Below are 57671 nucleotides of genomic sequence, written 5' to 3' on the forward strand. Positions count from 1 at the left end.
GAGGTTAGGACCATGCAACACCAGTAGCCGAGCAATCATTTAATATCTAATTTAGAGAAATTGGGCGAACTTTACAGCCGAATGGCGAAGTTTGTCCAGTTTAATAAAAAATAAGAGAGGAAAATCGCTCAGTTAGGAGAAATATATTTTGTACGCAAAACAGCTTAAATGACCATTATAAATTATTAAATTGTTGACGGAACTCGGCCGCGCTACGGCGACCTAGCGCGGTATAGTGAATTTCTCCTGCTTTATTTAGGATAACGGTGAAGGGCAGTCCACCTTGGGTATTGCCGAAGCCACGCGCCAATTCGATACCGCCGAAACCGGCAATATATAATGGATAAGGCACTTTAACTTTTTGGGTAAATTGCTCGACATGACTGGCTGAATCGACAGCGACGCCGATAAACTGAATACCCGTGCGCGCATATTCATTATAAAGTGCTGACAGCGTTTCGATTTCTTTAAGGCAATGCGGGCACCAGGGCGCCCAAAAATGAATCACAAGCGGCTTGCCGCGGTACTGCGCCAGAGATTGTTGGTGGCTGATAGCGGCGGGCGCTGGTGCCGTAGAGCCGGGCAGTTGAGGCAGTTTAGTCTGCCACCAATTGGTTAACGCAGGCGGCGGTACACGATCGCGCGCGCTAGCGTAGAAGGGGACACTTGCCGTCACAGCGGCGGCCCATATAACCAAAAATATAAGAGATTTTCGTAACATTTAAATATGATACAGAAAATTTCGCCACATTGACCATGCGCGAGGGTTTTTGCGGTTCACGTACCTCAGGTACAATCCTAGGTTTTATCAGCCTTCTGCGGCTGGTCTGAGTTGCGCCCAATTCTGATTCTTTATGCATATTCACATTCTCGGCATTTGCGGCACCTTCATGGGAGGGCTTGCTGTGCTTGCGCGTCAAGCAGGCCATCGGGTGACGGGTTGCGATGCACATGTGTACCCACCGATGAGTACGCAGCTTGCAGCACAAGGCATTGAACTCATCGACGGTTATAGCGCTGACCAACTTGCATTAAATGCCGATCTTTATGTGGTCGGTAATGTCGTGACGCGCGGCAACCCACTCATGGAAGCGATTCTCGACCAAGGCTTGCCTTACACCTCGGGTCCGCAATGGCTTGGCGAATATGTGCTGTCTAATAAATGGGTCTTGGCAGTAGCCGGTACGCACGGCAAAACAACGACGGCGTCCATCCTTGCTTGGCTGCTCGAGGAGGCTGGACTGAATCCGGGCTTTTTAATCGGCGGCGTGCCATTAAATTTGAATATCTCAGCACGGCTGACGGCATCAAATTTTTTTGTGATTGAGGCAGATGAATATGATACGGCGTTTTTCGATAAGCGCTCTAAATTTATCCACTATCGTCCACGGACTGTCGTGCTCAATAATCTCGAATACGACCATGCAGACATCTTCCCCGATCTGGCTGCGATTGAAACGCAATTTCATCATTTAGTGCGTACGGTTCCGGCTGCCGGACGGATTATTGTGAATGGTCGCGATGAGGCGCTTGAGCGCGTGCTAACACGGGGTTGCTGGAGTGAGGTTGAACCTTTTGGCGTGGCAGACGGCTGGCAATCGCAGCCGATTGATGAGCGTCCAATTGATCAATCTTTTGCCGTTTGCTGGCAGGCACAACGAGTCGGCACCGTCAGTTGGCAGAGTTTGGGCGAACATAATCGGCTCAATGCGTTGGCGGCATTGGCCGCGGCGCGCCATGTTGGCGTAGCTCCGGCTGCCGGTGCTGAAGCGTTGGCGCGTTTTGCCGGGATTAAGCGCCGCATGGAAACATCCGGTTGTGTGGGGGGCATCACTGTCTATGATGATTTTGCTCATCATCCGAGCGCAATTAGCACTACCATTGCTGGCTTGCGCGCGCGTATCGGGGCCCAGGCGCGCATTCTGGCTGTGCTTGAGCCCCGCTCAAATACAATGAAATTGGGCGTGATGAAAGCTCTGTTGCCAGCGAGTCTGGCACAAGCTGATCTGATCTTCGCATATGGTGCGCCAGCGGGGCCTGACGCGCTCGGCTGGGATTTGGCTCAAACACTGGCGCCACTTGGTGAGCGCGCTTATGCTTTCAATCATCTTGAGGCGCTGGCGCACGCTGTCATCATGGCAGCGCGGCCAAGCGATCACATCGTGGTGATGAGCAATGGCAGCTTTGGCGGTATTCATACGAAACTGCTTGCAATGCTTTCTGCAAAAGAATGCACGGCAAGCGATTTTGATTTAGGGAAGGGTGTGTGAACGTTTTTTTTGAAGATTCCGGTAGTTTTAAGGCAGGAACTGTATTGTCGCGCCAAAATGAAACGTTGCAAGTTGAATTACTCGGCGGGCGGCGGATTAAGGTAAAAGGCAAAGATGTCCTGCTTGAGTTTTCGGCGCCGACGGCAGCAGAATTGATGCAGTCCGCTGAGACCTGCGCCCAGACCATCGAATTAGATTTTTTGTGGGAGTGCGCGGGTACCGATGAATTTAACTTTGCGGCGCTTGCTGAAGAATATTTTGGGATGCAGGCCACCTCAGTTGAGCGAGCAGCGCTTGCACTCCGCTTACATAGCGCGCCGGTCTATTTTCGTCGTAAAGGGCGCGGGCAATATCAGCGCGCACCGGAAGAGCAGCTCAAAGCCGCATTGGCCGCTCTTGAGCGGCGTAGTCAACAAGCGGCATTGCAGGCCACTTATGAAGCTGAATTAACCGCGCATCGGTTGCCGGCGGCTTTTGAGGGTAAAGTGCTGACGCTATTAACTAAGCCTGACAAAAATTCAATCGAACACAAAGCGTTAGAGGCAGCAGCCAGCGCTTGCGGTACTTCAGTCGCGCAATTAATCCTTGATTGTGGCGCCATTCCTTCTGCGCGTGCATTGCATGAAAGTCGCTTTTTGGCTGAATATTTTCCGCATGGCATCGGCTTTGGGCCAGCCGCTGCATATTCTGAGCAGCCGGCCGAGAGTATGCTCGCCGAGCGACCTGCCACTGAAATCCAAGCCTTTTCGATCGATGATCTCAGCACGACCGAAATCGATGACGCTTTCTCGGTCGAATGGCTAGCAAATGGCCGCTTGCGCATTGGCGTACATATTGCAGCGCCGGCTCTTGGCATAGCGCGGGACGACATCATCGACCTGCAGGCGCGCACGCGCCTATCGACAGTTTATGTTCCGGGCGACAAAATCACCATGCTGCCCGCCGCACTGGTCGATACTTTCACTTTAAAGGAAGGCGGGCTACGGCCTGTATTGTCGTTTTATACGATTATCGATAGCGCTACGCAAGATATTGTCGCGACTGAGACGCGCGTCGAGCGTGTCTTTATCGCGCACAATCTGCGCCATAATTTGCTTGAGGCGACAGTCACGGCAGAGGCCATTGCAGCGGGAGAGGGCGCTTACCCCTATAAAAAAGAGATCGCAGTACTTTGGCCATTCGCGCAAGCGCTCTACGAAAAACGGCAGCAAGCTCGCATCAATTATGGGCTTAAGCGTGAAACACCACGCCACGCAGATTTCAATTTTGCCATCGAAGGTGAATCTGTCTCAATCACCCCGCGCCGGCGTGGCTCCCCGCTTGATCTGATTGTTGCTGAGTTGGCGATTTTAGTGAACAGCAGTTGGGGCGCTTTGTTAGCTAAATACGGCGTGCCAGGTATTTACCGTGCGCAACGCGCCTTTGGTCTCAACCGCACGCGTATGCAAATTGGCCCTGCGCCGCACGAAGGGCTGGGGGTTGAGCAATATGCATGGAGCACCTCACCGTTGCGCCGCTATATCGATTTAGTGAACCAATGGCAGCTACTGGCATGTGTGCAACATGGTGTGGCGGCTAAATTGGTGGCGCCGTTTAAGCCGAAAGACGTAGACTTGTACGCGATTGTGCAAAATTTTGAAGATACTTATCAAGCCTATGCGGATCATCAGAACCGGATGGAACGCTTCTGGTGCTTGCGTTGGCTCAAGCAAGAAAAGCGTAAGCGTGTGCTGGCCTCTGTCATAAAAGGCGATTTGGTTAGGTTTGACGAAATCCCACTCTTGCTCCATGTGCCCGGCCTTGGCGTACATGCGCGCGATACCAAGCTTTGGCTCGATATTCTAGCGATAGACGAGCTCAATATTGAAGTTTCATGCCGTCTGTCGCAAGTACTGGAGGTAAGTGAGACACAGGAGAATCTCACTGGCGATGCAGCGGCTAGCTGCGCCTAGATATGCCAGCGCAGACGGTTGATCGCTATGCGGTGATGGGTAATCCGGTGCAACAGAGCCAATCGCCGTTCATTCATGCCCGTTTTGCAGCACAGACAAGACAAAAAATCTGCTATACACGTGTATTAGCGCCGCTTAATGGCTTCACCGAAACCGCGCAAGATTTTATAGCGCACGGCGGACGCGGCTTAAATATCACTGTGCCATTCAAGCTTGACGCATATGCGTTAGCCAATACGCTATCGCCACGCGCAGCGGCTGCGGGTGCGGTGAATACCTTAAGAGTCGATGCGGGCGGCCTCTATGGTGACAATACCGATGGCGTTGGTTTGGTGCGAGACATTGAATCTAACCTAGGACTGGCGCTGGCGGGCCGTCGTGTTTTGCTACTTGGCGCGGGAGGTGCTGCGCGCGGGGTCATATTGCCATTGCTGCAAGCCAAAATCGCTGAAATCACGATTGTTAACCGTACTGCTGAGCGTGCGGTTGAGCTTGCTGATCATTTTGCGCAAGCAGCAGCAGACGCCGGGTGTAGATTAATCGGCGGAGGGCAAGAAGCTGCTCAACACGTATTCGATGTTGTGATTAACGCTACTGCCAGCAGCCTTACGACTGAGCTTCCGGTATTCAATGAGTGCGTGCTCAGTCCAAACACGCTCGCCTACGACATGATGTATGGGCCGCAACCTACTGTTTTTATGAGCTATGCGCAGCGCTATGGTGCACGTATAGCAGATGGACTAGGTATGCTGGTTGAGCAAGCGGCTGAAGCGTTTTTTGTCTGGCGCAATATTCGCCCAAATAGTGCGCCAGTACTTGCTGAATTACGTGTACTGCTTGATCAAAAGCGCACAGATTAAATTCAATTTCTCCAGTTTGGCAAAGGCGTCTTTTGCGGCAGACTTGAAGCGATCTCGCGTTATAACTTTATCTTGCGAAAAAAAATAATTGAACTATATTAGATAAAGGTTGTTGCTCTATACCTATAAAAGAAAAATTCAGTATGCATGAGCGGTTAGCTGCTAAGGGATGGGGACTAGAGATTTTTTGATTTCCTATTGATGTTTGGGGGAGATACCGATGGATGCGGTGAAAAGGCTTTGCGTGCGATGAAAAAAGTAGTGGTTTTGGTAATTTCTTAAATTTATTTAATGTCTCCCGATTTTTAATTGGACTTCATGGTAAAAATAAATGAAATTATCGTGAAAATTAGATAATTATTTAATCCTTTAACTTTTTCTATCAATAGCAATGAAACGAATTCTTCTATCTATATTTATAATATTTTTTTCCTTTGTGGGTTGTGGCGGAAGTAGCCAGGATAATGATGATACGCATGGAAGGAAAAAAGAAATAGCAGAAATTACCGGTGATACAGATGAAGGTGAAATTAATAAGTTAGTTCTAAGATTTAGGAAAAATGCACCTCATGTGAGAAAAAGTTTAATGGGGCCTATAGGAAGTATAGCGGAGGAAGTTATACTGCTGTTCGCTCGACAATTTGAAATTATGCAAGAAATTTCAACTTCGGAAAATAGGCCATCACCTACAGAATTGAATAAGATGGATCAAGATATCGCTCAATTAATCGAGGAAGTAGATAAAGTAAGATCAGAAATTCAAGAAATTGATAAATATAATTCAGAAGCATTAGATAAATTAAATGGATTAATATATCTCGCACAAGAAAATCTGAAGGGACTTGATGAATTGTATCCTAATTTAAACCTATTGCGCGAACGGTTTAAAAATTCAGGGAGGGTAGCTTCTGTGTTTTGTGCTCCTGCAGCTTGAAGAAAATATAAATTTACACTCCATTTGTTTTTGTTTTTTAGAGATGCATTAAGAATTTACAGGGATAGAGTAAACCCTGATTTAAATCGTATTGAGTACGCAATTATTAATGAGAAAGCTGAGTTTTATGAGATTATTGAAAATTAATTGACGAATATTTTTTAAGAAATTTTATGAAAATAATATTCAGTCAATGGTACACAAAAAAATTAAAATATTTGTCTCTCTCTACTCAATATTAAAATTGTTTTCTAATCCAGGCTAGATTAATGGATTTGTGGAATTTTTCGATTAAATAATTAGATGTTATTTAATTGAGGTTGTCAAGTGCTGCAGATGTAGACTTGGATATAATAATGAAAATATTAGAGAGTGCGGAGCGGGGACCTGAAATCTTATATTTCTTTACGTATCATAAGGTAGTGGCAATGCTATTTGAATTGTACAAAGATTATAGGCTTAACTAGATGAGCAAGAAATAAATTGGCTATATCTTTGTCGAAAGAAAATTTTCATGGAAACATGTTGTCGATCTGATTTTTTATAAATAAAATTTTTTGAAAAACTCTTTTGACTAAAATGTAAAATATATATTCTATAAAGAAACTTGAAAGTAAAAATAATTAGACTATATTAACAACTATTGCTTTACTTATAAGCAAGTGATCATAGTCAATTGACGACTACTGATTGATAATTTTTACTGATTTTAAACCTAAGGAGATAGCGATGGGTGCGGTAGAAAGTGTTTTGCGTGAAGTAGAAAAAGTGACAGTGAGACCTTTAGGAGAGGTAGCACGTACCGTAGAGAGAGAAGCGATAAGGCCTTTAGGAGAAGCCGCGCGTGAAGTAGAAAGAGTGACAATAAGGCCTTTAGGGCAAGTTCTACGGGGTGCTGAAAAAACAGCGATAAGACCTGTAACAGACCTTGCAAAAGACAGTATATTGATGATAGGACGTGTTTTAGATTTAGTTAAGCCAGATGCAGATGTGCCGCCTAATATAGATATGCAAACTATGGAGGCAAATATAGAGGAGTTGGCAGAGAAAGAGAGGCCTCACTATGAGAAATTGCAAGGAGATATAAACGAAGAAATATCACGGACATCGCCAAGTGAGGCAGATACTTTAAATTTTTTGGGGGAAATATATGAGTCTAATTCCAAAACATGGAGTATGTTGGAGAAAAAAATGAACCGTGATGAGGCTATTATAAATAACGAAGCTTATACTCGTGAATATCATGATCGTCTTCTTGAAAAGAATAACTTGGAGAAGAAATTGGAGGAACAAAGTAGTCCTCAATAATAATTTTTTTAAGAGATTATATTTTATTTTTGCCAGTCCCAGCACCGCCTTTGCGGTGCTGGGAAGGTTAGAATTAATTTGATAAGAAATTACCTTCTAATCTATGATTAAGATGCGAGGAAATTACAAAAAATTAGAGTGAGATCGAAATAGAAACGGTGTGGTTACAAAAGTAAATTTTTCTAAATTATCTAGGAGATCATGATGAATGCTTTGCAAGGGGCATTATTTGAAGTTGCTCGAGCTACGGTAAGGTCTCTAAATGACATTACGTGTGAACTAGAGAAATCGTCAAAATATCTTTCATCAGGGAATATTACTGATGGGCAAAAGACATCAGTGGCACATTTAGAGAAAGCTGCATGTGATTTAAAAGTATCGCTAATGGAGCCTTTAGGTGGCTTTGCAAGTAAAACGATGTCGCTGATGGCGCGTTTAAGAAATTTAGTTGAGCGAGCCGAGGAAGAGATGAAACCCAGTAAAGATATGGGTGCTTTGCAAAGAATTTTAGATGAGATAGCGGCAGACACCATCCAATTGCAACGAGGAATAAATGGTGCAATATTAGCAACGTCGCCAACTGCAAGAGAGAGTTTAATGCTTTTAGCAGGGTTAGCTAAAGAAGCAGATAGAATACGAGATATGATAGAGTACATTCAGGATAATGTTGAAATTATTCAAGATAATGAATGGCTTATCGAAAAAAACAAAAACCTGGCCCAAGAAAATAATGAACTAAGAACAAAAATTTTGAATAAAGCGTGAAGTGTAATTGAATATTAGCTACGCACATGCAAAGGTTTTTTTCACCTCCCTTTTTGATGGGTCACATTAGTCAAGCTTTTCTGCATGCTTTGCTAAACGCAAGGAAACTACGGCCATGAACCCCATTCAGAATATATCGACCCAGCTCTCTCAGTCATCTTCCCGCACTGCTCGCGAGCAAACGTCGATCCCAGCCAACTCCAGCGCTAGCGAGCCTGCGCCTGAAAAAGACGCACTGCCGGCAAACATACCGCAGCCGGACTGCGCTAGCACTGCAAGTAACGCTTCTAAAAATCCCGATGGCCATCGCTCCGACGCGATTTTAAATGAAACCGTGCGCACTGTGCTCCAAGCCAGGCTGGGCCAGAACATTGTGCGCAGCCCACAGTCACAGAGCGGTCTAACTCTAAGGATGATTCTCAATGAAGTTACGGGGGGGATGCCATCCCAGCCCGCTAGCATCGTTAAAATTAATGGACAGCCGGCAACAATGTCCTGCGTCAATGAGAATGGCGTTTCCTATTGGGGTTACCATTTTCTGAATAGTCACCGCATCGTGTTAACAACGGGCTCACCTATTTGGGGGCAGAGCGGCGGTCTTGAAACACTGTGCGTGACCGAAGGGCAGATTACGATCCGCTATGGGGCGAAACTCGAGCCGTTTGAACAACTGGATTTAATTGCCTACAGCATCAAAATAGAGGGTGAAGTGCAGGCAAAGCGCATTCATTTGTTAAGCGGACCTAGCCGGGTTAATTATGCGGAGACGGACCGCTGGAAGAGTGTAGCTTGCCACCAACTGATAGATCAGGAGGACTTAGCTGATCAAGGCCGGCTGACCTTAACTCAGCAAGCCAAAGTGCGCGCTGAGCGGCAACTCTGGATTTCGAGTTCGGGCGGCTTAGTCAATGCTGGAGAAATTATATCGAATAACGATTTGGAGTTGAAAGCAACAGCCCTTGAGGGTCCTGGCATCATCAGTGCAACACGTGATCTTTCGGTATCACTAGAAAATGATTATACCCATACCGACCACAAGGCTTTGCAGGCAGGGCGTCACTTATCGTTTGAGACTAAGGGTAGATTAATTAACCAGAGCATTTTGCATAGTAGCGGAGAAATGCAAATTTTTGCGGCTGAAGTCGATAACCAGCCAGACGCCTCAATCGATAGTGCTAGCACAACTATTAAGGCTGACAGATGCAGAAACCAAGGGGTGATAAGTGGCGGGGCGGTAAGGGCTGAGGCGCAATTTTTGAATAATGAGAAAGGCAAACTTGAAGCCTCAAGCGAGACCGGGGAGCTTATCGTTAAGGCCGATGAAATTAAAAATAGCTCAGCGCAAATGATCAATCGTGGTCGCGGAAAAACACACATTTCGGCGGCTAGAAAAATCGAAAATATTCAATCAGGTGTTATTTTTGGCAGGGGCGAGACACAACTCACCGCTCAACATATTGTGAATAGCTCCGCCGACATTCAGGATGAGCTTTCTAGCGTAAGCAAGGTGGGCATAGGCAGCGTTGTTGCGAGTTCAGATCATCTAAAACTCAGTGCGCAAAAGCTAGAAAACCGACGTGGCACGATTTATCAAGGCGAGCTTACCGCGATACCGGTCGGTACGATGGCTGACAGAGGAAAGGTATGGGTAGACGAGGTTAGAAAGCGGCAAGTCACGCAAGCGGACGATCAGCTTGCTCTGCCATTCGATAAAGACTCGGCAGAACTCGAACTGCGCGTAGTCAATGAGTTAGATAATGACAGCGGGCATATCGTGCATGCTGGCGGAGGCGATACAAGGATTATTGCAGGCCAATTCAAAAATAACACGGTGCCTGATGAGCGAGTCGAGTCGCCAGGTTTAGTAATAGGTTACGGGAATGTCACAGTAAATGCACAAAGCATACTCAATGGCCAAGCTAGCCAAGTGCTAGCGGGTAAGAATCTCAATCTAAAGGCTGCCCCATCCTCCTCAGCAATGACTTCCGCCTCTTCGCAAAGAGCATTTAAGTTACCAAATGAAGGAGATGTACCAACCCTGGCTCAAGGCGATTGTGTTAATCAAGGAATAGTGGCAAGCGGAAAACAAATGTCGATTAGCTCTACCCATATTGACAACCAATCAGAGGCTTTGCTTACGGGGCCTCAGATGCTTCTCAAAGCGGAAGATACGTTGAGCAATAAGGGGCTGATCTATGGTGACACTGTTGCAGTGGGTGCTAAGAATTTAAGTAATTTTGAGACAAAATATACTGTCAATGGATATAAGCCAAGCGTCATTGCAGCGAATACACGCCTTGATATAGGTGCTAAATGGCTTGAAAACAAAGATCACAGTCTGCTATTCAGTGGTGGCAATATGACTATTGGCCAGCGGCTTGATGCGCAAAATAAAGCGCTTGGCAAAGCGCTGCGCACGATAAACTCATCAGCGACGATTGATGCGGTAGGTCAACTTTCGATTAATACCTCTCGGTTAATCAATAAAACGGCTTATTTCAAAACTCGAGAACGGGTAGTCGATAAACAATTCATTTTAGAAATGCAGCCCGAAGGGTCGAGCCAGCGCTACCGCCTTGACCAACTCGCATGGGATGCAAGCCGAGGAGGTCGTCAAGTTGTGAAAGACGGCAGTGCCGCTCCGTTTGCTGACTATACTGAATACGGCTACATGCGTATTGTAAAAGACACGGTCGTCGAAGAAAGCCAGCCTGCGACGATCCAGGCAGGCGGCGATATGAAATTGTCTGGCCGGGTTCTCAATGACAAAAGTAAGATGATCGCGGGCGGCAAAATCCTCCCGCTAGATACTAGTTTCGAGATGGAGGAAAATCGTGACGCGATCAACTTGACTACCCAAATAGATGTGGGGCTTTCCCGTTATACGCGCAGTGATTGGCGCGGTCATTTCGGAGGACGTGAGCGTACATATAGTGATTTTATCCACTATAGAACGCCTTCTGTTATACAGCAAAGCAAATTGGATCTCACCACTCAGGCAGAAGGTAGGCTGGTTCAGCACGAACAACCTGATCTATTGAGACTACACGCTCACGATACGAGCGGTACGGTTATGGCGCGCGACGCAAGCAACCAGAATAGCTTAATTGTCCCGCTGCTGCCTACAAGCGGTATGCATATTGTGCAGACTGCACCTGAGCATCCTTTTTTAGTCGATATCGATCCACGTTTTAATCATACTGACTGGTCTCTATCGAGTAATTACCTATTAAACCTGATTGGCGTTAACCCGAGAAGCGCGCCTAAACGTCTAGGGAGCGGTTTTTATGAGCAGCAACTCATACGTGACCAAAGCATCGCTTTGGCAGGTCAATATGCACTATCGTATCAAACGAATCAAAGGGCTGAATACCAAGCTTTAATGAGAGCGGGTGCAAAATATGCGCAGCAGGCTAACCTTCAGCTAGGCATGCCATTGAGCGCTGAGCAGCAAACGTCATTGTCACGGGATATTGTCTGGCTGGTGAATCAAACGATTAGGCTACCGAATGGCGGCGAGCAAACTGTATTGGCGCCGCAAGTGTATCTCTCTAGCGCACGCATCCACGTACCGCGGCTAGGGGGCTCTGGTATAGCCGCCAACGAGATTGATTTGACGAGCCGAGGCATGATTAAAAATGCTGGCACGATGATTAGTACCGGGAAAATCAATCTTAACGCGCACATTATTGATAACCGACGTGGCGCCATCGTCAGCTTAGATCATCTCTCTCTACAGGCTAGCGAAGACATCGACAGCCGTGCTGGCATATTGGCCGGCAAACAAATCACCCTAGCAGCCGAGCAGGATATCCATCTACAAAGCCAAACCCAGACGACCCACGCGCTGAGCGGTAGCTTGACAACGCTAGATGGCTTAAGCCGGATTCAAGCGGAGCAACTGGAGGTCCGTGCTAAGGCGGATCTTAACTTGGCGGCAACTCACATCGAGGTGAGTCAAGCAGCCACTTTAGAAGCGGGACATGACCTTACATTAGGCACAGTCGCTACCGTAGAGCAACAACAACTGACATGGGACGAGCAAAACTCGTTAAGCCAAAGCAGAAAAGCCGAAGTGGGTACGCTCATTCAAACGGGCGGATCCCTTGAACTTAAGGCAGGCCATGATATCAATGCAGTTGGCGCTTATGTTCATGCCGGGGCCGCGCTTTCTGTCAAAGCGGGCCGAGATATTAACCTGGAAGCCGCTTATGAAGAGTACACTTTTGCGGAATCTCGCTACCATGAATTTAATCATTTATTATCTTCTTCGAGCGAATTAAGCCAAACTCAGCAATATAAAAAACAAGTATTAAACAGTACTTTCTCGGGCGGTACCGTCAAGGTGGAGGCCGGGCATGACCTCAGTGCTACGGGTTCAAACATCGTCGGCATGCATGCTGTGGGTTTGTATGCTGACAATGACATCAAACTAAAAGCGGCCAAGCAGATTGAGCAAGCGAGCTATTACTCAGTTGAAGAACGCTCAGGGCTTTTAGACAACGGCAGCTTAGGGTACACCATTGGCGAGCGCAAGCAAAAGGAGGCACTCGAGAGTGAAAGCACACCCTATATCGGCACTATTATTGGCAGTGTGTCAGGTCAGATCGAGGCCATAGCAGGCCGCGAATATCAACAAAGCGGTAGTCAGTTGGTCGCGCCTGAGGGCAATATCCGGGCTAAAGCGCTCAAAGGCACAGTCGATGCAGTCTATGAACAAGGCCGGCGCTGGCAACAAAGCGAGTGGCATCAATCTGGCTTGACCGTCTCAGTCAGCGCACCAGTGATTGCTGCTGCGCAAACCGGCCAGCAAATGCTTCAAGCCAGCACGCAAGTGAGTGATCCGCGCATGCACGCTTTAGCCGCTGGCGCTGGCGCACTCGCGGCTAAAAACGCCTACGATGCGATTCAAGCTGATCCCAAAGCCGCCGGCGGCGTTACCGTCAGCGTGATGATGGGTGAAAGCCATCAAGAGTTTCAGCAAACGCAACGGAGCGCAACAGCGTTGGGCAGCACAATTACGGCGGGCGGCACAGTGCACTTGGAGATGGAAGGTTCAGGCGAAGCGTCAACCCTCAATATCATTGGTTCTCAAATTGAAGCCAAACAAGATGTCCAACTCAAAGTAGAAGGCCCCCTGAAAATTGAGGCAGCGCCGAACACCTTTATCCAGCACAGTGAGCAGCACAGCCAGAGCAGCGCGGCAGGGTTAGCGGCCACCCTCGGAACCCATAGCTCATTAGGTGCTGCCGTCGCAATCAGCAGCGGGCGCGGCCACGCAGATGGCGTTGAGGTCAGTCATACGCCAGCTCAGATCAAAGCTGGCCGCAAGCTGATGTTAAACGCACAAAGTAATGTCCACTTAAAAGGCGCACAACTCTCTGGCCAGCAAGTCCAAGCCAGAATCGAGGGCGACCTTGAAATTGAAAGCGTGCAGAATGCGAGTGCCTATAACAGCCGCTATCAAAGTATCAGCGGCAGTGCTACAGCCGGTCCTGCATCTGCCGTGAGCATTAATTTCTCACAACAAAAGATAGATAGTCATTATCTGAGCGTAGCGGAGCAAGCGGGCATCCAAGCTGGCGAAGGCGGCTTCCAGATTGGAGTCAAAGGCGATACGAAACTGCTGGGTAGCGTGATAGTAAGTACAGATCGGGCGATTGAAGAAGGCAAGAATCAATTTATAACGGGTACTCTAGCGATCAGTGATATAGAGAATCAAGCGCGCTACAACGCAAGAAGCCTGGGCTTAGGTATCGGGTACAGCAAAGATGGCAAAGGGGTGGGTTCGAGTCAACGTGGTAAAGCGATTACACCGGCGCATAAGGGTAATCAGTTGACGAGCTTAAAAGGTGCCAGCGCCTCGATGCCGATAGCGATAAGCGCTTCTGGCCAAGCCACGTCGACCACCCGAAGTGCGATTAGCGGCGCTCAAATTGTAATTATGGATGAGCCGCGGCAGAAGGCGTTGACGGGGCGAAGTGTAGAAGAGACGATAGTTAGCTTAAATCGCAATCCGACTCATATCCATCAGGCGTTAGAGACGATCTTTAACAAAACTGAGATTGAGGCCGGCTTTGAGATCGTGGGAGCATTGGGCCGAGAAGCGAATGCGTTTATTGCGAATAGAGCCAGAGAAGCAGATCGTAAAATTGAGCAAGCTGAGCATCAAGAAGCGCTTGCGAATGAAAATGAATTGATGTCTGTAGAGCAGCGGCAGGAGTTACGTGAGACTGCGGCTGAATTACGCTCGCAGGCGCAAGCACTGAATAAGCAATGGGGGCCAGGTGGAACCTACCGTCAAGTGCTCACAGCCGTCACCGCAGCAGCGTCTGGCAATGTAACAGGTGCAACCGCACAATTTGTGCAAAGCGGCGTAGTGAATCTGATTCAGCAGCAAGGCGCAAGCCATATCGGCGAGTTAGTGAAATCTGGAGCGATCAATGAAGGCAGCCCAGCCCATGCAGCGCTGCACGCGTTAGTTGGACTAGGCGGCGCCGCGGCATCGAATCAAAGCATGAGCGCCGGTGCGATAGGTGGGGCTGTATCGAGCATTTTAACGCATGCATTTAGTCCAACTCATCCAGATGAAACACGCACAGAACAAGAAGCAAAACGCAACATTGCTACGACGCTGGTAGCCGGTGTTGCAGCGCTCGCGGGCGAGAACGCTGCAACGTCAGTCAACAGTGCGGTAGCAGCGGTAGATAATAACTGGCTGGCTACCGAGCAAAAAGCGCGTGCCCAAAAAGAGTTTGATGCTTGTGAAGGCAATCTGCTCTGTCAATCGAAAACATTCGTTAAATGGACTGGCGTTTCGGCCAAACAAGATGCATTGATTGGCGCAGGTTTTATCGAGGGTCTGTCGGAAGCAAATTGGGAAATGCTAGAAGGTATAGCAGCACTTGCATTGCATCCGATCAAAACTGTAGAGGGATTAATAGCGCTGGTTACCGATAAAGAAGTACGAACTCAAGTGGGTGAAGCAATCTCTGCCGAATGGGATGCCAAAATCAACCGAATAACGGTTGCAAAAGCAGAAGGTGGTGACCAAAATGCTGTGCAACTGGGGCGCGATGCAGGTAATTTATTTTACCAGGCAGTTACGACAATAGTTGCAGCAGGGGGGATTGCGAAGTTAGCGTCATCGCTTGGTAAGGCAGGCATTCATGTAGGCAAGAAAACACTAGAAGAATTTTTGCATGTTGACTTAGCGAAAGCGGGAAGAACCTTAGGACCCAATGGCAAACCACTATTGGATTCTAGTTTGTTGGTAACTAAAGAAGCAACTGCCCGTGCCCCAATTCCAAGTCAAACAATCACTACAACTATAAGCAGTAACAGATTGAATATGCAACTTGCTGCAGAGCAAGCTGCAGGCGTTCGGATGCCGACAGAGATTGTTGGCTATAGTAAACATGGGATTAATCATGCTATTTCGCGTGAGGGTTCGGGAATCAATCCAAAAAGTATTTTGGATGCTTGGAGAAATCCGATTGCTATTAAACATGTTCCAACTAAAGAGGGGCCTACCTTCCGTTTGGAAGGGAAAGATGCGACTGTCGTGATTAATCCAAAAGGAAAAATTGTTACCATTTGGCCACAATCTAAAATTGGAGCAAGGAAATGAATGCCAGGGAAAGATCACTTTTAAGAACGGTTGTTTCTAAGCGCAGCCCAGAGAATATAAAATTGGTTGATAATTTGCTTTCTGGGTCCTTAGATGACAAAGGAAGGAGAATCCTTATTGATATAGTAGGTGACGAATTGCTTACAGAGGGATTTGCTGGACCTGATTACTCTCTTAATGCAATCGGAGATGAATTAGAATCTTTAATAGATGCAATAAATCGCAAAGTATGGGGAGATTGATGAATAGCTAACCACTATAGGAAATATTAATGATCTCTATTGCTGAGTCTTTTGATAATGTAAGTGACCCCTGAACAAGTTCATGGGTTCTCAAATTGAAGCCAAACAAGATGTCCAACTTAAAGTAGAAGGTCCCTTGAAAATTGAGGCAGCGCCGAACACCTTTATCCAGCACAGTGAGCAGCACAGCCAGAGCAGCGCGGCAGGGTTAGCGGCCACCCTCGGAACCCATAGCTCATTAGGTGCTGCCGTCGCAATCAGCAGCGGGCGCGGCCACGCAGATGGCGTTGAGGTCAGTCATACGCCAGCTCAGATCAAAGCTGGCCGCAAGCTGATGTTAAACGCACAAAGTAATGTCCACTTAAAAGGCGCACAACTCTCTGGCCAGCAAGTCCAAGCCAGAATCGAGGGTGACCTTGAAATTGAAAGCGTGCAGAATTCGAGTACCTATAACAGCCGCTATCAAAGTATCAGCGGCAGTGCTACAGCCGGTCCTGCATCTGCCGTGAGCATTAATTTCTCACAACAAAAGATAGATAGTCATTATCTGAGCGTAGCGGAGCAAGCGGGCATCCAAGCTGGCGCAAGCGGCTTCCAGATTGGAGTCAAAGGCGATACGAAACTGCTGGGTAGCGTGATAGCAAGTACAGATCGGGCGATTGAAGAAGGCAAGAATCAATTTATAACGGGTACTCTAGCGATCAGTGATATAGAGAATCAAGCGCGCTACAACGCAAGAAGCCTGGGCTTAGGTATCGGGTACAGCAAAGATGGCAAAGGGGTCGAGTCAACGTGGTAAAGCGATTACACCGGCGCATAAGGGTAATCAGTTGACGAGCTTAAAAGGTGCCAGCGCCTCGATGCCGATAGCGATAAGCGCTTCTGGCCAAGCCACGTCGACCACCAGAAGTGCGATTAGCGGCGCTCAAATTGTAATTATGGATGAGCAGCGGCAGAAGGCGTTGACGGGGCGAAGTGCAGAAGAGACGATAGCTAGCTTAAATCGCAATCCGGCACAAAGTCATGCGGCGTTAGAGCCCATTTTTAACAAAACTGAAATTGAGGCCGGCTTTGAGATCGTGGGAGCATTGGGCCGAGAAGCGAATGCGTTTATTGCCAATAGAGCCAGAGAAGCAGATCGTAAAATTGAGCAAGCTGAGCATCAAGAAGCGCTTGCGAATGAAAATGAATTGATGTCTGTAGAGCAGCGGCAGGCGTTACGTGAGACTGCAACTGAATTACGCTCGCAGGCGCAAGCACTGAATAAGCAATGGGGGCCAGGTGGAACCTACCGTCGAGTGCTCACAGCCGTCACTGCAGCCGCATCTGGCAATGTGACAGGGACGACCGCACAGTTTGTGCAATCAACGGCCATGAATTATTTACAAAGCTTAGGTGCAGAAAAAATAAAAGAGATTTCAGATAATTTAAACAGTGAAGGTGTGCGCGCAGCTTTGCATGGGACATTGGCTTACGGCAGCGCTGCTGTGCAGGGGCAAGAGGGAGGTTCGGCAGCCTTAGGAGCAAGTGCGAGTGTATTGGTGAGCAACCTGCTGGGTTCAGTGGATGGTCTTTCTGCACAAGAGAAGGAGGCGCGTAAAAATTTAGTAACGGGGCTAGTGGCGGGAATTGCAGCAGCAAGTGGCGCAGATTCGGCGTTAGCGCAGAATGCGGCGCAAATTGAAGTGGAAAATAATCAGTTGGCGCTACCTTCCCAAGCACTGCCACCGATGGGGAGGCCCATGGCGCCATTGCAGCCATTTCGAATTCCAGGGAGAGAGCGGCATGAAGGTGAGGAGATACCGCTGTTTGGGGGCGTGCCTGATCGATCAAGGGATAGAGCGCGGCCGTTAGTGAGTCCTAGAGAGGCTCAACAAGGAGTTGAACCAATAACTACGCCGATGAATGAGGAGGTGAGTGCGTACGGGAATGCGATTTTTAGTGAGGCCCCAAAAGAGGAGGCTGTAGTTGTTGATATTGAGCAGATGCTCACTAATCAAGAAATTAAAGCTATTCGCTCTTATGAAAAACTTATTACCGAGCACGAACAAAAACTAAAATGGTTCAAAGAAAATATGACTACCAAACCAGGAATGGAAGGTCTAGCACCAGATATTGTTTCAAAACAACAAGGGGCACGCATAAGACACTTAGAAAAAGAAATTAAAACATTTTCTGATAATATCGATAAAATAAAAGGACACGGCAAATGAGCACCAATCTAGTAAAGCACAGTAGAAATTGTGAATTAATTATTTCATCTTTTGATGACTTTAATTCAACGAGCATTATTAAAGATAGAGAGCTTGTCTGTTTACTTATAGTAAACAATTTTTTTGATAAAGAGAAAATTTCACATCTTGTTAAAAAAATTATTGATCTTGGCGCAGTATTTTTCTTAACTTGTGGTAAATTTTCAGATGAAGTTCATGATTTAATTGATAAAATAATAGAGGTTGACAATAATAGAGATCTTTCTTACATTGCCACGACCTCACATAAAAATGAGGAAATAAAAGATATTTCATATTTTTTTATCCGATCTACATATTTAGATCCTAAGGAATATCGTTGTTTGGCACTTTTCGATAGATACGACTCTGAATCTATGGAATTGCAGTCTGAGTTAATGAAAGTATTAGACGAAGGTTATCAATGATAATTAGGTATTGTTTTTGATGGAAAATAATAAATTAGGGAAAATGTTATCGACGATCTTTAACCAAACTGAAATTGAGGCCGGCTTTGAGATCGTAGGAGCATTGAGCCGAAAAGCTAATGCGTTTATTGCGAATAGAGCAAGAGAAGCGGATCGTAAAATTCAGCAAGCTGAGCATCAAGAAGCGCTTGCTAATGAAAATGAATTGATGTCTGTCGAGCAGCGATAGGCGTTATGTGAGACTGCAACTGAATTACGCTCGCAGGCGCAAGCACTGAATAAGTAATAGGGGCCAGGTGGAACCTACCGTCAAGTGCTCACAGCCGTTACCGCAGCCGCGTCTGAAAATGTGACTGGGACGACCGCATAGTTTGTGCAAAGCGGCGTGCTGAATCTGGAGCGATCAATGAAGGCAGCCCAGCCCATGCAGCACTGCACGCGTTAGTTGGACTAGGCGGCGCCGCGGCATTGAATCAAAGCATGAGCGCCGGTGCGATAGGTGGGGCTGTGTCGAGCATTTTAACGCATGCATTTAGTCCAATTCATCCAGATGAAACACGCACAGAACAAGAAGCAAAACGCAACATTGCTACGACGCTGGTAGCCGGTGTTGCAGCGCTCGCGGGCGAGAACGCTGCAACGTCAGTCAACAGTGCGGTAGCAGCGGTAGATAATAACTGGCTGGCTACCGAGCAAAAAGCGCGTGCCCAAAAAGAGTTTGATGCTTGTGAAGGCAATCTGCTCTGTCAATCGAAAACATTCGTTAAATGGACTGGCGTTTCGGCCAAACAAGATGCATTGATTGGCGCAGGTTTTATCGAGGGTCTGTCGGAAGAAAATTGGGAAATGCTAGAAGGTATAGCAGCACTTGTATTGCATCCGATCAAAACTGTAGAGGGATTAATAGCGCTGGTTACCGATAAAGAAGTACGAACTCAAGTGGGTGAAGCAATCTCTGCCGAATGGGATGCCAAAATCAACCGAATAACGGTTGCAAAAGCAGAAGGTGGTGACCAAAATGCTGTGCAACTGGGGCGCGATGCAGGTAATTTATTTTACCAGGCAGTTACGACAATAGTTGCGGCAGGGGGGATTGCGAAGTTAGCGTCATCGCTTGGTAAGGCAGGCATTCATGTAGGCAAGAAAACACTAGAAGAATTTTTGCATGTTGACTTAGCGAAAGCGGGAAGAACCTTAGGACCCAATGGCAAACCACTATTGGACTCTAGTTTGTTGATAACTAAACAAGCAACTGCCCGTGCCCCAATCACAAGTCAAACAATCACTATAACTATAAGCAGTGACAGATTGAATATGCAACTTGCTGCGGAGCAAGCTGCAGGCGTTCGAATGCCGACGGAGATTACAGGATATACCAGGCACGGAATGAATCAGGCTATTTCGCGTGATGGCGGTATAGGAACAAATTCGAAAAGTATTTTGGATGCTTGGAAGAATCCAATACTTATTGAATATTTTCCAACGAATCGTGGCCCCACATTCCGCCTGACGGGCAAAGACGCTACAATTTCTGTAAATTCTAAAGGGGAGCTTGTCACTGTTTGGTCAACGTCTAAAATTGGAGCAAGAAAATGAATGCTAGACAAAAAGCTCTTCTAAGAGCTGTCATTACTAAGCGTAGTCCGGAGCATATGGAATTGATTGACGCTTTGTTATCAGACTCTATAGATAATGAAGGAAGATGCCTTCTAAGTCGTTTAGTGAATGAGGAGTTTTTGGCAGAGGGAATTGATCCAAATGATCCGGATTTTTCTCCCAATTCGCTTGGTAATGAACTAGAGTCTTTAATAGACGCCATATACCATAAAGTGTGGTGGGTAGTTGATGAATAAAGCAGATTTTAAATCTGTGTGATCCATAGACATTAATGGGATGGCCGCTCCCCCATTAAACAGCAGCATGATGTGCCAAAATGGGAGTTCAATCTAATTTATTGAACAGGCAGGAGCATCCGAGATGAAGGCTACTACAGTCGGTATTGATTTGACAGATGTGCGATTTACATACATCGTTTCACTTTTCTGAAAACTGTTTTTAATATTCAATATTACCCAACGAAATATGGGCCTACGTTTCGTCTGACGGGCGAAGATGCTGTTATTGCAGTTAATTCAAAAGGTGAGGTTATCACTATGTGGAAAAGGAGTAACACTGGAGCGAGAAAATGAAAGCTAAACAAGAAACCCTTTTGAGGGCTGTCGTTGCTAAACATGGTCCGGAACATATCAAATTAATCAATGTATTGCTATCTGAGTCTATCGATGATGATGGGAAGTTGATTCTTTCTTGCTTGGTAAATAATGAATTTTTGGAAGAAGGAATTAATCCAGATTTCTCTCCTAATACGTTTGGTTGCGAACTGGAAGACCTAATAGATATTATAAATAAATAAAGTGTTATCTAGTTATTCGGGAACCAGCGTTACCCAATGTACAGCCAGTCGCACGTACTTCAGTTCCAAGTCAATCTATTACTACAGCTATAAGCAGTAATAGATTGAGTATGCAACTTGCTGCTGAGCAGGCTGCCGGCGTGCGGATGCCGACAGAGATTGTTGGCTATATTAAACATGTGATTAATCATGCTATTTCGCGTGAGGGCGTGGGAATAAATCCAAGAAGTATTTTTGATTCTTGAAAAATCCAATTTTTATTCGATATAAACCATCGAAATATGGGCCCACATTCCAATTGACGGGCAAAGATGCAGTTGTAGTAATTAATCCAAATGGAGAAATTGTCACTGCTTGGCCAAAAGGTAAATCTGGAGTAAGAAAATGAATACTAGGCAAATTGCTCTTCTAAGAGATATCGTTGCTAAACGCAGTTCAGAGCATATGAAATTAATTGATGAATTACTATCTGAATCTATAGATTATGATGGAAAATTATTCCTCATTGAGTTAGTGAACGATGAATTTTTGGAAAAATGAATTAATCCAGATTTCTCTTCTAATGCAACTGGAGATGAGCTTGAATCTTTATTGGATGCAATAAATCATAAGGTGTTTTGGGAATAATTTTATTTTTGTAATAATCTACATGTTTTACAATTAAATTTTTACTTTTCGTATTGAGAGAAATACTTAATACTAAGTAAGGTACCTCCAAACCGAGGTGCCAATTGACCCGTCAAGTCTAACGCGTTGGCGCAAGCGGCTTGGTGAAGCAAGCGTAGAAGAGCTATTAGCAGAGACAATCGAAGCGTCCAAACGTAGTGATGTCATCAAAGCGTCGAGCGTAAAACTAGTGATCGTTGACACCACGGTGATGGAGAAGGTGATAGCGTATCCGACCGATTCGCGATTGCTAGAGCGTTGCCGAGAGCATTTGGTTAAAGCGGCGACACAGTACGGTTTAAAGTTACGGCAAAACTACAACCGAGTCGCGCCGCGTCTATCAATTAAAATCAGTCGTTATGCGCACGCGAAGCAATTCAAAAGGATGCACAAGGCGTTGGGCACACTGCGTTCGCGAGCGGGACGAGTGATGCGTGACGTTGAGCGACAAATCGAGTCGGTGGCGGAGCAAGGGCGTGATGCATTGCGAGAGTTGATTGTGCGTAAAAAACGAATCATTTCGCAAAGGCCCAAGGATCAAGACAAACTCTATGCTCTGCATGCTCCGAAAGTGGAGTGCATAGCCAAAGGCAAGGCGCGTAAGCCGTACGGGTTTGGTGTAAAAGTGTCGATCACAACGACTCACCAGGAAGGGCTAGTGGTTGGCGCACGCTCGATGCCAGGAAATCCCTATGATGGTCATACACTGGCCGAAGCGCTAGAATAGGCAGCGATCCTCAGTGATGTGACGTTAGAAAAACTATTTATTCAGGATTAACTCATTAGCCTTTACGCCATAGCCAGCCGCTGAGCAGAAGGAAAGCCATGGCCATCAGCAGGGCGGTGTTAATCAGATAATATTCACCATAAATGCGGGATACCAACGGGACTAAGAGCGCGCTTAATCCATAGCCGAGCGTATGGCTGGTGGCGATAACCCCCGCCCCTTTACCGGTCGAAAGGCGTGCATTAAGCAGCAGCTGATAGCCAGGTGTTGCTATCGCCGCACCGAAAGAAGTCACAGCGATACCGCAATAAAATACCGCCAGTTGCGCCATCAACATCATGCTAAGCCCGGCTACCATCAGCAGTGCCGCCAACCATAGCAACGTCATCGCCTTAAAGCGCTGCGGACGCACTACCAGAAACTGTGCCAGTAGAGTACTCGCCGCTGCCAGGCTCAGTAGCAGAGCCACATGATGGCTAACCCGCGCGGCTTCGCCTATAAATGGTTTCAGGTGCGGAGCCAGCCCAAGCTGCATCAGACTGATACAGGCCGCCAGCAGCAGAGCCAGCAGCAGATAAGGCAACATCGTTATCTGCAAGCGGGTGGACTGATGCGCAGCCGGCGGTAAAGGAGGATCGTTTGGCTGACGCATAATCAACAAAAAAGCTAGGAACGGAGCAACCGCCATCAGCCACAATGGCGCCTGCGGATGGAAGTTCAATGTCGCTACCGCCAAAGGAGGCCCCAGCAGACGCCCGCAACTCAGCCCCGAACTGATGGTAGCTAGCGCCGCCATACGGTTTTCAGGCCCCGACCGCTGTATCGCCCACGTCTGCGCCGCCGGCACCATGCCGGACACAGTCAGGCCGTACAGTGCACGTGAAACGATCAATCCCGTCACCCCCCAGAAGGCACTGACGAGCCCCGTCGTCATCCCCCACACGACCAGCGCCATCACAGCAAAACTGACCAGATAGCCGCTAAGTGCGGCCAGCACCACTGACTTGCAGCCACGAATTTCTGACTGTCGTCCCCACCAGGGCGACGCGGGAAGAAACAGCATTGAACCGAACATTAGTAACCCCGCCCAGACAGAAAGCGACAAACCGGTCATCTCTACCAACTGGGGCAGAACTACTAGTAAACCGTTTTGACCGATACCAAGTAATCCGGCGCATAAAGCAAGCGACCAGCTAGCTTTCGGAGTGCTTCCACGCTTTAGAACTTCAGGAGATGCGCTCATACAATCGTTAAATAGAGTGTCCGTAAATGTGAGGAGATTATGAAGTTAACGCAAAAAATATTGCGGAAATGTTGCCATCGCGGCTCACAATTGTTAGAGTATATATACTAATAAATAATTATCAACACTATCTGAGTGAGATTTCATTATGCATTCCTATTTCTGTCCCGCTGGTACAGACGTTGCGGCCCAGTGCTTTTTGAACGCGCTGTTGCGCGAAACTCAGAACTGGGAGCGTTTGCCTGCTAATGCATCAGATGAGCCTGCACAAATACTCATTCCTCTTTCTGCCAGGCAGGCTCTACGAGTTTCGGTCCGCTATTTCTCTCCGACACAACACCATCAGTATTGTTTCCCCGCGCAACTTATCAATACCGATGACAGCCAGGGTGAAGACGTTGATTTTGAAAAAATGGTGTCGCTTATCCTTGCAAATCCTGCAGTGAAAGGGGAACTTGCGGATGAGGTAATCGCGCGCTTCAAAAGCCGTGTTCAGGAAAGTCACAAGTATACCTGGCAGGCCATAGACCTTCGCCACGACTGGGCACAGCAGCTGCGCCATAAGCCATTGAACTTTGCCGAAGCCGAGCAGGCGCTACTGGTAGGCCACGCTTTCCATCCGGCCCCTAAATCCCACCAGCCGCTTAACGAAACCGAAGCGCGCCGTTACCTCCCGGCTTTTGCACCACGTTTCCCGTTGCGCTGGTTTGCCGTGGATAAGGCTTTTGTGGGTGGTGACAGCCTCATGATGCCCCTGCGTGCCAGGCTGTTGCGCTTTGCCGAACAGAGTGCGCCGGAATTGCTCAGTTATTTTACCGACGACCGCTGGCTGCTGCCGATGCACCCTTGGCAGGCGGAATATCTGCTTACACAAAACTGGTGCCTGCAACTCCTGGAAAGTGGTGCGCTGAACGATTTGGGGGAAGCAGGCGCAAGCTGGCTACCAACCAGTTCCGCACGTTCGCTCTACAGCGAAACCAACAGTGACATGATCAAATTCTCTCTCAGCGTGCGCCTTACTAACTCAGTCCGCACGTTGTCAATGAAGGAAGTGGAACGCGGTATGCGTCTGGCACGCCTGGCGCATACTCCACGTTGGCAGGAGTTGCAGGCGCGCTATCCGACCATGCGCATTATGCAGGAAGATGGCTGGGTAGGCCTGCGTGATGTAGGAGGCCAGTTGCAGGAAGAAAGCCTGATGGTACTGCGCGTCAACCTTCTATTCGCAACGCCTCAAACGCAAACCAACGTGCTGGTCAGCCTGACCCAGGCCGCTCCCGATGGCGGCGACAGTCTGCTGGTCGAAGCCGTTCGCCGGCTCAGCCAGCGTCTGAACTTGCCGCCGGCTCAAGCTGCCCGTTGCTGGCTGGAAGCCTACTGTAATTGTGTTCTGCTGCCGCTGTTCAGTGCCGAGGCGGACTACGGGCTGGTGCTGCTGGCCCATCAACAAAACATTCTCGTGGAAATGCATGAGGATCTGCCCGTTGGTCTGCTCTATCGCGACTGCCAGGGCAGTGGTTTCACCGAAGGCGCCAATGAATGGCTCGCCGAAGTGGGTGAGAGTGAAGCCGAAAACCGCTTCAGCGAAAGCCAGTTACTGCGCTACTTCCCCTATTACCTGCTGGTGAATTCAACCCTTGCCGTAACTGCGGCACTCGGCGCTGCTGGGTTCGAAAGCGAAGAAAACCTGATGGAGCAAGTTCGTGAGGCACTTCTTAAACTGCGCCGTAAAGTGAAGCAAACTCGCTGTCTGGATTACGTGCTCGACAGCCAGCACTGGAACTGCAAAGGCAACTTCTTTTGCTATCTGCATGACCACAACGAAAACACTATCGCCGACCCGGCGGTCATCTACTTTGATTTCAGCAACCCGTTCTATAAGGAGAAAGCGTGATGCCGCACGCGAGCATTGTTCATGACGGTTATGGTTTCCGCTGCACTCAAATCGATACTGCGCTCCCGCTGACGCTGGGGTTTGATGGCAGCGCAGTACTCCAGCGTATGCCATCACCGCCCGAGGGTTGGCTTGTCGAAGCGTTGGATCAGCTCTTTGTCGCGGCTCCTCAGCTTACCGGTATCACCCTTCCCTGGGCGGACTGGCGTGCTGAGCCACAGGCACAGGTGCTGTTCACTCTTGCGCAAAGTGATTATCTAGCACGAGAAACCTTCTGGCAGATGCCGCTCTGGTTGCGTGGCGAGCGCCAGAGCGCTAGCGGCAAGATGCAGTACGACGAAACGCGCCAGCTCTATTTTCCAGTGCGCCCGGCTCGCCCACAGGGTGAGGTTTATCGTCGCTACGACGTACAGATTAAGCGAACTATCAGTTTCCGTCTGGTGGACGTGGAACAAGACGCAGAGCGTTTTACCTGCTGGATGAATTCACCACGCGTGAATGCTTTCTGGGAAATGGCAGGACCGCAGGCGGAACAGGAAAAATATCTGCACCGCCAGCTTAATTCTTTGTACTGCTACCCACTTATCGGATGTTTTGACGATGAGCCCTTCGGTTATTTCGAAGTCTATTGGGCGCCGGAAGATCGTATTGGTCGTTACTATCGCTGGCAGCCGTTTGACCGCGGTCTGCATATGCTGGTGGGCGAAGAAAAATGGCGTGGCGCGCAGTACATCCGCAGTTGGCTGCGCGGGCTGACCCATTATCTGTGGCTCGATGAATCACGTACCACACGCATTGTGGCTGAACCTCGTTTTGACAATCAGCGCCTGTTCCGCCATCTGCCAATCGCCGGTTATGAGACGCTCAAAGAATTCGATTTCCCGCACAAACGCTCGCGCCTTGTGATGTGCCAGCGTAACCACTTCTTCAGCGAGGTGGGCCTGTGATGCTGGAATTGTGGAACCAGGTCAACCGCGAGATGGTAGCGAAGATCCTCGCGGAACTGGAATACGAACGTACACTCAGCGCCCATGAAGAAAACTACGGTCGCTGGACGGTTCAGTTAGGCGATGAAACCTGGCGGTTTAGCGCAAAGCGCGGCATCTGGGGCTGGCTGCATATCGATTCACAGACCCTTATCAGCAACAGCGGCAATCCCATCGAAGCGGAAAGCGCGCTGCGTCAGCTTGCCATGGTGTTGAAAATGAACGATGCTCAGACCGCAGAGCATCTGGAAGATCTCTACGCCACGCTGCGCGGAGATTTACAGCTATTCGAAGCACGCAAGGCATTAAATGCCGATGCGCTTATCGCTCTCGATCCTGACGAACTTCAATGCCTGCTTTGCGGCCACCCGAAGTTCATCTTCAACAAGGGCCGCCGTGGTTGGGGGCTGGATGCGCTAAGACAGTATGCACCAGAATACCGTGGACGTTTCCGTCTGCATTGGGTTGCCGTACGCCGTGACCTGCTGGCGTGGAGTGCTAACGAAGAGTGTCACATCAACACTCTGCTGGCAAGTGCGATGGACAGCACTGAACGCGAGCGTTTCAACCAATGCTGGCAGACGCTGAACCTTGACGGTAATTGGCTGCCAGTGCCGCTGCATCCGTGGCAGTGGCGACAGAAAATTGCCATTCATTTCTTGCCCCAACTGGCGCGCGGTGAGATAGTAGAACTTGGCGAATTTGGCGATGAATATCTAGCGCAGCAGTCGCTGCGCACCCTGACTAACGCCAGCCGCAACGTGCGTTTTGACATCAAACTGCCGCTCACCATTTACAACACTTCCTGCTACCGCGGTATTCCCGGCAAGTATATTACAGCCGGTCCGTTAGCATCACGCTGGCTGCAGCAGCAATTTGCACAGGACGCCACGCTGAGAAATGTGGGCGCACAAATCCTCGGCGAACCTGCAGCTGGCTATCTGGCGCATACCGGTTACTCGGCGCTGCCCAAAGCGCCCTATCGTTACCAAGAAATGCTCGGTGTCATCTGGCGCGAAAATCCTTCCTGCTATCTGCAAGAAGGTGAACAGGCGGTGATAATGGCAGCACTGATGGAAACGGATAACGCAGGTTACCCGCTGATAGGTGCCTGGATAAAGCGATCAGGCCTCAGCGCTGAGGCCTGGCTTACAAAAATGTTCCAAGCGGCCGTCATTCCGTTCTACCACCTGATATGCCGCTACGGCGTGGCGCTGATTGCCCATGGGCAGAACGTCACGCTGATCATGAAAGGCCATATCCCGCAACGCATTTTGCTGAAAGATTTTCAGGGGGATATGCGTCTGGTGGATGAAGATTTCCCAGAAGCAGCTTCGCTCCCCTTGCAGGTGAAAGACGTGACGGCACGCCTGAGTGCCGACTACCTGATCCACGACCTGCAAACCGGCCACTTCGTAACTGTGCTGCGCTTTATCTCACGCCTGACGGAACAGTGTAGCGTCAGCGAAACCCGCTTCTATCAACTTCTGGCTGGCGTTTTACAGAGCTATATGGTTCAGCATCCGCAGATGGCGGAGCGCTTTGCGCTGTTTGATTTGTTTAAACCGCAAATCCTTCGCGTGGTGCTCAACCCGGTAAAACTCACCTTCTCCGAACACGACGGTGGCAGCCGCATGTTACCGAACTACTTAACCGATCTAGATAACCCTCTTTACCTGGTCACCAGGGAGTCCGCACAATGAAAATGTATGATTTCATCGGTATTGGTATTGGCCCGTTTAACCTCAGCGTAGCTGCGCTTGCCGAAGGGCTTGAGGGCTTCAGTTCGCTATTCCTTGAGCGCAAACCGCACTTTTCCTGGCACCCAGGCATGATGGTTCCGGACTGCTATATGCAGACCAGTTTCCTGAAAGACCTAGTGAGCGCGGTGAGGCCCACCAACCGCCACAGCTTTATCAACTATCTGGTACAGCGTAAAAAGTTCTATCGTTTCCTGACCACTGAACAGCGCACCGTTTCGCGTGAAGAGTTTGCGGACTACCTGTGCTGGGCGGCGAGAAATCTGGATAATCTCTCCTTCAGTCAGCAAGTACAGCAGGTCAGTTTTGATGACAAAGTCGGGCTGTTTAACGTGAAGACCCAGCGCGGCTACTACCGCGCGCGCCATGTGTGCCTCGGCATTGGAAAGCAGATCAACCTGCCGGCTTGCGTTACGGAGCAGAGCGACCGCTGCTTCCACGCAAGCGAGATGATGCTGCGCACGCCTTCGCTTGCCGGTAAACGCGTAACAGTGGTGGGCGGCGGCCAGAGCGGCGCAGATCTTTTTTTAAATATTCTCCGCAGTGAATGGGGGCGGCCTGCCGAACTCAACTGGGTGTCACGCCGCAACAACTATAACGCGCTGGACGAAGCCGCTTTTGCCAACGAGTACTTTACCCCGGAGTACATGGAGAGCTTCTCAACGCTTGGTGACAATGCCCGCCGCCAGATTCTGGCCGAACAGAAAATGACTTCCGATGGGATCACCACCGAATCCCTGCTCGCCATTTATCGCGCCATATATCACCGCTTTGAAGTGCTGCGCGAAAAACCCTGGATACGGCTGATGCCATCGCGCTCAGTTACCCGCGTGACGCCGAGTCGTGAGAACCAGCGTTTAACGCTGCGCCATCACGTCGACAATGGCGAAGAGCAGTTGGACACCAACGTGGTGATTTTCGCCACCGGCTATCGCACTGAGCGCCCTGCGTTCCTCGCGCCCCTGGCACACCGTCTGCACCTGGATCACGAGGAAGAGTACCAGGTGAATACCGATTTTACCCTCGACTGGGACGGTCCGCAGGAAAATCGCCTGTTTGCCGTGAATGCCGGGATGCACAGCCTCGGCATTGCAGAACCTCAGCTCAGCCTGATGGCCTGGCGCTCTGCACGAATTCTTAACCGCGTGCACCCGGACGAACCGTTTGAGCTGACGACCACTCCTGGCGTTATCCACTGGCACAGTACATCAAGGTCCAGCGAGAGCGAACACAGTGAGAGTGAAGCTACAATTTGACGGCATATGTACTAGTCGCGATTTGATCTGACAGTTACCTGATTTGAAAGATGCAGTTGTCAGCTGAGCTCAGAACTAGTACATATAAATAATAAAAACCGTTTATATAGTGGATTACGTTTTAAATATAACCAAGAAAGATGCGACCTAATGGGGGCGGCTACGCAGTTTATGCAAGCAACTGCATCCTTTACAAAGTTTTGATCTGAAAAGGATGCCGCCTTCAGGTTATGGTGCCGAGCAAAATAATCGCAACAGTAATCGTCAGGGCGCCACCTAAACGAGTTGCCATTTGCGCAAATGGCATCAACTGTAAGCGATTAGCAGAGGTTAGAATAGCTACGTCGCCAATCCCTCCCATGCCGCTGTGGCAGGCATTGATAATGGCCCCTTCAATCGGATATAACCCTACCCAACGCCCAACAAAGAAGCCGACTGTCGTAAGGGTCACCACGGTGACAACAATCGTGATGATGTTAGCCACTGTGAAAGCAGCCATTAAATGGTCCCAGGGCGCAATTGTGACGCCGATTGCAAACAGCAGTGGGTAAGTCACAGTACTAGAGAAGAAATGATAAACAGTGCGTGCGCCATCTTCTAATTTTGGTGAAATCGCATAAGTTAATTTGGCGAGCACAGCCAAAAATAGCATGGCGACAGGAGCCGGCAGGCCAATCAATTTATGCACTAGCATGCCCAACATATATAAACAGATGGCGACCATACCGGCGGCTGCAATATGTTCAACTGTAACGGTAGAAGCATCGGCATGTTTTGCTAAAATGCCACTGTCACTTGCATGCAAACGACCTTCTCCGCTATAGCGGCTATAGCGTTTGCCCAATTGGTTGAGTAAGGCAGCGCAGATAATCGCAGTCAAATTGCCGAGCATGACAGCGGGTACAATCTGAGCAAACAATTGCCCTTGTGGTAGGTTCAAAATGTCAGCGTAGCCAAGGGTAAGCGGAATTGCTCCTTCACCAATGCCGCCGGCCATAATTGGGATAATAATATAGAAGAAAGTATGATGCGCGCCTAAGCCAAAGGCCATTCCAGTGAGGGTACCTACAATCGCGGCAATGACTGAGCCAGCAGCGAGTGGCAGGAAAATTTTAGCGAAGCCTTTGACCAGAGCTTGGCGATCCATACTAAGAATGCTGCCAACGACAACGGAAGCAATAAACAAATATAATACGTTGGTCGTTTGCCAAAAATCTTTGACTGATTGGGTTAACTCATTAGGCAGTAATTGATAATACACCAAGCAGGAGGGCAAAAAGGTGGCGACAATAACGGGTCCTCCGATTCTACGTAGGCCTGGAATGCGCGCTCCTAGTTCGGCGCAGGTAAAGCCACATACTGCAAGAATGGCAATCATAATTGAAATATCGCCTGAGATTTTACCCAGCGTGAGTAAAGTACCCAAGCAAATCACAACTAGACAATATACAGGCAGCGGAATAATGCCAATGCGCTTATCCATCCAATGCCACCAGAGAGAGTTCTGGCTTGGCGAATAATGTAGCGGACCGTCGCTTCTAGGCCGGTTTGCAAGTTGCCGCCAAAGTTTGCGCGTAAAAGCAAATGTGCCTAAAGAAAAAGTGCTCATTAAGGGTTTCCTGTCTGGTTCTGTATTTTTTACTTATGGTGCGCCCTCTACTATGTAAAATGAAGGGCGCTTCTCTAGAATGTAGTTTTGGCGAAGTTGACCTACTTAACAAGAGTAGCGTTCAGGAACTAGTGATGCTAAATAGTCAACGAAGATTCGATTTAGTCAACAAAAATTCGATTACGGTGTTTTAGCGCACGTTCACCCATTTTTCTGTACAGGTAAGTTTTTAGATGAAAACAATTAAAACCGGGCTTTTGGGTTTTGGCACTGTCGGTCAGGGCGTATGGAGTGTGCTCCTGCGCAATCACGGCGAAATTAGCCGCCGGGCCGGGTGCGGCATTGAAATTAAACGAATTGCCGTACGCGATATCGGCAAAGCGCGGGCAATACTAGGCGCAACCGATTCAGTTGTATTGGATACAGATGCTCATGCATTGGTCGACGATCCAACCCTTGATATTGTGGTAGAGGCCATTGGTGGTACCACGATTGCGCGAGAATTAGTGTTGCGTGCACTCGCACAGGGCAAGCATGTAGTGACGGCCAATAAAGCCCTGCTTGCGGTCCATGGCACTGAGATTTTTGCCATGGCGCGTAAGCACGGAGTGATGGTAGCATTCGAGGCCGCTGTCGCCGGTGGTATCCCGATTATCAAAATTCTTCGTGAAGGATTAAGCGCTAACCGAATTCAATGGATTGTTGGCATTATCAATGGCACAACAAATTTTATTTTGTCTGAAATGCGCGAGCACGGAATTGATTTTGAGGCAGCGCTAAATCGTGCTCAACGCCTTGGTTACGCAGAGGCCGATCCAACCATGGATATTGCAGGCATAGATGCTGCCCACAAAGCAGCGCTGATGAGCGCGATTGCTTTTGGCGTGCCAGTACAGTTTGAGAGCGCATATATTGAGGGTATTCAAGGACTTGCGGCCCTTGATATTCAATATGCAGAAGAATTGGGTTACCGAATCAAGCTACTGGGTATTATACGGCGTGTTGCAGATGGAATTGAGTTGCGCGTGCATCCAACTTTGATCCCGGCTAAACATTTGTTGGCCAATGTTGAAGGGGCGATGAATGCAGTCGTGGTGTACGGTGATGCAGTGGGTTCGACACTTTATTATGGCAAGGGCGCGGGAGGGGAGCCTACGGCCTCTGCCGTGGTGGCCGATCTTATTGATGTGACGCGCCTGCAGACTGCAGATCAAAGCCATCGTGTGCCACCTCTGGCATTTCAGCCGGATCGACTATCAAAATTGGCAATCTTGCCAATCAGTGAAGTGAGATGTAGTTATTATTTACGGCTGCGCGTGGCGGACGTGACAGGGGTATTGGCTAACATCACAAAGATTCTTGCTGATAACGACATTTCAATTGATGCTCTGTTGCAAAAAAAATTCCATCTGCTTGAATGCGCGGGCGGCAATCAGACGGATGATTTAATTTTAATTACCCATCTGACACTTGAAAAGCAAATAAACACGGCGATTGAGCAAATGAGTGCATTGCCGACGGTGATGCCGCAAATGACTAAACTGCGGATTGAAACATTAAATGAAGAGTGTTAGTGCATGAACTACATTTCTACCCGTGGTGCTCATGCGGACGAGCGCCGGACCTTTACCGATATTTTGCTTGCCGGCCTAGCTGAAGATGGTGGGTTGTATCTACCTGCAGTCTACCCTTCGATTACACGGGACGAACTTCAGCGCTGGCGAGGCCTGTCATATGCAGATCTTGCCTATGAAATTCTCGCAAAATTCTGTGACGATATTCCCGCTTATGATTTGCGGGCGCTTACGCGCCGCACCTATACGGCTCAAATATATAGCCATGCGCGTGAGTCTGAGAGGGCGACACAGATCACACCGCTTAAAGCCTTGGGTACCGAAAAAGGCGCACCTCTTTACCTGCTTGAGCTATCCAATGGCCCTACGCTGGCGTTTAAAGACCTAGCGATGCAACTGCTTGGCCAACTCTTTGAGTATATGCTGGCAAAATCAGGTGAGCAGCTCAATATCCTTGGCGCAACCTCAGGCGACACAGGGAGCGCCGCCGAATATGCGATGCGTGGCAAGCAGGGGATTCGTGTCTTTATGCTCTCGCCCCATCAAAAAATGAGTGCGTTCCAAAGCGCACAGATGTATAGCTTGCAAGATCCGAATATCTTCAATCTTGCGGTTGCCGGGGTGTTTGACGATTGCCAAGATTTAGTCAAAGCGGTCTCAAACGATCACGCGTTTAAAGCGCGGCATAAGATTGGCACCGTGAATTCGATCAATTGGGCGCGGGTAGTTGCGCAAATTGTGTACTACGTGAAAGGTTGGTTGGCGGCAACTGAGCCAATGCTTACTTGCGCAGAAGGAGCCACTGAGGCTTTTCCGGCTGGATCTACTGCAACAGTAGTGGGGCAGGGGGGGAGTGGCCAGTCACTCCCTAAAGTCTCGTTTTGTGTCCCCTCGGGTAATTTCGGTAATGTGTGTGCGGGACATATTGCCCGCATGATGGGGTTGCCGATTGATAAACTTGTTGTAGCGACCAATGAAAATGACGTGCTGGATGAATTTTTCCGTACGGGCAGTTACCGCGTCCGCGACGCTGCGCGTACGTATCATACGAGCAGCCCGAGTATGGATATTTCAAAAGCATCGAATTTTGAGCGTTTTGTATTTGATCTGCTTGAGCGCGATCCAGCGCGTGTGCGGCAGTTATTTAATGAACTTGAAGCCAAGAAAGGTTTTGACTTATCAGGCAGCAGCGATTTTGCGCGCATTAACCAGTTTGGCTTTGTTTCAGGCAGGAGTTCGCATCAAGAGCGTATGGCGGCAATCCAGGATATCTATGCGCGCTATGCCACCATGATTGATACACATACTGCCGATGGCCTGACGGTGGCTCGCCGTTATCTAGAGCCTGGCGTACCGATGGTGGTGCTTGAAACGGCGCAGCCGGTTAAATTCAGTGCGGCCATTCGCGAGGCATTGGGGCAAGACCCTGCAAGGCCAGTTGCATTCGCCGGTATTGAAGAGTTGCCGGTGCGCTTCAAAGTGGTGCCGCCTGATGTGCAGTCTTTGAAAGAATTCATTGCTGCTCATACTGGAGCGTAAGGCTGGGCAGAGGCGGCAAAAACTGATATTTTTTACCTACTGAGTTGTAGCCCCGTTAAATTAGTACGTTCAGCGGCTAGCTCCAACCTAGATCGCCACCAGTGTATGCATGCGTCAGCAAGGCACGTAGTCGAATCGATCAAATCCGCATCTTTTGTCGCCGCAGGCAACACCATAGGCAACTCGGTGCAACCCAGAATGATCACGTCAGGATGTAACGCACGACTCGCCGCCAGAGAGTATGCCAAGTGCTTTGATGAACTATCGAGGTTTCCAGACTTGGCAAGGGCAATGGCAGAGTGTGTTGAGTGGACAACCTCGTCGCTGACATCAATGGGCTGAATCCCAAAATCCTTCAATGCGGCGTCGTACAATCGATACCGGATCGTGGAGCGCGTACCCAAAACCACCGCATTTCTGGCACCCAGACGCGCAGCGTGTTCTGCAGTCACAGATACCATATCAATCAGCGGTACCTGCAACGATGCAGTGAAGTCGTGACGCCAATAATGGGCAGTATTGCACGGAATGGCCACGGCACCACAGCCAGCTTGCTCCAACTGCCTTAGACGCGCGCGAATCATCGCCGGGACACTCGCATCCCCTGTCTCGACCGCACTCGAGCGGTCCGGAATTTCCGGGCAGGAAAGTAACGTAAATGGAACGTGATCTTGATCAGCTACTGCGGATGAGCGTTGGGCAAGCGTGCGTAGAAAGTGTGCCGTTGCCTCGCTACCCATTCCACCCAGAAGACCTAGGTGACCTTGTCCAAACGGATCATCCTTAATCATCAACCCTCCTTAAGAATGACAACGGAGATATTTACACCGGCTAGATGGGTCATACTAAAGTCTCCTTTTGCTTTGGGGCGGTCGATCCTTCATTAATTTACCTAGTTTCTGAGCCAGAATGCGTCCGATCTCAGAGATTGGCGCGGGCCTATCCATATCGCTGTGTTTGCAATGAATATCGTAAATCTCTATATTACCAAGAACGTAAGGCTTCCATAAATCAGGAGAGGCGAGCTGGATGGATTCATCTGTCGGTATTGTTGCCCGAAATAAGAGCACGTCGCCGCAATAAATGAGCGGGGAAAAACTCTTTGCAAGAAGGATGTTATTTTTGATCGCATCTCGGGTTTTTTCCCATAAATATTCTCCTGCATTTGGAGTATTTTCATCACTGTAGCGAGCAAAAAAATCGATGTAGTCGTTCTCTAGATCCATTGCTGGTTCATCGACCAACTGAGAACAATTTGGATAACTATCTAAGAAAGCAAGCAGCGCCACTTTTTCGCCTTGTTGCTCGAGTTGTGTTGCGATGTTGTGAGCGACGTGGCCGCCAAAGGACCATCCGAGCAGATAGTAAGGCCCGTTAGGCTGAATGCGACGAATTTGCTTGATATAGTCCGACGCCATGGCATCGATGGTTTCCGCAGGCGCCCCAGCGCCATTGAGTCCTCGGGCCTGCAGGCCATAGATGGGTTGATCCATGTCTAAATGTTTAGATAGACCGATATAACTCCAACTCAGGCCAGCAGCGGAGTGGACGCAGAAAAGTGGGGGGCGTGTGCCTTTGGGTTGAATGGGAAACAAAACGTCAAATGAATCGCCTTGGACGCCCTCTGGCTTAAGTAAACATTGCGCTAGCCCTGCGATGGTAGGTGCGCCAAACAGTGCGCGCAGGGCAACCTCGACGCCCAACTTGGCGCGAATATGACTGATCATCTGCATGGCGAGCAGCGAATGGCCTCCAAGCGCAAAGAAGCTATCGTGACGACTGATGCGCTCGACACCGAGCAGCTCAGCCCAGATCGCGGCAAGTGCGGTCTCGATGTCGCCTTGCGGGGCTTCATACGCTTGATGGGCGAAGGCCTCGTCATCTGGCGCAGGCAGTGCTCGGCGGTCCAGCTTGCCGTTGGGTGTCAGCGGTAGCGCATCCAAGCGTACGAAAGCAGCCGGCATCATATATTCAGGCAACCGGGTCGAGAGGTGCGAGCGTAGCGTGCTGGCAAGCTGTTCGTCCGGTTCAGCCACGACATAAGCAACCAGGCGCTTGTTGCTGCTTTTGCCCAACGCAAGCACGAGAGCGTCACGCACCTGCGGGTGCTCGACGAGGCGTGCCTCGATTTCAGCGGGTTCGATCCGAAAGCCGCGGATCTTGATCTGATGGTCGTTGCGGCCCAGGAACACCAGATTGCCGTCGGGCAGGTAGCGGGCTAGATCGCCCGTCTTGTACATGCGGGTATTCTCACGGTTACTGAACGGATCGGGGAGGAACCGCTCGGCGGTCAATTCGGGGCGGTTCAGATAACCGCGCACGACACCCGCCCCACCAATGTAGAGTTCGCCTACCGCCCCCAATGGCACAGGCTGGCCGTGTGTGTCCAATAGGTAGAGCTGGGTATTAGCGATCGGTCGGCCAATCGGGACCACTTCACTACTGAAGTTTGGTGAGCACCGCCATGCAGTGGCACAAACGGTGGTTTCCGTCGGACCGTAAGCATTGAAGATGACACCTTGGCTGAGCAAGGTTTGAAGCAATGTTGTACTGGGTGTTTCGCCTGCCAAAATCAGTGTCAGAGACGTGCTCAAGCTAGGTAAATCCTGACCATCCTGAAGCAGTGCAGGCGGTAATGTAAGGTGAGTGATCGCATATCTCGCCAAATAATCCCACAGTTCATTCCGATCAAGACGGCTGCTATCGGGTGGCAGATACAGTCCTGCACCGCAGCCTAAGGCCATGAAGATTTCCGAGACGCTTGCGTCGAAACTGAGAGAGGCAAACTGCAAGACCCGGCTGGATGGGCGAACCCCAAAATAAGTCGTCTGCGCCTGAGCGAGATTTACCAAACTGCGATGCTCGACCATTACTCCTTTGGGTATGCCGGTGGAGCCGGAAGTGTAGATTACGTAGGCGAGGTGACGTGAAGTCAGCTCAGAGACCTGCGGATTAGCGATGGACGATTGTGGCAATCTATGCGGATCGAGCACAGTCAACGAGGCGAGGACCGCCTCGCCCAGCACAGCGCGTCCAATCGCATCAGCCAGCAAGATCGACGGCGCCGCATCGGCGAGAATATGCGCAAGACGCTCGCTAGGATAGGCAGGGTCAAGCGGCACATAGGCGCCACCCGCCTTTAGGATTGCCAACAATCCCAACACCATTGCCGGTGAGCGTTCCACACAGATTGCCACGCGCGCATCCGGTTGCACGCCTAACTCGATGAGCTGATGCGCGAGACAGTTGGCGCGCATATTCAGTTCCGTATAAGTTAATACTTGATCCTCATACACAAGCGCAGTAGCCTGTGGTGTACGCTCGACTTGTGCTTCGAACAACTGATGAATGCACTGATTTTCTGGATAAGGAGCTACCGTTTCGTTCCACGTCTCGAGTAAAAGAGTGCGCTCGGCCGGCGCGAGAATATCGATCGTGGCAACAGAGCGCTTCGCATCAGCCGTCATCGCCTGCAACATGACATGCAGATAGCCGACCTGCCGCTCAATCGTCTGACGATCAAATAGAGCGGTTGCATAACACAATTCCCCAACGATCTCGTCGCCCACCTCTTGTAGACCCAGTTCGAGATCAAACTTGACGGTATCATGGTTCAATGCGGCTGACGTCACCTCCAGAGCAGGCAAGCACCACTCATCCGCCTCATTGTTTTGCCAGGCAAACATGACCTGGAACAGTGGCGTATGGTCCAACTTTCGTGGCGGCTGTACAATCTCGACGACCTGCTCGAAGGGTAGATCCTGATGAGCCTGCGCAGCCAGTGTGCTGTGCTTAACGCGCTTGAGCAATTCAACTGTATTCGGCTCGCCGGCCAGATCGATACGCAACGCGAGTGTGTTAACGAAAAAGCCGATCAAAGGCTCGATCTCACGGTGGTTACGATTGGCGCTGGGTGTACCGATGATGAAATCGCCTTGACCAGAAAGCCGGGACAGGACCGCGCTCCAGGCGGCCAACAGGGTCATAAAAAGGGTTACGCCATGCTCTTGACTCAGACACTTGAGCAAACGTGTCATCTGCGCATCAAGCCGAACCGGCACCTGAGCCCCGGCGAAGGATTGCTGCGGTGGACGGGGTCGGTCGGTGGGCAGATCAAGCAGCACAGGCGCATCGGCTAGCGTTGTGCGCCAGTAAGCACTCTGAATCTGAAGCCGCTCACCTGAGAGCCACTGTCTTTGCCAGGCGGCGTAGTCTGGATATTGGATAGTAAGCGGCGGCAGCGGATCGGGTTCACCCGCTTGATAAGCCGTATACAGCGCACTTAACTCCTGCAGGAACACCCCCTGAGACCAGCCGTCTGAAACGATATGGTGCTGCGTCAATAGGAATACGTGTTCATCGTCAGCGAGTTGGATCAGACAGGTGCGAATCAGCGGACCCTTTGCCAGATCGAACGGTGCCTGCGCTTCTTTGGCGCTCAAAACATCCAGTTGCACATTAGCGTTGGGGTCCCCTCGCAAGTCATGCCAGTGCATCGGCAGACCCAATTCGGATGCCAGTAGTTGGACCTGGGGTTGGCCGTCAGCGGTGATGAAGATCGAGCGCAGTGCTTCGTGGCGGGCAAACAAGGTATTCAATGCGTGCTGCCAAGCAGCTCGATCCAGAGCTCCGTACAAGCGGATAGCCATGGGAATATGATAAGTATCACTGACGCCATCGAACTGGGCTAGGAACCACAGACGTTGCTGGGCGAACGACAGTGGCAGGGCGTCCTCGCGGGATACAGGTGTAATCGCCGGGAGCGTATTTTGTCCTTGGGTTAGACGCTGGTTAACCAGTGCGGCGAACGCTGCGAGGCTGGGTGAGGCAAACAGTGCTGCCAATGGCAGTTCAGCGCCCAGCATTGCGACGCGGTTCATCAAGCGCACGGCGAGCAGTGAATGGCCACCGAGCGTGAAGAAGCTGTCGTGACGGCTGATGCGCTTAACACCAAGCAGCTCAGTCCAGATCGCGGCAAGTGCGCTCTCAATCTCGCCTTGTGGCGCTTCATACGCTTGACGGGCAAAGGCCTCGTCATTTGGCGCAGGCAATGCTCGGCGGTCGAGTTTGCCATTGGGTGTCAGTGGCAGTGCATCCAGGCGTACGAAGGCGGCCGGCATCATATATTCAGGCAACCGGGTCGCGAGGTGCGAGCGTAGCGTGCTGGCAAGCTGTTCGTCCAGTTCGGCCACGACATAAGCAATCAGGCGCTTGTCGCTATCCTTGCCCAGCGCAAGCACAACGGCTTCACGCACCTGAGGATACTCAACGAGGCGCGCCTCGATCTCGCCCGGCTCAATCCGAAAGCCGCGGAGCTTAATCTGATGATCATTGCGCCCCAGGAACTCCAGATTACCGTCGGGCAAGTAGCGGGCAAGGTCGCCCGTTTTGTACATACGAGCATTCTCAATATCGCTGAAGGGATCAGGAAGAAAACGCTCGGCGGTCAATTCAGGACTATTCAGATAGCCGCATGCGACGCCAGCCCCGCCAACGTAAAGTTCGCCTATTGCGCCCAATGGCACGGGTTGGCCGTATGTGTCCAGAAGATAAACCTGGGTGTTCGCGATCGGCTGGCCGATCGGAATGCTACGGCCGTCTTCTGGGAGTGAAATTATTCTATATGTTGTAGCAAAAGTGGTGCTTTCGGTCGGACCGTATCCATTGAGCAGTCGTTGGGGCGGGCCATGACGCAGAACTTGCGCGATGACGTTAGCATCAAGCACATCTCCACCTACAATCAATGTCTTAAGTTGTGGGAATACTGGCTCTAGTACCTCCGCCAATTGGTTAAACAACCCAACAGTCAACCACATTATGTTAATGCTCTTTTCTTGCAAAGTTTGCACAAAAGAATCGGGTGTAAGAACGGTGTCGCGATCTATCACGACAAGCGTGCCCCCATTTAGCAAAGGTGCCCACACTTCAAAGGTGCTCGCATCGAAAGCAGGATTGGCGGCAAAGGCCACACGATCATTGGCACCGATGTCGGCGTAGTCGTTGTTGATGACGAGGCGGGCAATGGCGCGATGCGGCACGAGCACCCCTTTGGAGGTGCCAGTGGAGCCGGAGGTGTACATCACATAAGCGGGATCGAGATTGGAACGGACCGGGTTGAGATTGGTGCTAGCTGTGTCGGTTTCGTTTACATTACTCAAATTCAGACGCAGCAGGGGTGTAAGCAGATTAGCTGGAACTTCGGTATAGGCATCGGTGATCAATAGACATGCTGCGCAATCGGCCACGATCCAGGTTTGTCGCTCCACCGGAGCTTGAGGATCAATTGGCACATAGACAGCTCCCGCCTTGAGGATCGCTAGTTGTGTAGCAACCAGCTCCACTGAGCGCTCAAGCAATGTAGCAATGTAGTCGCCCGGTTGAACGCCCAGTTCGATGAGTTGATGCGCGATGTAGTTGGCGTGCATATTCAATTCGGCATAGCTCAATACTTGACCTTTGTACACGAGCGCGGTGGTGTTCGGCGTGCGCTCGACTCGTTGCTCGAACAGCTGGTGAATGCATCGGTGTTTCGGATAATCCTGCTCCGTTGCATTCCAAGTCTGAAGCAAACATTCGCGCTCCTCGTTGGGTAGTACCTCCAGCTGCCAAACCGGCATGTCGGGCGCATGCTCTAGTGCCTCCACTAAGCTTTTCAAAGTCTGCTGCATATAGTTGCACATCCGCACCGGATCCAGCGGCTCTACAACCTGAGCAGTTAAACCCAATGCATTACCAAAATCCTCCACCGACAGGGTGAACGGATAATTCGTGCGCTCTTGTGCGCCTAAAAATTCAATACCAGATGCTGTTAAGCTCTCGCTCAACGGTATGGTATTGTGCCGGTAGTTCAGCAATGCGCTAAAGAGGGGGGTGCCGGCCGGTACGCCACTGCAACGTTGGGCCAGCGCTAGCGACGCGTGTTCATGTTCAAGCAAGGCAGCCAAATGTGTCTGGGTTTGACGCACACTGTCCTGAACACTGCGACAGTTCAAATCGATGCGTAGCGGTAGTGTGTTGATGAACAGACCTAGCGCATGGTCTGCCCCTTCCCCTGCCTGCATTCGCCCGAACAACACGGTGCCAAACACCACCCTCTGTTGACCGCTGGTGCGCGCAAGGACCTGCCCCCAAGCCAGATGGCATAAACTGGCTAGGCTCACATCCAGCCGCTTGGCCTGGGTGCGGAGGCGGTTATTCAAATCCTGCGGCAGCATGCAGTGCGACTCGGTGACTTGGGCACCGTCGCGATGGACCTCAGCCAGCCCGAAAGGCAGCGTGGGCTCATCCACCTCTGCAAGCATCTCCGTGAAGAAGCGCTCGTGCGACTCTTGGCTTATACCTAAGCGTGCCTGCGCGACCAGATTGCGAAAGGGCTGTGGAGGGGGCAACGTATCGCCCCGGCCTTCGAGGAAGGCTTGAATTTCAATACGCGTTTCTTCCAGCGTCGAATGATCGCCAACGAGGTGGTGCTGCAATTCGATGAGCAGCCAGCGGTCATCACTATCTTGCGCGATCACGAAGCGCGTTAATGGGGCTTGAGTTAAATTAATCCGATAGTGATGGGGATCGAAGCTCTGGATCAACTGCTCAGTGATCGGTCCATTGACTGGGTCCAAGGAGAGTTCTGTGATCGACAGTGGTGCCCGACGCCAGACTACCTGAGCGGGCTTTGACAGACTCTCCCAGACAAAAGCGGTGCGCAAGATATCGTGGCGATTGACTACCTGCTGGACAGCATCCAGGTAGCGATCGAGCAAAGTCCGGTTGGCAAAGGCCATCTGAGCAGCCAACAAATACGGATCGCCCTTAGTCGCCAGCAGGTGGTGAAATAGAATGCCATCCTGTAGTGGAGATAGTGCATAGATATCTTGGATATTAGCCACCCCACCTGGGGTCTGTTCTACGATACAGTCGACCTCAGCTTGGGTAAGATCAATCAACGGTAGTAGGTTCGGTGTTAGTGCGGCGATGTCAGGTGTAATGAGGTTAGGTGGTGTAGCCACAGCACGGTGTTGGCTCAGTGATTGAGCCAACACACTAAGCGTGGGTGTATCAAACAGCGCGCGCACCGAAACTGCAAGATTAAGACGGCGCAGGCGTTCTATCATCTGCACGGCGAGCAGCGAATGGCCGCCGAGTGCGAAGAAGCTATCGTGACGGCTGATACGCTCAACACCTAGCAGCTCGGCCCAGATGCTTGCCAGCGTGGCTTCGATCTCGCCTTGTGGCGCTTCATACGCCTGGCGGGCGAAGGCCCCGTCGTCTGGCTCGGGCAGCGCTCGGCGGTCAAGCTTGCCATTGGGGGTCAGCGGCATCGTATCCAAGCGTACGAAAGCAGCCGGCATCATATATTCAGGCAGCCTGGTCGCGAGGTGCGAGCGTAGCGTGCTGGCGAGTTGCTCGTCAGGATCAGCTACGATATAAGCAATGAGCCGTTTGTCGCTGCCCTCGCCCAGCGCGAGCACGGCAGCGTCGCGCACCTGTGGGTGCTCGACGAGGCGGGCTTCGATCTCACCGGGCTCGATTCGAAAGCCTCGGATCTTGACCTGATGGTCATTACGCCCGAGAAACTCCAAATTGCCATCGGGCAGGTAACGGACCAGGTCACCCGTCTTATACATCCAGGCATCGGCCCGATCGCTGAACGGATCTGGGAGGAACCGCTCAGCGGTTAATTCAGGGCGATTCAGATAGCCGCGCGCAACACCGATCCCACCGATATAGAGTTCTCCAGCCACCCCGACTGGCGTCAGCTGCATCGATGTATCTAGTATATAAATACGCGTGTTTGCAATCGGTCGGCCAATCGTACGCCAGCGGCAATCATCGGCCGTCACCTCATGGACCGTGGTACTAATCGTCGTTTCGGTCGGACCATAAACATTCAATAAGCGTGGCCGATAGCCAGTGCTAGCAAACCATGCGCTACGCGCTGACGCACTCAATGCATCTCCACTAATCATGATCACGCGTGCGCTGTCCGCGACGGGTACCTTTTCCTGGGCCAGCTGCGTCCAGAACTGGGTAGGTAAATCCATTACACTGACGCGGTTGGCCTCGCACAGGGACCAGAATTGCTGGGCCCCAGTCAACCAGGCATCAGTACGCAGCACCAAGGCAGCGCCTTGGGTCAAAGTGACGAATACTTCTCCGACTGAGGCATCGAAGGACAGCGAAGAAAATTGCAATATCCGGTCCTGCGGGCTGAGGTCTAGCCGCTCGGCCATTGCTGTCACTAGGTTAACCACGCCCCGGTGTTGGACCATAACCCCTTTAGGCCGGCCGGTGGAACCCGACGTATAAATCACATAGGCTAAATGCTCTGCACTCAGTGTAAGTTTATGTGGGCTCGGATTGCGGCTGCTTCGGCGCTTCCATTGAGCTACGTCAGTCTGCAGATCCAAGACAGGCACATCGGCTCTTAGGCATTGCACCACGGCAGCGTGTGGCGCACCGATGCTCAGCAGAACTACCGGCGCGCTGTCCGTTACCATGTCAGTTAGACGCTTAGCAGGGTAATTAGGATCAAGCGGCACGTAGGCCCCACCGGACTTGAGCGTAGCGAGCATTCCCACCACCATCTCTACGCTGGGCTGTGCGTACAGCGCTACGCGACTGTTAGGCTGCACGCCCAAGCCCCTTAGATGGTGTGCGAGGCGGTTCGCCCGCGCATTCAATTCTGCATAACTAATCGTCCGGTCCTCGTACACGAGCGCGGTGGCGTCCGGTGTCTGCTCAACCTGCTCTTCGAACAACTGGTGGAGGCACTGATGTGCCGGATACGGCGCTGCCGTCGCATTCCACGTCTCGAGCAAGAGTTCACGTTCGGCCGGCGCGAGGATATTGACAGTGGCGACAGATCGCTTAGCATCAGCCGTCATCGCCTGCAGCATGATATGCAGATAGCCGAACTGCCGCTCAATCGTTTGACGATCAAATAGGGCAGTTGCATAACACAATTCCCCGACGATCTCGTCGCCCACCTCTTGTAGACCCAGTTCGAGATCGAACTTGACAGTATCCTGGTTCAATGCAACTGGCGTGACATCAAGAGCGGGCAAGAGCCACTCGTCCGCCGCGTTGTTTTGCCAAGCAAACATGACCTGAAACAGTGGCGTATGGTCCAACTGTCGTGGCGGCTGCACAATCTCGACAACCTGTTCGAAAGGTAGATCCTGATGAGCATAAGTGGTTAGCGTGCTGTGCTTAACGCGCTTGAGCAGTTCAACTGTATTCGGCTCGCCGGCCAGATCGATACGCAACGCGAGCGTGTTAACGAAAAAGCCAATCAAGGGCTCGATCTCAGGGTGGTTGCGATTGGCGCTGGGTGTGCCGATGACAATGTCGTCTTGGCCGGAAAGTCGAGACAGGACCGCGCTCCAGGCGGCCAATACGGTCATAAAAAGGGTCACGCCGTGTTCTTGGCTTAAGCGCTTGAGCGAGCGCGTCATCTGCGCATCAAGGCGAATTGGCACTTGAGCCCCGGCAAAGGATTGCTGAGGTGGACGGGGTCGGTCAGTGGGCAGATCGAGCAGCACCGGCGCATCGGCCAGCGTTGCGCGCCAGTAAGCACTCTGAGTCTGATGCCGCTCACCTGAGAGCCATTGCCTTTGCCAGGCGGCGTAGTCTGGATATTGGATAGTAAGCGGTGGCAATGGATCGGGTTCACCCGTTTGGTAAGCCGCATACAGTACACTCAATTCCTGCAGGACCACACCCTGAGACCAGCCGTCTGAAACGATATGATGCTGCGTCAATAGGAACACGTGTTCATCGTTAGCTAGTTGGATCAGGCGTGCACGAATCAGCGGACCCTTTGCCAGATCGAAGGATGCCTGCGTTTCTTCGGCGCTCAAACGCGCTAGCTGCGCATCGGCATCTGGGACTTTACGCAGGTCATGCCAACGCGTTGGCAGGCCCGACTTGGGCGCCAGTAGTTGGACCTGGGGCTGGCCATCGACGGTGATGAAGGTCGAGCGTAGTGCTTCGTGGCGCGCAAACAAAGTATTCAATGCGTGCTGCCAAGCAACTCGATCCAGAGCCCCGCGCAAGCGGATAGCTAGAGGAATATGATAAGTATCGTTGACGCCATCGAGTTGGGCTAGAAACCACAGACGTTGCTGAGCGAAAGAAGGAGGCAGGACGTTCTCGCGGGACACAGGTGTGATGGCCGGGAGCGTATTTTGTCCCTGGGTCAGATGCTTGTTAACCATCACGGCGAATGTTGAGAGGCGAGGTGAGGCAAACAGTGCTGCCAATGGCAGTTCAGCGCCCAGCTTTGCGACGCGGTTCATCAAGCGCATAGCGAGCAGCGAATGGCCGCCGAGCGCGAAGAAACTGTCATGGCGGCTGACGCGCTCGACACCGAGCAGCTCGACCCAGATTGTGGCAAGTACGGTCTCGACCTCGCCTTGCGGGGCTTCATACGCTTGATGAGCAAAAGCGTCATTGTTCGGTGCCGGTAGCGCCCGACGATCAAGCTTACCGTTAGGTGTCAACGGCAACGTATCCAACCGCACGAAGGCTGCTGGCATCATGTACTCCGGCAAACTGGCCGTGAGGTGCTCGCGTAGTGTATAAGCGAGTTGTTCGTCAGGTTCTGCCGTGACATAGGCAACTAGGTGTTTATTGCTGTCCTCGCCCAGCGCAAGCACGATGGCTTCGCGCACCTGTGGATGTTCGACTAGGCGCGCCTCGATCTCACCAAGTTCGATCCGGAAGCCACGAATCTTGACCTGATGGTCATTACGGCCAAGGAACTCCAAATTGCCATCAGGCAGATAGCGGACTAGGTCCCCAGTCTTGTACATGCGAGCATCTTTATCCTCACTAAATGGATCGCGGAGAAAACGCTCAATGGTTAATTTGGGGCGGTTCAAATAGCCACGTGCGACCCCGTCCCCGCCAATATATAGCTCACCCACTGCCCCTAGAGGCACTGGCTGGCCATGTGCATCCAATAAATAGAGCCGAGTGTTTGGAATTGGTCGGCCGATGGAGGACATTGCATTGTTAAGGTAACACCGTGTCGTAGCCCAAACGGTTGCCACGTGAGTTTCTGTCGGGCCATAGGCATTGAAGACGACGCCTCGGTGGATCAAGTTTTGAAGCAATGTTGTACTCGGCGCTTCACCTGTCAGAATCAGTGTCAGAGGGGTTTTTAGGCTGGGTAAATCCTTACCCTCTTGAAGCAGAGCGGGGGGTAATATCGCATGAGTGATTTCATATCTATCTAAATAATTCCACAGCGCATCCCGATCAAGGCGGACGGCAGCAGGCGGCAAATACAGGCTCGCGCCACAACTTAAGGCTGTGATGATCTCCCAGATACTCACATCGAAACTAGGGGAGGCAAACTGCAAGACCCGGCTGGAAGGGTGAATATCAAAATAGCCCGTCTGCCCTTGAGCAAGGTTCACAATGACTCGATGCTCAACCATGACACCCTTGGGTATGCCAGTGGACCCGGAGGTATAGATCACGTAAGCAAGATGACGTGAAGTCAGTTCACGGACTTGCAGATTGGTGATGGGCAATGGCGGCAAGTTATTCGGATCAAGCACCTTTAATGAGGCAAGCGTTGCCTCGCCTAGTGTAGCGCGGCCAATCGCATCAGCAAGCAGAATGGTTGGCCTTGCATCGGCGAGGATGTGCGTAAGACGCTCGCTTGGATACGCCGGATCGAGTGGCACATAAGCGCCCCCTGCTTTTAAAATCGCCAGTAGCCCGACTAGCATCGCTGGTGAGCGTTCGACACAGATCGCCACGCACGTATCTGGTTGAACACCTAATTCAATCAGCTGATGCGCAAGACGGTTCGCACGCGCATTGAGTTCGGCATAGCTCAATATTTGATCTTCGTACACTAGTGCAGTGGTCTGTGGCGTGCAAGCCACCTGCTCTTCAAACAACTGATGAATGCATTGCTGTTCCAGATACGGTGTTGCTGTTGCATTCCACGTCTCGAGTAAAAGTGCTCGCTCGCTTGGCGTGAGGATATCAACAGCGGTAACAGATCGCTTGGCATCGGTCACCATCGCTTGCAACATTGCATGCAAATAACCAACCTGCCGCTCAATCGTCTGACGATCAAACAGGGCGGTTGCATAACATAATTCCCCGGCGATCTCGTCGCTCACCTCTTGTATATGCAGTTCAAGATCAAACCGAATAACGTCATTGCTCAATGCGACTGATATCGCTTCTAGTGCAGGCAGGCACCATTCGCCCACCTCGTTGTTTTGCCAAGCGAACATGACCTGGAATAGAGGGGTATGATCCAGCCTGCGCGGCGGTTGTACAATTTCCACCACTTGCTCAAAAGGCAAATCCTGATGGGCTTGAGCGGCAAGTGCGCTACGCTTTACTTGCTCAAGTAATTCAACTGTATTCGGCTCGCCGGCCAGATCGATACGCAGTGCGAGCGTGTTAACGAAAAAGCCAATCAAGGGCTCGATCTCAGGGTGGTTGCGATTGGCGCTGGGTGTGCCGATGACAATGTCGTCTTGGCCGGAAAGACGGGACAGGACCGCGCCCCAGGCGGCCAATACGGTCATAAAAAGGGTCACGCCGTGCTCTTGACTCAGGCGTTTGAGCGAGCGCGTCATCTGTGTATCAAGGCGAATTGGCACTTGAGCCCCGGCAAAGGATTGCTGAGGCGGACGGGGCCGGTCGGTGGGCAGATCGAGCAGCACCGGCGCATCGGCCAGCGTTGCGCGCCAGTAAGCACTCTGAGTCCGAAGCCGCTCACCTGAGAGCCATTGTCTTTGCCAGGCCGCGTAGTCTGGATATTGGATAGTAAGCGGTGGCAATGGATCAGGCTCACTAGCTTGGTAAGCCGCATACAGCGCACTCAATTCCTGTAGGAACACCCCCTGCGACCATCCATCTGAAACGATATGGTGCTGCGTCAATAGGAACACGTGTTCATCGTCAGCGAGTTGGATCAAACACGCTCGAATCAGCGGACCCTTTGCCAGATCGAACGATGCCTGCGTTTCTTCGGCGCTCAAACGCGCTAGCTGCACATCAGCATCTGGGGCTTTACGCAGGTCATGCCAGCGCGTTGGCAGGCACGACTTGGGGGTCAGTAGTTGGACCTGGGGTTGGCCATCGACGGTGATGAAGATCGAGCGCAGCGCCTCGTGGCGCGCAAACAAGCTATTCAATGCGTGCTGCCAAGCAGCCCGATCCAGAGCCCCGCGCAAGCGAATGGCCAGGGACATATGGTAGGTGTCGCTAACGCCATCGAGCTGGGCCAGAAACCACAGGCGTTGCTGGGCGAACGACAGTGGCAGGGCGTCCTCGCGGGATACAGGTGTGATCGCCGGGAGCGTATTGTGTCCTTGGGTTAGACGCTGGTTAACCAGCGCGGCGAACGCGGCGAGGCTGGGTGAGGCAAACAGTGCTGCCAATGGCAGTTCAGCGCCCAGCGTTGCGACGCGATTCATCAGGCGCACGGCGAGCAGCGAATGGCCACCGAGTGCGAAGAAACTGTCGTGACGGCCGACGCGCTCGACACCGAGCAGCTCAGTCCAGATCGCGGCAAGTGCGCTCTCAATCTCGCCTTGTGGCGCTTCATACGCTTGACGGGCAAAGGCTTCATCGGCTGGTGCTGGCAGTGCGCGGCGGTCGAGCTTGCCATTGGGCGTGAGCGGGAATGCATCGAGGCGCACAAAAGCAGCAGGCACCATATACTCAGGCAACTCAGCCGCGAGGTGTGCGCGTAGTGTATGGGCAAGCTGTTCGTCGGGTTCAGCCACCACATAGGCGACGAGCCGCTTGTCGCTGTGCTCACCCAGCGCGAGCACGACGGCTTCACGCACCAGCGGATGTTCGACGAGGTACGTCTCGATTTCGCCAGGCTCAATCCGAAAGCCCCGAATTTTAATCTGATAGTCGATTCGACCTAGGTACTCGAGCTGGCCATCTGGGCGCCATCTTGCCAAATCGCCCGTTCTGTAGAGCCGCTCACTTTGCCCAAACGGGTTCGCTATAAAACGCTCGGCGCTCAACATAGGTCGGTTGAAATAGCCGCGCGCCAGGCCTGCGCCAGCAATATACAGTTCGCCTATTGCGCCCCGTGGCACGGGCTCCAGATGTCGATCGAGCACATACACCCGTGCATTTGACAGAGGTTGGCCGATCGGCACAATACCGTTTGCTTGAGGCACTGCCGTGAACCACGTTGAAGTCATGGTGCATTCGGTCGGACCGTATTGATTGACTACGGTTACCTGAGCACCGAGCGTCTTTTGCACTTGAGCGCACAAATCCGCCTCTAGTGGTTCACCGCTCGTCAAAATGGTGCGTAAGGTATGGCCCATTGACTGGTTCTCGGCAGCCTGGCATAAGCTGCGCAGAAAACTCGGCGTGATACTGAGTAATTTCGTGACGGACCGTGCGTTAATCACGGACACATAGGTGTACGGTTCTTTGGCTTGCGCAGTTGGCACCAGCACTGTTCGTCCACCTGCTGCAAGTGGGCCGAGTAGATCACGCACGGAAGCGTCAAAGGCAAGGCTCGCGACATTCAAGACCACATCGGTCGCCGTAAGGTCGTAATGGCGGATTAGAAAGTTCAAATAGTTAGCCGCGCCGCCATGTCGGGTCATGACGCCTTTGGGCTTGCCCGTTGAACCCGATGTAAATGTGATATAGGCGAGATTGTCAGGCGTCACGCCGCTTATTGGTAGGGTCTCGGGCTGAGTTGTGATTTGAGCCCAGTCTGTATCCAGACACACGTACTGAGCATGGGTTTGCGGCAGTTTCCCCTCAAGGTGTGACTGGCCAACTAACACCGTGACGCGAGCATCTTCCAATATGTAAGCGATGCGCTCAGGCGGATAACTCGGGTCCAGCGGCAAATAAGCGCCGCCCGCCTTCAAGATACCCAATAATCCCACCACCATTTCGAAGGAGCGCTCGGCGCACAACCCCACCACCTCTTCTGGCCCAATCCCCAATGCGCGAAGATGATGCGCCAGTTGATTGGCGCGTGCATTGAGTTCGGCATAACTCAATACTTGATCCTCATATATGATCGCGGTGGCTTCTGGCGTACGTGCAACCTGTTCTTCGAATAACTGGTGGAGACACGAGTGCTCTGGATACAACGTCACCGTCGCGTTCCAGGTATTCAGCAGCAACTCCCGCTCTGCGGGCGGCAACAGGTCCAATTTCCATGCTGGCGTAGTGGTTCCATCCACATTCAACGACGCCCGGCCTAACTCCTGTAAATGCTCACTCATGCGCTGGACTTGGTCCGCAGCTAAGCGCTTGGCATCATAGACCCAGCGAAAAGCCCCGCTGGCGTTGACTTGAAGAGTGAGCAGCGCCCCCACTGCGTCAGTGCAGGAGACGAGATGCGATTGTGTGTCATCGGATAACACAGACACAGCCACCTGCCAAGGGCGAGCCGCCCGTAGCTCCGGTAGGCTACTCAAAGTTGGGTGCCTGGCAATCAAATCCGGTACGAATGTGTGGTGCTGCCCAAGTCGGGCGTATTCTGCTTCGATAGCGTCAGAGACCGCTGCGTAAGGCTGATCCAAGTCAACGGTGATTTCCATTGGCACTACAGACGCTAAGCCGGCGAGCACTTTCAACTCGTCTTCGGCGTTATCTACATGCCAACCGATTTGGAATTGAGCGTGTTCTGTGAGGCGAGACAGATAAATGGCTAACGCACTCAATAGCACCGTCAGTGGCTGACTCGATTGATTTTTTGCTCGCAGTGGCGCACACCATGCACTGGCCAACCATTCAGGTTCGGCACCGCTCTCGCGCTGCTCAAAGGGGAGTTGCAAAGGCTGTAGGCGCGCCAAGCGGTTTTGCCAGAACGATTCGCTCGGTGCTAGCGTCTTATGAATCTCAGTGATGTCCTTAGACTGCTTCTTTGTGAGCTTAGGCAGGCGCTTGCTCGGGTGAAGCCCGGCTTGTGTCGCCACAGCTTCGGCAAGTAGCTGTCCATTTTGCTTCTCGTATACAGGTGAATAAACCTCATCCTCCTCGACGAGGTTTTCAAGTTCAGCTATTTGATCGTTCACATCAGCTCCTTGCGCTCAATGAGCGAGTTTTATGTTGTTCTGTCTTTAACTGTCTTTAATATAGAGTTATCTATTATTGATTGCGCTTGCTATCAACATAAATGGATTGCTTCATGCGAGTGAGCCAACGGCTAGATTATTCACGGCAGACATGTTCGGCATAGGAGCGTCATTGCTGTCTATCTGTGCATTAGCAACTGCATTAAAAACAATGTGGCCATCTTCCAGTTTGACTAAACGATCTGCCAGATGAAAATATCGATCATCGTGACTGATGACAATGAGCGTTTTTCCTTGCTGTTTAAGCTGTGGCAGCAAGGTAAGATAGAAATGTTCTCGAAAGCGTGGATCTTGGTCCGCAGCCCACTCGTCGAACAGACAAATCTCTCGATCTTCGGCGTAACATTGCAGGAGCGCTAAACGTTTACGCTGTCCCGTCGAAAGATTCGTGTGCGAAAGCTTGCCATGCTCCACATGCAATTGCTTCTCTAATTTTAAGTCACGCAATAGCGCGCGAGTCCGAATATCAGGTAAGACATTGCCTTTTGAGTCGAGCACATGAGAAAAAAGGAAAAAATCACCAAAAACACTGGAGAAGCGCTCTCTGTATGCGCTCGATCCGTATGGAACAGTATCTTCGTCAAGACAGAGTCGCCCTGAGCTGGGGGGCAATAAACCACACAACAAATGCATCAGAGTGGATTTACCACTGCCATTACTACCCACGATGAATACCATTTCACCACGGCAGATACTTAGATTGACGGGGCCGACTCCTTGGCCCATTTCGCTTTCTGGGTAGCGATAGGATAGATCTCTGGCGTGAATAAACTGCCAATCAATATTCACTTGTGGCTCTGCAAATGGATTGGCGGCAGCAAGTTCAGAGCGTAGGTCTAGACCAACGCGCTTAATATGGCGCAAACTGCTCAGGCCGACCCCCACCGGTTGGCCCGCGTGGATCACAAAAATTAAAGGACCCACCATAAACAGCGCGCCGATGACAAAGCGCACAATGACGTCGGAGGGCAGCGCGAATGCTGCGTATCCTAGATAGACAACGATAAACACGATAGCGTATGACGCCGCGGAGGTCCATGCTTCATTAATATTCCAGCGCAGATGGACTTGCCTCATGAAGGTTTGCGCTTGTGCAATGGCTGGCTGCAAAAGCACCTTATGAAAGTGTTCGGCACGTGCCTGACTCAAGAGCATTTCTTTCTTGCCATCAGCAATCGTGCGGAAATGCTCAAATAGCGCTTCTTCACTACGCCGCATTGCATCGAATTGCACGCGACTTGATTTAACCAAAAAGAATGAAAGTCCGAGAGGAAGACTTAAGCCCGCTATCAAAGTGAGGAAAAGCGGGCTTGACAGCGTGAGCAGATAAATCCCGCAGACCAGAGCAAGGGCGATATTGTAGGCAAGATGTGGCGCGAGTAAGACCAGTGGACCGATACGGTTAATGTCTTCAATCAAAACGCCGAAGATTGATGATTTATGATTGGCCAGCTTGTGATATTCAACTCTAATGAATTCTTTGGATAAATCTTTACGTAGCTGAGCCACAAATTCACTACCAAGCTGCGCTAGGATAATCTGCGCGATGCCATTGACTAGACACAGCGCAACGAACCATCCCAACCCCACCGCAAGGCAATTCCAATGTGCTTGTGGCAATCCTTCCGTCGCCAGTCGATTGATATAGGCAAGTAGGCCGATGGTTAACATGGCGCCGATACAAGAAAGGGTCGCCGTCACCAACAAAGGCCGAAAATATTGCTTTAAGTATTGCGCCATTAACATCCGCTCCTCCTCTCTAATCAGTCAGCGTTATTTTTTTGTAACCGCTCTGACTTAACTCAGTTGGCGCTGCTCACGATCGTGGGCAGCGCTTTGATGCAGGTCGCTATACCCCCAATGGGGTGGACCACGTTTCATATACTTTCTGCGCGTTTATTTCGGTAATGCGGCCATGTCTGCCCTTCTTATATTTCAATATGAGCATATGCAAATGAGTCACGCCATCATCAGATGCGGTCTTTTTCATATGGTTTATTAACTCATCGTCATGGCCGAAAATATTCTTAAATCTATCGACAAAATCCGCGTAAAGAATGGGCTGTAGATCTAGCACGATCTCGACCGAACAGCCCGGAAGATATTTTTCTATGGACTCGTACAATTTGAATGGTTTTTTTGCGTTTCCGGGCGCCATCGTAACCAATTGGAGGAGGCCATCATCAAGCAAATGTCGATCAACATTAGCCAAGATATCATCTACAAAATCCAAGCCATAAATCCCTGCGGCTGAATTTACGTAATAATCAATCCCTGGCGGCGTTGGCTCAAACGGTGGATTAGAGCAGATAAAGCCAAATTTTTTGCCATCGACTGATCGGAAAATGTCAGCAGCATCGCCATCCTTGATATGAAAATTTTTATCAATATTATTAATGACAGCATTGTATCCGGCCAACATCTTTGCTCTTGAGTTGATGTCGAGCCCGACGCAAGATGCGGCTCCATTTAACAAAGAAAAAATACTCAATACGCCTGATCCAAGACCGATATCTAGAACATCCGTGTTTTCCAAGTCTTTTTTGGATGTGTAGTCCATAAAAAATAATTGTTCTGGCTGAATCGGGAGAACTTGGTCTTCATGAGTATAGTTAAAAGGATCGGTGACAATTCTCATGGAACGAGTTGACGGCACACAAATGGTGTCTTTATCCGCCTCTCTAAGATAATGATGTAATTGTTCTTGTTGGGTTATAGGTAAGCCATTGTCCACTTCATAAAAACTCCTCCCTTGATCGTTTTTTTCCGTTATGGAGAAAAGAACTTTTTCCTTTTTTGTATTGTACATATCTAACGCTCCTGTTCCGTAAACTGCCATTATTTTCTATGAAAGGGGGGCTTCTTTATCTGACGACAAACATATCGCCAATAAATAAAGCATCAATCGCCGTACCCTGGAAGGTTTTAATCGCATCAGATGGGGAGCACACAATCGGCTCGCTGTCGTTAAACGATGTATTGAGCACCAACGGTACGCCAGTCATGTCGGAGAAATGTGTGATCAGCGCATGGAAATCGGGGTTGCTATCTCGGCTCACCATTTGGACTCGAGCAGAGTGGTCTTTATGTAATACCGCTGGGATTGAGGTGAGGCGGTCTTGCTTTGCCGGACATGCAAAGAGCATAGAGTGGTGGCTCAAAGAGGCCTCCCCTAAATCGAACCAGTGAGATGCTTGCTCGGCCAGCACGCTCGGTGCGAAAGGACGAAACTCCTCGCGGTGTTTAACCTTCACATTGAGCAGTTCGCGCGCTGACGCATTGCGTGGATCCGCCAGCAAAGAGCGATTACCCAGCGCCCGCGGCCCAAACTCCATCCGGCCTTGAAACCAAGCAACGACCTTGCCATCAGCGATCATGGTCGCTGCGTCATAGGCAGGATCAGTGGATCGTTGCGCTTGCAGGCCGGCCTCCTGGAATGCAGTCATAATATCGGCATCTGAAAACTCCGGGCCGAGATAGGGATTATTATCCGCAAACAATGAGCGCTGGCCAGAACGGGAATAATAAAGGTGAAGCGCCGCCCCAACCGCTGTTCCAGCATCATGCGGAGCCGTAGGGATATATATTTTTGAGAATATGCGACTCTCTTTAATCACTGAGTTGCTTACACAATTCAGTGCTACACCACCCGCGCAGCATAAATTATCTGATTTTGTGAGTGTACGGAGTTCACGAACTAGGCCAAGTAAAGCCTCATCGGTGGCTTCTTGAAGGGCCGCAGCGACATTGTGGTGATGTTCTAAGATCGGACCATTATCCGCTCGAACTGGACCAAATAAGGCTTCAATTTGATCGAAATTCGGCAGACGGAAACGTGCAACAGACGGATCTACCGCATATCGACTTTCTCCAAGCTGCAACAGTCTTTGAAAATCCTTCCTAAAAACAGCTGGATCGCCATAGGCTGCTAAGCCCATGAGTTTGCAAGCGTCATATTCTGAAAACCCCAAATACTTACTGAGCTTTTCCCAGATAAACCCAATTGAATGCGGGTAATGTATTTCGTCCAGCGAGGTTATATTGGGTCCGTTGCCGCAGGCAAGTAAGGTGCACCCTGATTCGCCAATTCCGTCCACTACGAGGATGGCAGCATCATCGAAGCCAGAGGGATAGAATGTGGAGGCTGCATGGGCTATGTGATGTGGAATAAATGAAAATTTATCACCGAATTTCCGGCCCAAAAATTTATCGACTGCATCAGGGATCTGACTGAGCTTGGAGAGAAATATTTTTTCGCCCTCGGCACTTCCCCAATCACCCGGTTGGCTTAGAGAGTCAAGCTTAAATTTGCTTTTCCTAAGAGATGGATCAAACGAGTAAGCAACCCCGTCTAGATCCGCGGCCGTCAAGCCGGCATAAGAAAGGCAAAAACGGATACTGTGTTCAGGCAGCTCATTTGGATTAGCGACACTCGCTTCCTTCGCATGTTTTCTTCGTGTGAACCTTTCCTCTTCGACAGCCGCTACAATTTTACCGTCTACAATAATTGATGCTGATGATTCATGATAGGCGGAGTTAATACCGAGAATGCGCATATTATTATTCCTTTGTTAAGACATAACAAGAACAGCACGATTACACATCACACAAACCAGCCAGGCGTGCCAAACAAACACCTTCACCTTAGAGCGAAGTGTGCCAATTATTAGCTACCTATGGCGTCAATCAGACTTTGGGGGCGCATATCGGCCCAGTTCGTTTCGATATAGTCAAGACATGCTTGGCGCGCATCGGGTCCATGCACGGTTTGCCAGCCTGCGGGTACTTCAGCAAAGTTAGGCCATAGCGAGTGCTGGTTTTCGGCATTAACCAATACCAAAAAAACACCATTGGGGTCATCAAACGGATTGCTCATTCTAAAAGTCTCCTTTTGCTTTTTAATGCGGTGCTGGATTTAATCATTCATCCAGCTTCCAAGCCAGAATTTAACCAATCATGGTTGTTAATTCCGGTCCATCCATTTCATCATGTTTTTTATAACGGACATCAAAAACTTCTATTATTTTTATATTGCTTAACAACGTATAGTTTCCCCCAACGGGAGGGAGCCTATTGCATTGAATTCAGCTTTTTGAAAAGCATACACGAAAAAAAAGTATGCTTCTACTATAAATTGAAACACAGGGGGAATGTAAGGCAACGATTGCGGGCTTTGCTGGTTTTGTCGATTCAATCTTGAACCTTATTAGAATGGATGCGGCGCTTAGCCAGAAAAGTGAGAGGACAGCCTGCCAGTGAGTTGTCTGGCAGGCGTGGTACTTAATGCTGAGAGCAGATTTAATGAGTGAGCAGCGAACGCAGCACAAACGGCAAAATACCGCCATGCTGGTAGTAATCCACTTCAATCGGCGTATCGATGCGCAGCAATAAAGGCACGCGTTGCAGCATGCCATTGGTGCGGTGGATGGTGAGCGTAACGTGCTGCTGTGGCTTGATGTGCTCAAAGCCCTCAAGATCAAAGCTTTCATCGCCCTGTAGATTTAACGTTTGCGCGCTTACGCCACTCATAAATTGCAGCGGCAAAACCCCCATCCCGACTAAATTCGAGCGATGAATTCGCTCAAAGCTGCAGGCAATCACAGCTTTTACGCCGAGCAATTGGGTTCCTTTGGCCGCCCAGTCGCGCGAGGAGCCTGTGCCGTATTCTTCACCACCAAAAACAATGGTTGGCACGCCTTCATCAATGTAGCGCATGGCCGCATCATAAATGGATAGTAATTCTCCGCTGGGTTGATGCAGGGTAATTCCGCCCTCAACGCGCATACCGTCTGCCTGCAGCGGTACCATCAAATTTTTGATGCGGACATTGGCAAAGGTTCCGCGCATCATAATTTCGTGGTTGCCGCGGCGTGAACCATAGCTGTTGAAATCGGCTTTAAGCACGCCATTTTTTTGCAGCCATAAGCCAGCAGGGGAGGTTTCTTTGATCGCGCCGGCTGGACTGATGTGGTCAGTCGTGACTGAATCGCCAAAAATACCGAGTGCGCGCGCGCCTTTGACGCTAGTCTGATGAGCCGCAGGCTGCATCCTAAAATCAGTAAAAAAGGGTGGCTGTGCGATGTAAGTCGATTTTGGCCAGTTATAAGTTTGGCCTTCAGTGCCTTCAATCTTGCTCCACAAATCGCCTTTTTGGGTAAGCTGCGCGTAGTTTTTTTTGAATACTTCTGCATTCAGCGCGACCTTGAGCAATTGATGGATTTCATGGCTTGATGGCCAGATATCACCGAGATAAATATCTCGTACTTTTCCATCCTTGCC

General features: G+C 50.5%; 34 protein-coding genes and 1 pseudogene (2 of these 35 cut by a window edge). 24 read left to right on the plus strand and 11 right to left on the minus strand.

Features of this window, described 5'->3' with window-relative positions; translation table 11 throughout:
* Together aroQ and KMZ15_RS02350 are read right to left on the minus strand one after the other, a co-directional pair.
* On the minus strand, nucleotides 1–36 hold the 5' end (the start) of the coding sequence (gene aroQ / locus KMZ15_RS02345) for a type II 3-dehydroquinate dehydratase (protein WP_223694653.1). It extends 408 nt beyond the left edge of the window; 36 of the gene's 444 nt are visible here — the first part of the coding sequence; it begins with the start codon at nucleotides 34–36; the stop codon falls past the left edge of the window.
* 139 nt (nucleotides 37–175) lie between these two features.
* Nucleotides 176–676 carry a TlpA disulfide reductase family protein gene (locus KMZ15_RS02350; RefSeq protein WP_223693778.1) on the minus strand — a complete coding sequence of 167 codons (501 nt, stop codon included), beginning with the start codon at nucleotides 674–676 and terminating at the stop codon, nucleotides 176–178.
* Between the two features lie 178 nt (nucleotides 677–854).
* Between KMZ15_RS02350 and mpl the strand changes: the two genes are divergently transcribed.
* The 18 genes and pseudogenes from mpl to KMZ15_RS02440 all read left to right on the plus strand — a co-directional run.
* Nucleotides 855–2270, plus strand: a complete 1416-nt coding sequence (mpl, locus tag KMZ15_RS02355) for a UDP-N-acetylmuramate:L-alanyl-gamma-D-glutamyl-meso-diaminopimelate ligase (RefSeq protein ID WP_223693781.1) — start codon at nucleotides 855–857, stop codon at nucleotides 2268–2270.
* Complete coding sequence (locus KMZ15_RS02360; RefSeq protein WP_223693783.1) at nucleotides 2267–4222, plus strand: RNB domain-containing ribonuclease; 1956 nt, start codon at nucleotides 2267–2269, stop codon at nucleotides 4220–4222. The genes mpl and KMZ15_RS02360 overlap by 4 nt, the downstream gene beginning before the upstream one ends.
* A 2-nt stretch (nucleotides 4223–4224) precedes the next feature.
* Nucleotides 4225–5082 carry a shikimate dehydrogenase gene (aroE, locus tag KMZ15_RS02365; protein ID WP_223693786.1) on the plus strand — a complete coding sequence of 286 codons (858 nt, stop codon included), beginning with the start codon at nucleotides 4225–4227 and terminating at the stop codon, nucleotides 5080–5082.
* A 391-nt stretch (nucleotides 5083–5473) separates the two neighbouring features.
* Nucleotides 5474–6016, plus strand: a complete 543-nt coding sequence (locus KMZ15_RS02370; protein ID WP_223693788.1) for a hypothetical protein — start codon at nucleotides 5474–5476, stop codon at nucleotides 6014–6016.
* Between the two features lie 729 nt (nucleotides 6017–6745).
* On the plus strand, nucleotides 6746–7324 hold the full coding sequence (locus KMZ15_RS02375; RefSeq protein ID WP_223693790.1) for a hypothetical protein: 579 nt from the start codon (nucleotides 6746–6748) through the stop codon (nucleotides 7322–7324).
* A gap of 201 nt (nucleotides 7325–7525) precedes the next feature.
* Nucleotides 7526–8089, plus strand: a complete 564-nt coding sequence (locus tag KMZ15_RS02380; RefSeq protein ID WP_258134755.1) for a hypothetical protein — start codon at nucleotides 7526–7528, stop codon at nucleotides 8087–8089.
* Between the two features lie 115 nt (nucleotides 8090–8204).
* A complete protein-coding gene (locus tag KMZ15_RS02385; RefSeq protein ID WP_223693795.1) occupies nucleotides 8205–15719 on the plus strand; it encodes a hemagglutinin repeat-containing protein in 7515 nt (2504 codons plus the stop codon).
* Nucleotides 15716–15961: a hypothetical protein gene (locus KMZ15_RS02390; RefSeq protein ID WP_223693798.1), complete on the plus strand. Its 246-nt coding sequence runs from the start codon at nucleotides 15716–15718 to the stop codon at nucleotides 15959–15961. The genes KMZ15_RS02385 and KMZ15_RS02390 overlap by 4 nt, the downstream gene beginning before the upstream one ends.
* Nucleotides 15962–16043: 82 nt before the next feature.
* The gene (locus KMZ15_RS02395; protein WP_223693800.1) at nucleotides 16044–16760 is read left to right on the plus strand and encodes a hemagglutinin repeat-containing protein; all 717 of its coding nucleotides are present in this window, start codon (nucleotides 16044–16046) and stop codon (nucleotides 16758–16760) included.
* Nucleotides 16732–18174, plus strand: a complete 1443-nt coding sequence (locus tag KMZ15_RS02400; protein ID WP_223693802.1) for a VENN motif pre-toxin domain-containing protein — start codon at nucleotides 16732–16734, stop codon at nucleotides 18172–18174. Before KMZ15_RS02395 ends, KMZ15_RS02400 begins: the two co-directional genes overlap by 29 nt.
* Nucleotides 18171–18620: a hypothetical protein gene (locus tag KMZ15_RS02405; RefSeq protein WP_223693804.1), complete on the plus strand. Its 450-nt coding sequence runs from the start codon at nucleotides 18171–18173 to the stop codon at nucleotides 18618–18620. Before KMZ15_RS02400 ends, KMZ15_RS02405 begins: the two co-directional genes overlap by 4 nt.
* A 19-nt stretch (nucleotides 18621–18639) precedes the next feature.
* On the plus strand, nucleotides 18640–18849 hold the full coding sequence (locus tag KMZ15_RS02410; protein ID WP_223693806.1) for a hypothetical protein: 210 nt from the start codon (nucleotides 18640–18642) through the stop codon (nucleotides 18847–18849).
* A 239-nt stretch (nucleotides 18850–19088) separates the two neighbouring features.
* Nucleotides 19089–20216 carry a hypothetical protein gene (locus tag KMZ15_RS02415; protein WP_258134756.1) on the plus strand — a complete coding sequence of 376 codons (1128 nt, stop codon included), beginning with the start codon at nucleotides 19089–19091 and terminating at the stop codon, nucleotides 20214–20216.
* Nucleotides 20213–20473 carry a hypothetical protein gene (locus KMZ15_RS02420; RefSeq protein WP_223693810.1) on the plus strand — a complete coding sequence of 87 codons (261 nt, stop codon included), beginning with the start codon at nucleotides 20213–20215 and terminating at the stop codon, nucleotides 20471–20473. Before KMZ15_RS02415 ends, KMZ15_RS02420 begins: the two co-directional genes overlap by 4 nt.
* A 332-nt stretch (nucleotides 20474–20805) precedes the next feature.
* Nucleotides 20806–21033 (plus strand): hypothetical protein, encoded by a 228-nt coding sequence (locus KMZ15_RS02425; RefSeq protein WP_223693813.1) that lies wholly within the window; start codon nucleotides 20806–20808, stop codon nucleotides 21031–21033.
* Nucleotides 21034–21143: 110 nt separating this feature from the next.
* A complete protein-coding gene (locus tag KMZ15_RS02430) occupies nucleotides 21144–21278 on the plus strand; it encodes a hypothetical protein (RefSeq protein ID WP_258134757.1) in 135 nt (44 codons plus the stop codon).
* Nucleotides 21279–21417: 139 nt separating this feature from the next.
* Nucleotides 21418–21573 (plus strand): hypothetical protein, encoded by a 156-nt coding sequence (locus KMZ15_RS02435; RefSeq protein ID WP_223693816.1) that lies wholly within the window; start codon nucleotides 21418–21420, stop codon nucleotides 21571–21573.
* Between the two features lie 169 nt (nucleotides 21574–21742).
* Nucleotides 21743–22423 (plus strand): annotated as a pseudogene (locus tag KMZ15_RS02440) (IS5 family transposase); the annotation flags it as partial.
* A 58-nt stretch (nucleotides 22424–22481) separates the two neighbouring features.
* On the opposite strand, the gene KMZ15_RS02445 reads toward KMZ15_RS02440, so the two are convergent.
* Complete coding sequence (locus KMZ15_RS02445) at nucleotides 22482–23669, minus strand: MFS transporter (protein ID WP_223693818.1); 1188 nt, start codon at nucleotides 23667–23669, stop codon at nucleotides 22482–22484.
* Nucleotides 23670–23817: 148 nt separating this feature from the next.
* On the opposite strand from KMZ15_RS02445, the gene KMZ15_RS02450 reads away from it, so the two are divergent.
* The 4 genes from KMZ15_RS02450 to KMZ15_RS02465 are packed head-to-tail and all read left to right on the plus strand — an operon-like array spanning nucleotide 23818 to nucleotide 29565.
* Nucleotides 23818–25563, plus strand: a complete 1746-nt coding sequence (locus tag KMZ15_RS02450) for an IucA/IucC family siderophore biosynthesis protein (protein WP_223693820.1) — start codon at nucleotides 23818–23820, stop codon at nucleotides 25561–25563.
* Nucleotides 25563–26510, plus strand: coding sequence for a GNAT family N-acetyltransferase (locus KMZ15_RS02455; protein WP_223693823.1), 948 nt, complete (start codon nucleotides 25563–25565; stop codon nucleotides 26508–26510). The genes KMZ15_RS02450 and KMZ15_RS02455 overlap by 1 nt, the downstream gene beginning before the upstream one ends.
* Entirely contained in the window at nucleotides 26510–28252 is a 1743-nt protein-coding gene (iucC, locus tag KMZ15_RS02460) for an aerobactin synthase IucC (protein WP_308710459.1), read from the plus strand. Before KMZ15_RS02455 ends, iucC begins: the two co-directional genes overlap by 1 nt.
* A complete protein-coding gene (locus tag KMZ15_RS02465) occupies nucleotides 28249–29565 on the plus strand; it encodes a lysine N(6)-hydroxylase/L-ornithine N(5)-oxygenase family protein (RefSeq protein ID WP_223693827.1) in 1317 nt (438 codons plus the stop codon). Before iucC ends, KMZ15_RS02465 begins: the two co-directional genes overlap by 4 nt.
* Before the next feature lie 223 nt (nucleotides 29566–29788).
* On the opposite strand, the gene KMZ15_RS02470 is transcribed toward KMZ15_RS02465, so the two are convergent.
* Nucleotides 29789–31174, minus strand: a complete 1386-nt coding sequence (locus tag KMZ15_RS02470; RefSeq protein ID WP_223693830.1) for a 2-hydroxycarboxylate transporter family protein — start codon at nucleotides 31172–31174, stop codon at nucleotides 29789–29791.
* 233 nt (nucleotides 31175–31407) lie between these two features.
* Here KMZ15_RS02470 and KMZ15_RS02475 point away from each other — a divergent pair, with 233 nt between their 5' ends.
* Together KMZ15_RS02475 and KMZ15_RS02480 are read left to right on the plus strand one after the other, a co-directional pair.
* On the plus strand, nucleotides 31408–32748 hold the full coding sequence (locus tag KMZ15_RS02475; protein ID WP_223693833.1) for a homoserine dehydrogenase: 1341 nt from the start codon (nucleotides 31408–31410) through the stop codon (nucleotides 32746–32748).
* A 3-nt stretch (nucleotides 32749–32751) separates the two neighbouring features.
* Entirely contained in the window at nucleotides 32752–34287 is a 1536-nt protein-coding gene (locus tag KMZ15_RS02480) for a threonine synthase (protein WP_223693836.1), read from the plus strand.
* A 32-nt stretch (nucleotides 34288–34319) separates the two neighbouring features.
* On the opposite strand, the gene KMZ15_RS02485 is transcribed toward KMZ15_RS02480, so the two are convergent.
* The 7 genes from KMZ15_RS02485 to acnA all read right to left on the minus strand — a co-directional run.
* A complete protein-coding gene (locus KMZ15_RS02485; protein ID WP_223693838.1) occupies nucleotides 34320–35078 on the minus strand; it encodes an aspartate/glutamate racemase family protein in 759 nt (252 codons plus the stop codon).
* Nucleotides 35079–35132: 54 nt separating this feature from the next.
* Complete coding sequence (locus tag KMZ15_RS02490) at nucleotides 35133–51332, minus strand: non-ribosomal peptide synthase/polyketide synthase (protein ID WP_223693840.1); 16200 nt, start codon at nucleotides 51330–51332, stop codon at nucleotides 35133–35135.
* A 111-nt stretch (nucleotides 51333–51443) separates the two neighbouring features.
* Nucleotides 51444–53138, minus strand: a complete 1695-nt coding sequence (locus KMZ15_RS02495) for a cyclic peptide export ABC transporter (RefSeq protein WP_223693843.1) — start codon at nucleotides 53136–53138, stop codon at nucleotides 51444–51446.
* Nucleotides 53139–53241: 103 nt separating this feature from the next.
* The gene (locus KMZ15_RS02500) at nucleotides 53242–54231 is read right to left on the minus strand and encodes a 50S ribosomal protein L11 methyltransferase (protein ID WP_223693845.1); all 990 of its coding nucleotides are present in this window, start codon (nucleotides 54229–54231) and stop codon (nucleotides 53242–53244) included.
* Between the two features lie 25 nt (nucleotides 54232–54256).
* Complete coding sequence (locus tag KMZ15_RS02505; RefSeq protein WP_223693847.1) at nucleotides 54257–55948, minus strand: carbamoyltransferase C-terminal domain-containing protein; 1692 nt, start codon at nucleotides 55946–55948, stop codon at nucleotides 54257–54259.
* A 110-nt stretch (nucleotides 55949–56058) separates the two neighbouring features.
* The gene (locus KMZ15_RS02510; protein ID WP_223693849.1) at nucleotides 56059–56268 is read right to left on the minus strand and encodes an MbtH family protein; all 210 of its coding nucleotides are present in this window, start codon (nucleotides 56266–56268) and stop codon (nucleotides 56059–56061) included.
* Nucleotides 56269–56690: 422 nt separating this feature from the next.
* Nucleotides 56691–57671, minus strand: the final stretch of a protein-coding gene (acnA, locus tag KMZ15_RS02515) for an aconitate hydratase AcnA (protein ID WP_223693851.1). The gene runs 1755 nt beyond the window's last position; only the last 981 of its 2736 coding nucleotides appear in the window; its start codon lies off the right edge, out of view; its stop codon occupies nucleotides 56691–56693.

The organism is Mycoavidus sp. HKI (genome assembly GCF_020023735.2).
Lineage (GTDB): Bacteria > Pseudomonadota > Gammaproteobacteria > Burkholderiales > Burkholderiaceae > Mycoavidus.

Coding starts and splice junctions, on each gene's coding strand:
- KMZ15_RS02450 (WP_223693820.1), top strand. CDS start 23,818: ATGCATTCCTATTTCTGTCCCGCTGGTACAGACGTTGCGGCCCAGTGC.
- mpl (WP_223693781.1), top strand. CDS start 855: ATGCATATTCACATTCTCGGCATTTGCGGCACCTTCATGGGAGGGCTT.
- KMZ15_RS02465 (WP_223693827.1), top strand. CDS start 28,249: ATGAAAATGTATGATTTCATCGGTATTGGTATTGGCCCGTTTAACCTC.
- KMZ15_RS02435 (WP_223693816.1), top strand. CDS start 21,418: ATGAATACTAGGCAAATTGCTCTTCTAAGAGATATCGTTGCTAAACGC.
- KMZ15_RS02370 (WP_223693788.1), top strand. CDS start 5,474: ATGAAACGAATTCTTCTATCTATATTTATAATATTTTTTTCCTTTGTG.
- KMZ15_RS02475 (WP_223693833.1), top strand. CDS start 31,408: ATGAAAACAATTAAAACCGGGCTTTTGGGTTTTGGCACTGTCGGTCAG.
- iucC (WP_308710459.1), top strand. CDS start 26,510: ATGCTGGAATTGTGGAACCAGGTCAACCGCGAGATGGTAGCGAAGATC.
- KMZ15_RS02380 (WP_258134755.1), top strand. CDS start 7,526: ATGATGAATGCTTTGCAAGGGGCATTATTTGAAGTTGCTCGAGCTACG.
- KMZ15_RS02455 (WP_223693823.1), top strand. CDS start 25,563: ATGCCGCACGCGAGCATTGTTCATGACGGTTATGGTTTCCGCTGCACT.
- KMZ15_RS02375 (WP_223693790.1), top strand. CDS start 6,746: ATGGGTGCGGTAGAAAGTGTTTTGCGTGAAGTAGAAAAAGTGACAGTG.
- aroE (WP_223693786.1), top strand. CDS start 4,225: ATGCCAGCGCAGACGGTTGATCGCTATGCGGTGATGGGTAATCCGGTG.
- KMZ15_RS02410 (WP_223693806.1), top strand. CDS start 18,640: ATGGAAAATAATAAATTAGGGAAAATGTTATCGACGATCTTTAACCAA.
- KMZ15_RS02500 (WP_223693845.1), bottom strand. CDS start 54,231: ATGGCAGTTTACGGAACAGGAGCGTTAGATATGTACAATACAAAAAAG.
- KMZ15_RS02495 (WP_223693843.1), bottom strand. CDS start 53,138: ATGTTAATGGCGCAATACTTAAAGCAATATTTTCGGCCTTTGTTGGTG.
- KMZ15_RS02480 (WP_223693836.1), top strand. CDS start 32,752: ATGAACTACATTTCTACCCGTGGTGCTCATGCGGACGAGCGCCGGACC.
- KMZ15_RS02505 (WP_223693847.1), bottom strand. CDS start 55,948: ATGCGCATTCTCGGTATTAACTCCGCCTATCATGAATCATCAGCATCA.
- KMZ15_RS02510 (WP_223693849.1), bottom strand. CDS start 56,268: ATGAGCAATCCGTTTGATGACCCCAATGGTGTTTTTTTGGTATTGGTT.
- KMZ15_RS02390 (WP_223693798.1), top strand. CDS start 15,716: ATGAATGCCAGGGAAAGATCACTTTTAAGAACGGTTGTTTCTAAGCGC.
- KMZ15_RS02470 (WP_223693830.1), bottom strand. CDS start 31,174: ATGAGCACTTTTTCTTTAGGCACATTTGCTTTTACGCGCAAACTTTGG.
- KMZ15_RS02395 (WP_223693800.1), top strand. CDS start 16,044: ATGGGTTCTCAAATTGAAGCCAAACAAGATGTCCAACTTAAAGTAGAA.
- KMZ15_RS02430 (WP_258134757.1), top strand. CDS start 21,144: ATGCAACTTGCTGCTGAGCAGGCTGCCGGCGTGCGGATGCCGACAGAG.
- KMZ15_RS02420 (WP_223693810.1), top strand. CDS start 20,213: ATGAATGCTAGACAAAAAGCTCTTCTAAGAGCTGTCATTACTAAGCGT.
- KMZ15_RS02405 (WP_223693804.1), top strand. CDS start 18,171: ATGAGCACCAATCTAGTAAAGCACAGTAGAAATTGTGAATTAATTATT.
- KMZ15_RS02485 (WP_223693838.1), bottom strand. CDS start 35,078: ATGATTAAGGATGATCCGTTTGGACAAGGTCACCTAGGTCTTCTGGGT.
- KMZ15_RS02400 (WP_223693802.1), top strand. CDS start 16,732: ATGGCAAAGGGGTCGAGTCAACGTGGTAAAGCGATTACACCGGCGCAT.
- KMZ15_RS02385 (WP_223693795.1), top strand. CDS start 8,205: ATGAACCCCATTCAGAATATATCGACCCAGCTCTCTCAGTCATCTTCC.
- KMZ15_RS02425 (WP_223693813.1), top strand. CDS start 20,806: ATGAAAGCTAAACAAGAAACCCTTTTGAGGGCTGTCGTTGCTAAACAT.
- KMZ15_RS02445 (WP_223693818.1), bottom strand. CDS start 23,669: ATGAGCGCATCTCCTGAAGTTCTAAAGCGTGGAAGCACTCCGAAAGCT.